Origin of the sequence: Vibrio sp. 1874 (genome assembly GCF_033344395.1) — a bacterium.
Lineage (GTDB): Bacteria > Pseudomonadota > Gammaproteobacteria > Enterobacterales > Vibrionaceae > Vibrio > Vibrio alginolyticus.
The window spans coordinates 1-53,525 of sequence record NZ_JAWPOR010000013.1 but is presented as its reverse complement, the minus strand read 5'-3'; the positions used below and the strand labels follow the sequence as shown (position 1 = coordinate 53,525).

Sequence of the window (53,525 nt, the reverse complement as noted above, 5' to 3'; positions counted from 1 at the left end):
GTTTTCTCTTTTTATTATCAAGTTATAAGCGAGCAAATTTGAGTGTTCTGTATCCACCAATCAAGTTGCGGGCTTTGTAACCATTGTTGACCAGCTGACGGTATGCTACGTTACCGCGTAACCCAACTTGACAGTAAATCACGATCTCTTTGTCTTTAGGAAGTTCGTGCATGCGACGACGTAGTTGATCGACAGGAATATTAATTGCACCTTCAAGATAACCAACGGACTCCAATTCACCAGGATTACGAACATCAAGTAACAGTTGGTCTTCTGTCAGTGAATCCATTTCATCATAATGAATCGCGGTCGCATCGCCTTTGATGATGTTATTTGCCACAAACGCCGCTTGGTTAATTACATCTTTAGCAGAGCCATAAGGTGGCGCGTAAGTTAGCTCGAGGTGTTGCAGTTGCTCTACCGTCATACCAGCACGCTGAGCAACTGCCATTACGTCGATACGTTTATCAACACCGTCTTTACCTACTGCTTGCGCACCTAGTATTTTACCTGTTACTGGATCAAACAACATTTTGAACGACACAGTTTCTGCACCTGGGTAGTAACTCGCGTGACTTGCTGTATGCACATACACTTTTTCATAAGCGATGTTTTCACGTTTCAGCTGTTTCTCGTTTTTACCAGTAGAAGCGACGGCTAAATCAAAGATCTTACAGATCGCCGTGCCTTGCGTACCTTGGTAAGTTTCTTGGCGGCCAAGCATGTTGTCTGCTGCCATTCGGCCTTGACGGTTTGCCGGGCCCGCAAGTGGCACTAGAGTTTGCTCGCCAGTCACGAAGTCTTTCTCTTCTACCGCGTCGCCGACAGCGTAGATCGAAGGATCGCTGGTTTGCATGTATTCATTGGTATAAATACCACCAAGAGCGCCGATTTCTAAGCCAGCTTCTTTTGCTAATTTGGTCTCGGGGCGAACACCAATTGCCATAATCAGAATATCGGTGGTGAGTCTTTCACCATTGTTTAGTGTTAATTCCAATTCACCTTCTAGATGTTGGTGTTTTTCGCTTTCACCAGAGTCGAAACTTGCCACGTGCTCGTTAGGTACGAATTTCACCGACTCAAGTGCGACGCCAAGTTTAAGGTCGATGCCTTTCTCACGAATTTCAGCATGTGCGAAGCCAGCCATTTCACGGTCAACGGGCGTCATCACTTGATCCGCCATTTCAACTAATGTGGTTTTTATGCCTAGCTGGTGGAAGGCTTCCATCATTTCCAAACCGATAAAACCACCACCAACGACCGTAGCGTGTTCAACTTTGTTGGTTTCGATCGTTTTAATGATGCGATCCATATCTGGAATATTGCGCAGCGAGTGTGTTAACGGGTTATCAATACCCGGAATAGGCGGCACAACTGGACCTGCGCCAGGGCTAAGTAGAAGAAAGTCGTAGCTCTCTTGGTATTCCGAGCCATCAAGCAAATTGTTAACCGTAACCGTTTTGTCTTGACGGTTAATAGAAACCACTTCGTTCATCACACGGACATCAACATTGAAACGCGCTAGAAAGCTCTCAGGCGTTTGAAGAAGCAGTTTGCTGCGCTCTTGGATATCGCCACCAATGTGATAGGGTAAGCCACAGTTTGCAAATGACACAAATGGACCGCGTTCAAACATAATGATTTCTGCGTCTTCACTAAGACGACGAGCGCGAGCTGCTGCAGATGCACCGCCAGCAACCCCACCAATAATCACGATTTTGCTCATGGATTTCTCCTGCTGAATGATCGAAAACGCCTACACCTTACTTAAATAAATTAGCTAAGTCTAATGTTATTTAATCTACATTAGCATTGACTTAATAATATTAATTAGTAATATCTAATAAAATGTAATGTAGTAATGTAGTAATGAAGAGGCATAAGAATGGGCGACAGTATGCTACAAAGTGCGACCGAAGCGAGTGAGCTGCTTAAAATTATGGCTCATCCAGAGCGCCTAATCGTGATGTGTAAGCTGATTGAAGGCGAGAAAGGGGTCGGTGAACTGTTTGAAGGTTCATCATTAAGCCAATCTGCTTTTTCACAACATCTCACCGTATTGAGAAAGCACGACATTATTAAAGCTAGAAAAGTTTCTCAGCAGGTATTTTATTCAATTTCTGATGAAAGAGTTGGTCCGCTGGTTGAGGCCTTTAAGCAAGTTTTCTGTAAGTAATTAGTTTGGCGGTTGCTATGTTTGAAGTTCCTTGGATGTCGCTGTTGGGCGGCATAATAGTTGGCGTATCAGCGATAACACTGATGCTATTTACTGGCAAGACTGCTGGGATCAGTGGGATCTTAAACGGTGCCGTTGAGAACGCAGATCGCGTTTGGCGCATTGTTTTTTTAATTGCGATGGTATTAGGTGGCGTGTTTGCTGTTTATGTTCTTGGCGGGCATGTACCAGAACAGTACAGCGGTTCTGTTGTTTTAGTTATCGTTGCTGGCTTGTTAGTCGGTGTCGGTACGCGTATCGGCAATGGTTGTACTAGTGGTCATGGCATTTGTGGGATAGGGCGTTTCTCAATCCGTTCTGTGGTCGCGACGTGTACTTTTATGGCCACAGCCATGTTAACCGTCTTGCTAGTATCGTGAGGAATAGTGCCGTTATGAAAACTCATGTAATGAAAAGTATTAAGCAAATGTCCGTTGTTGCATTTTCTGGTGTGCTCTTTGGTATTGGTATGGTGGTCTCTGGTATGGCTGAACCGGCAAAAGTGATTGGCTTTCTCGATATTACTGGAGCATGGGATCCAAGCTTAGCCTTTGTAATGGGCGGAGCACTTGCGGTGTTCGTCCCAGCTTATCTTTTATTAATAAAGCCAAGAAGCGAATCTGTGTTTGGTGATGAGATTGTATGCCCAACTTCTAAAGCGATAGACAAAAAGTTAGTCGGTGGTGCTGTACTGTTTGGTATTGGTTGGGGGTTACTGGGTGTGTGTCCTGGTCCTGCGGTTGCCAGCCTTTTCACTGGCAACACACAAGTTCTGCTCTTTATAGTGGCAATGGCGGCTGGGTCATTCACCGCTAAAAGAGTGGTTCGTCAATAAAGAAAGTACTTCAACGTTAAAAATAGTACTTAAACGCTAAAAAGTGAGTGTCGTAGAAACCGGGCAATGGTCACTCAGTTTATAGTCGAGTACATCTTGTGTTTTGAAAACGGTTTGAACACCAGACGACGCCTTTAAATCACCACTCGCAATGATGTGGTCTATCACCGAGCGGAATTGGTGGGTTTTATTCGGATTACGATTAGAGCGCACTTTACATTCCGCTTTAGTGTCTTTAGTCACTAGCTTTGCACTAGTATTGTCCGATATCACGTCCCACAACCAATCTCCTTGATAACCCAAGTTGTGGTTAAAGTCGCCAAGCACGACATAATGTTGTTTGTTGTCCTCGCGCGCCTTTATCCACTTAGCTAGTGCCTGTCCTTGTTGTTTCACTATCTTACAATCGCGGTTATTACGATACGCGCCACTGCAACCCGCTTTCAGATGTACAGAGAGTAAGTGAGTCTCGTTTTCTTGGTTTGGATTTAAAACAAGGTAGCTCGCGAAGCGCAGCTTGCTGTTGCCTCGTGTGATAGAGAAGTCTGGCTTGTCTAATACGCTTACGCCATTGCGCACGGCAAAGCCTGTGTATTGGTTGGTGTCGTTAAACTGAAGGTGTCGGTTGGAGGCGTTTGAACGATCGGAAAGATAAATAGTGAAGTCATTGCCAACGGCTTTTTGGATGGCAGCAGCACTTTCGACTTCTTGAAAAGCAAGAATGTCGGCTTGTGTTTTATCCACATAGTGGGTCAGTTTTTCAAAATCTTGTGGTGTTCTCGACACTTTTCCACCATCTATAGATAACCATTCTATGTTCCAACTGGTTAGATTGATGGAGTTTTGAGCAAATGAAAGAGAACTAAAAAGTAATATTAACGTAACAAAAAGTGATCGCATTTTGGCCTGTTGCACTCCTATCTTTTAGCGTATTCCTTTCCATCCTTTATCCTACAAGACCTCCAAAAATAGCAAGTAGATTTAGTACCAATTTTGCAATTTTCATGGTTTTCTTCGCAACTGAGATCAACGCCAATAAGATCGATTTCTTCTTGTTCGCTAGCCAATCTTTATTGATCAAAATCAATGTTTTCGAGTGGTGCTTTTCGTTAAATACGCCACAATATATTGTGTTGCTAGAATAAAAAATAACCCCATATAGTGTATTTGTGGATAACTCTGTGAGTATGCTCGGGTAAGGAGAACAAGGTGAAACCAATCGTAATCAAACGCGACGGATCAAGAGCTCCGTTCAACAGGGATCGTATCCAAGCAGCAGTTGAAGCAGCAGCGGAAAACAAAGATAAAGATGTCGCTATTTATGCTCTTAATGTGGCTCTTGCTGTCGAGTTACAGTTAAGAGAACACGATGAAGTTCACATCCATGAGATTCAAGACTTAGTCGAAAATGAACTCATGCAAGGTCCTTACAAAGCCCTAGCGCGTTCTTACATTGAATATCGCCACGATCGCGACATCGCTCGTGAGAAGCAAAGTGCACTAACTCGCGAAATCGAAGGTTTGATTGAAGAAAGTAATCTGGATCTAATCAACGAGAACGCGAACAAAGACGGCAAAGTAATTCCGACTCAACGTGACTTGTTGGCTGGTATCGTAGCGAAACACTACGCGAAGACGCACATTCTTCCTCGCGATGTGGTTCAAGCGCACGAAGTGGGTGACATTCACTACCACGATTTAGACTACGCACCGTTCTTCCCAATGTTTAACTGTATGCTTATCGATCTTAAAGGTATGCTGACGCATGGTTTTAAAATGGGTAACGCTGAGATTGATACGCCAAAATCAATTTCGACTGCAACAGCGGTAACAGCGCAAATCATTGCTCAAGTCGCGAGCCACATTTACGGTGGTACAACCATCAACCGTATTGATGAGGTTCTAGAACCGTACGTAATCACAAGCTACGAGAAACACCGAGAGATCGCAAAAGAGTGGAACATTGCTGAGCCAGAAGAGTTCGCAAAAGCGCGCACTGAGAAAGAGTGTTACGACGCATTCCAATCTCTAGAATACGAAGTAAACACGCTGCATACAGCGAACGGTCAAACCCCATTCGTTACGTTCGGTTTTGGTCTTGGTACAAGCTGGGCATCACGCCTGATCCAGAAATCGATTCTGAAGAATCGTATTGCAGGTCTAGGCAAGAACCGTAAAACAGCGGTATTCCCTAAACTTGTATTCGGCATCAAAGATGGTTTGAACCACAAATCAGAAGATCCAAACTACGACATCAAGCAACTTGCGCTTGAGTGTGCGTCTAAGCGTATGTACCCAGACATTCTTAACTACGACAAAGTAGTGGAAGTAACCGGTTCATTCAAAACGCCAATGGGTTGCCGTAGCTTCCTTGGTACTTACGAAGAAAACGGTGAGCTGATTCACGAAGGTCGTAACAACCTTGGCGTCGTGAGCTTGAACCTTCCTCGTATCGCTATCCGTGCAAACGGAAGCGAAGATAAATTCTACGAGCTTCTAAATGACCGCCTACGTCTTGCTCGTAAAGCACTAGAGACACGTATCTCTCGCCTTGAAAACGTGAAAGCACGTGTGGCCCCAATCCTATACATGGAAGGCGCATGTGGTGTTCGCTTGAAAGCAGACGACTCAATCGCAGATATCTTCAAGAACGGTCGTGCGTCTATTTCTCTTGGTTACATCGGTGTACACGAGACAATTAACGCGCTATTCGGTACAGAAGCGCACGTTTATGATGACGCTGTTTTGCGTGAAAAAGCGGTCGCGATCATCAAGCATCTAAAAGATGCTGTGAATCAATGGGCTGACGAAACAGGTTATGGCTTCAGCTTATATGCAACGCCAAGTGAAAACCTATGTAGCCGTTTCTGCCGAATCGATGCGAAAGAGTTCGGTGTAATTGAAGGCGTAACAGACAAAGGTTACTACACCAACAGCTTCCACCTAGATGTTGAGAAGAAGGTGAACCCGTACGACAAGATCGACTTTGAGATGCCTTACCCAGAAATCTCAAGTGGCGGCTTTATCTGTTACGGCGAGTTCCCGAACATGCAACGCAACGTTGAAGCACTAGAAAACGTATGGGACTACAGTTACACCCGAGTGCCTTACTACGGTACAAACACGCCAATTGATGAGTGCTACGAGTGTGGCTACAACGGCGAGTTTGACTGTACAAGTAAAGGCTTCACTTGCCCAAGCTGTGGTAACCATGACTCAACTAAAGTATCAGTAACACGTCGAGTTTGTGGCTACCTAGGCAGCCCAGATGCACGCCCGTTTAACTTCGGTAAGCAAGAAGAAGTGAAGCGCCGAGTTAAACACCTGTAAGGTTTACTACCACTCGTTTTAACACTTTGAAAATCAACTTTAAACAGGTTGATTTTCTCTTTCGCGATAACGCAGAGACGCATTATGAATTACCACCAATACTATCCAATTGACGTTGTTAACGGACCGGGTACGCGCTGCACGCTGTTTGTGTCGGGTTGTGTGCATCAGTGCCGTGGGTGTTATAACCAGTCGACGCAACGTTTGGATTCTGGTGTACTTTTCACGCAAGAAGCGGAAGACAAAATCATCGCTGACTTAAACGACACGCGTATCAAACGCCGTGGCTTGTCGTTGTCGGGTGGAGATCCGCTTCACCCTGCTAATGTGCCTCATATTTTGAAGATAGTGAAAAGGGTGAGAGAGGAGTGCCCAGGTAAAGACATTTGGGTTTGGACTGGCTACACGCTGACGGAACTGAATAACGCGCAAAGGGAAGTGGTGCAATACATCGATGTTTTGATTGATGGTAAGTTTGAACAAGACAAGAAAGACCTCAATCTCGAATGGCGTGGCAGTTCAAACCAAATCATTCATCGCTTTACGGACATCTAATCAAGCATTCTCCGCACATAAAAAGGGCTCTCGCGTGCATAACGGGTGAGCCCTTTTGGTGTGAGTTCGTTAATGTCTTTTTGGTTACGCTGTCACCGATTGATCATCTTCAACCATATTATTTATCCAACGTTTAGATTGAATACGGTAAGTCGTCAGTACGCCTTTCACTAACTCTTCCGCGAGCAGAGACATCAAGACAAAATGCAAAGGCAGCCCTAACACCATGCCTGTGTAATAAGTAAGGGGGATGCCAATAGCCCACTGACCGAACGTGTCGATGAAAATGCTATAGCGAATATCAGCGCCACTATTTAGTACGCCGCCAATCCCAACCATGTTAAACACCCTCAAAATCATACCTAGCGCCATGACTAAACATACGTTAAGTGCCATGTCTGCATCGGTTAACGGGCTCAGTACCAATAGGTGATGAATCATGGGCGAGCTCAACCACACTAGGAAAAACAGCAAGGTGGCTAAGATTGCGCTGGTTAACACATACCACCACGCCGTTTTCTCGACTCGGTCATAATGTTTTGCACCAATATCATTCCCAAGAAGAACGGATGCAGCGACCGCAAATCCCATAAAGGTTGAAATCAGTACCCCTTCAATCGGTGATAAGAATGAGATGATCGCCAGTTCTGAAACGCCCAATTGACCATAGATGATGCTGTAAACGATCAATCCACCAGTCCAAAGCGCATCGTGGACCAACATGGGTAAAGAAACCTTAAAGTACTTTTTTCGATACTGTTTTAAGCGGCCTTGTACCCAATCGAACTTAGTCGGAATTAGGTAAGCATATCGTTTGTAGAAAAAATAAATCAAGACGGCGGTTTGGAAAAATCGAGAAACAAAACTACCTACGGCTGCACCAAATACGCCCCATTGAGGGAAACCAAATAAACCAAAAATCAAAACATAATTAAGCGCGACGTTAACGACAATGGCGGAGATACTAACGTTGGTTGCCAGTTTGGTTTGGCCCACGGAGCGCAATACCGCTTCAATCGGTACTACTATCGCCGTAGCAATGAGGCTAAAGCCCGTAACCACAAGATAATCACGTGCATAAGTGACGTATTCAGGATCGTCTGACATAAAAGAGACGATCTCTTCATCAAAAATCGCATAAAGAACGATAAACGGCAGCGTCACCAAAATGGAAATAAACCAAGATTGCGCCAACGTTCTGCGAATTCCGGCTAGGTTTCCTGAGCCGTAGTATTGAGAAGCAAGTACGGTAACTGCACCGCACAGGCCAAAGACAACCGCTAGGTTGAAGAAAAAGATACGATTTCCAACTCCAACTGCTGCCGTTGCAGATTCTCCGAGTAGGCTTACCATGAAAATATCCACGACGCCGAGCAAAGCAAAAAGCATGGACTGAAGTGAAACAGGTAGGCCAATCGTAATCAGCTTTTGCCAAAATGCTTTATCGATGTATTCGCGTGTTAAGAGCATCGCATTTCTCCTTAAAGATTAATGCGAGTAGTTTATCCTCATGATTTGGCGGTGTATTTTTCAAAGGAATCCAAAACCTTTGTAAAACTCTCTACTAACGCACATGTGAGCCAATAAATCATGGAAGATAAACAAGAACGCTACGCGATTTCAGAAAAAACTTATCAAGAGTTTATTGATCACAGTCGAGTATTAGCACTTGAGGAGAGAGGCATTGTGCAGTGCGGCATTGCCACTTGTCGTGACTTCTTCTCTGTTTATCGTAAAAACCAAAAGAAACACATGCTGCTCTATACGGTGCGTGGTAAAGGGTGGCTAGAGAGTGGGACTTATCGATACGATTTGGAACCGGGCTCGTTGATTACAGTACCCGCAGGTGTTGAAAACGGTTTTGGTATAGAAGAAGAACCTTGGCAGATCGCGTGGCTTTTTCTTGCTCCTGATAGAGAGTGGCCGATATTAGAATGCGATGTTCGCTACCAGCTTTCATCTACACCTGAAGTGATGTATGCATGTATCCAAACGTTACTACGCAGCATTAACCTTCCAATCGATTATGGTGGTGCGGTAGGTGAGCATAGTGTGGCTCAGTTAGAGCTGATGTTAAACATGCCGCCCTCAGAGTCGATATCACGCAGCCAATTGAGGCTTCGGCGTGTATTTGACCTTGTCCAACGTCAGCTCCATAAGGATTGGAGCGTTGAGCAGGTGGCGGCTCTATATCCATGTTCGGAGCCTCATTTGCATCGACTGACTCAAAAGCAGTTTGGTCGAAGCCCAATGGCACATTTAACGCGTATGCGCATGGAATATGCTGCTAGGTTACTTCGTTCAACAGAATGGCCAATTCAGCATATTGGAGAAATAGTCGGATATCCGACCAGCGCTAACTTTAGTACACGTTTTAAAGCGTGGTCGACCATGACACCAAGAGAGTTTAGAAAAAACGGTAGAGTGGATTGGTACAACGAGGAGTGAATCGTTCTTTTTCTGAACGATAGAGCGCACAAAACTCACCGCAATCCAGAATTTTGTTCTCTAATTGATGAAATAAGTGAAAAATCATTTCGTCATTTTTTGCGATGGTGTTAACGTGAGGTTCGGTACTTGAATTTCAAAGGGTTATGACTTTCATGTTTTCTAATCTCCCAACTCCCGTATTAGATCCTATTTTATCTCTATCCGTTGCATACCGTAACGATGAACGTCCAAACAAGGTTGACCTTGGCATTGGCGTATACAAAAACAGCGCAGGCGAAACGCCGATTATGAAAGCCATTCAAATGGCGCAGGATGTCGTTGTTGAAACTCAAAAAACCAAGTCTTATGTTGGTCTTGCAGGTTGCGAAGAATTTAATAAAAGCATGATCAATTTGCTACTGACGGGAACGTCTGCAATGGATCGTGTTGCAGCTATTCAAACGCCAGGTGCAAGTGGTGCGCTGCGTATGCTCGGTGATCTAATGAAGATCGCACAGCCAGATACGACGGTTTGGATTTCCAACCCAAGCTACGTAAACCACAAGCCAGTGATGGAAGCAGCAGGCCTTAAAGTTAAGTTCTACCACTATTTCTCTTCGGAAACGAAACAAGTAGACACCGAAAAAATGATGGATGATCTTGCGAAAGCTGGGCCTTCAGATGTGGTACTTCTTCATGGTTGTTGCCACAACCCAACTGGTGCGGATATTGACTTCTCTGCTTGGCAAGCCATTACAGAATTGTCGCAGAAGAACGGTTTCATCCCATTTGTGGACATTGCTTACCAAGGCTTCGGTGATGGCCTAGAAGAAGACGCAAAAGGCCTTCGTTTTATGGCAGATAACGTTGAAGAGATGTTGATTACTACTTCATGTTCGAAGAACTTTGGTCTGTACCGTGAACGAACTGGTGCAGCGATTGTGGTTGGTAAGAACATGCATGATGTAACCAATGCAAAAGGTAAACTCCTCACTCTAGCTCGCTCGACTTACACGATGCCACCCGACCATGGTGCAGCTTTAGTTAAGACCATTCTGCAAGATGACAATCTCACTTCCGTTTGGAAGCAAGAATTGAGTGAAATGCAACATCGTTTGGTTAGCCTTCGTCAAAGTTTGTGTAACGAGTTGAGAAACAACCATAATACAGATCAATTTGATTTCATTGAGGGTCACAAAGGCATGTTTACTGTGCTAGGCTTTAGTGGAAACCAAATGGCGCAACTGCGTGAAGATTATGGCATTTATGGTGTTGGCGATGGTCGAATTAACATTGCCGGACTTACCGAAACTCATATTCCATACGTAGCGGACGCAATTAAGAAAGTATCTCAAGCTTAATTGGAGTGTGGATGAAAAACTGGAAACTGATTCTGCCGCTTATGATGAGCGGCAGTTTAATTGCTTGTACGTCAACTCAAACGACGCAGGAACCTGTTGAGCCAGAGTCGCCAAAGGTCGAAGAGCCCGTTAAAGTCGAGCCAGAAGTGAAACCTGATGTAGATCCAAAGCCAGAGGTGGAGCCCAAACCAGAAGCGAAACCTGAGAAAAAGCCGGAACCAAAGCCTAAGAAGCCAGTCAAGGTCACAAAAACACCCGATGGCATGTTAATTCTTGGTTCTGAAGAATGGGTTTATGTTCCTGAAATTGACCAGACTTTCAAGGCTAGAGTCGATACAGGTGCGACAACATCATCAATTAGTGCGACTGACATTGTTCCGTTTGAGCGTGATGGTAAAGACTGGGTTAAATTTAAGATAGATTTAGGTGACAAAGACACCAAAGAATTTAAAGTACCCGTTGAGCGCTGGGCTAAAGTTAAGCAGTCTTCGTCAGAAGAGGTGGATAAACGAGCGGTGGTAAAAGCCTACATTACCGTTGGGGATCACAAAGAAAAGACAGAGTTTACGTTAGCGGATCGCGGACATATGACGTTTCCAATTTTGCTTGGTCGAAGCTTTTTTAGAGATATCGCCGTTGTAGATGTATCGAAAAAATATGTGCAAGATAAACCTAAAAAAACCGCTAAAAACTGATGTATTACAGCTAGTTTCTGCTACAAGCTAATGATTCGTGATTAACAAAAAATGGCCTCCAAAATTGGAGGCCATTTTTATTGAATCATATGCTTGCTTGTGATGCCCTGGTAGTCATAGTCATGTCCACTAAAATGCAAAACGAGCAGACATTACAATTTGCTGGCCATAGACACCATTATTTTTGAAATCTGCACCAAGCGATAGTTGCTGAGTTGAGTGGAATCGTGCGCCCAGATTGTAAATGGTGTTCGAATCGTCATTATCTATGATTTGGCCGATACGGCCATGTAGCTCAACATTTTGCATAAACCAAATACGAGTGCCAATATTCACTTCCGTGCGCCACTCGTCGCCCACTTTATCACTGCCGTTCTCTTTAATGTTGTGTACCAACATTTGGCCATAAATATCTGCAAATTGGCCTGCTGGCCCATTAAAGCCTATACCACCAGCAATGTCCCAGTCTCCGCTGAATTCACTGTCTGCGCGAGCAATGAAATGGGTATTCTCTGTAAAGTAGGTATTGAACTCGCCACCAAATGTACCAGGGCTAGTGCCCATGCGAAATTCCATCGTGTTGTAGTTGAAATTATTTGCGTGTGCGGAAAGTGGCAAAATAGCACACAAACCAAAGGCTGCAACCTTTAGAGCTTTACCTAGCATGGTGTCTCCGGGCAAGATGATTAAAATGAACAAAAAAATGGTCTGCAAAAAGCAGACCAAGATTGATAAAGCTATCATTTTAAGTGCTTGCCGTCACTATTTAGCTGTAATCGTCACTACATCATGTTGATATGCACAGCAATCGGGGTTTGTTTTACATGACCACGAGTTGTTCGACTTCAATCTCTGGTTTGTTCCCGCCTTCAAATTCGCCAAACAGACGGACTTTAGTCGTGTGATCAATCGGAGTATTTAGCTGAATATCGTCATCGAGTTCGACCATCACTTCACCGGAACCATCGCTAAAGACAAACTTATCCGCGCGAACTTGACGCAATAAGTTACCTTCAACGACCACATCTTTTTCAGTAAACATATTGGAGTCGTTTAGCAAGGCATCCAATTTTTCCACAGTGACAGGACCGTTAAACTGCAAGTTTGATTGGTTTTGAGCGTTATCTTTCGCGAACGCGATAGAAGGAGCAATAGCTAAGGCGGCGATTGTTGCGATAATTGTATTCTTTTTCATGTTACATCCTCATCGGTTTGTTTTGATGGGGTCATTAAAGCAGGGCTTGTTTGAACCAATGATGATTTCAACATTCATATTCTATTCATTTGCTTGAGTAAGTGGGGACGATGACGTTATGATTGTTCATCTTCCTCTATTCCTTACAAATGTTCATGAAATCAGCGATCCCATCTTTAATGGTTCAAGGCACCACTTCGGATGCCGGAAAAAGTGTCCTTGTGGCAGGTTTATGCCGTGTATTAGCACGAAAAGGGATAAATGTTGCCCCATTTAAGCCACAAAACATGGCACTAAATAGTGCGGTAACCAAAGATGGCGGTGAAATAGGTCGAGCACAGGCCGTTCAGGCACAGGCGTGTAATATTGAGCCAACCGTACATATGAATCCGGTTTTAATTAAACCTAACAGTGATACAGGTGCTCAGATCATTTTGCAGGGTAAGGTGATTTCCAATATGGATGCGGCTGGCTTTCATGATTACAAGAAAGTGGCGATGGACACGGTGTTAGATTCCTTCTCTCGTCTGACTCAAGAATTTGATTCGATCATTATCGAGGGCGCGGGGAGTCCTGCTGAAATCAATTTACGAGAAGGCGATATTGCAAACATGGGTTTTGCTGAGGCCGCTGATGTACCAGTGATCATTGTTGCTGATATTGATCGTGGTGGAGTGTTTGCACATTTGTACGGAACACTTGCGCTACTTTCTGAATCTGAACAAGCGCGAGTAAAAGGATTTGTTATCAACCGTTTTCGAGGTGATATTCGTTTATTGCAATCGGGCCTCGATTGGCTAGAAGAAAAAACAGGTAAACCTGTACTTGGTGTACTTCCTTTTCTCCATGGTTTGAATTTAGAAGCAGAAGACGCGATCACTGCGCAGCAAGAGTTGCACTCTGAGGTAAAACTGAATGTTGTTGTGCCTGTTTTAACCCGGATTAGTAATCATACTGATTTTGATGTGCTGCGATTGAATCCAGACATCAATCTACGTTATGTAGGTAAAGGCGAAAAAATAGATAAAGCCGACCTGGTTATTTTGCCTGGGACCAAATCAGTGAGAGACGATCTGGAGTATCTAAGAAGCCAAGGGTGGGATAACGATATCTTGCGTCATATTCGTCTTGGTGGAAAAGTGATTGGTATCTGTGGCGGCTACCAGATGCTTGGAAACTTGATTGATGATCCAAACGGCGTCGAAGGCCAACCAGGTCAAAGCGAAGGACTTGGGTTGCTTGATATCACTACGACGCTAACTAACAGCAAACAGCTTACAAACACACAAGCACAGCTTTCTCTTAACGGCAAAACAGCCAATGTAAAGGGTTATGAAATCCACGTAGGGCGAAGTGAAGTACGGGGCCTGCAACCTCTTACATTCAGTTCCGGTGAAGCGGAGGGGGCGATCAGCGAGTGTGGCCAAATCATGGGAACCTACCTTCACGGGTTCTTTGACGAGGCAGATGTCTTAAGCCTGGTATCAGAATGGGTAAACGGCACCCAAATCAAACAACAAGACTTTGAAGAGTTAAAGGAGCAAGGCATTAATCGCATCGCAGATGCGATAGAACAACATATGCGCCTTGATTTTTTGTTTAAATAGCACATTAACTGATTGAACTTTATATTCAAATAACCTGTTCTTTCGCTTGCCTTGTATTGGAGTATCTCTATGAAAGCATGGAAACAGCATGCTTGCCTTGCGGCAGTATTAAGCATTTCATTTTCAGCAAACGCAGCAACGAACCTAAAAGTGTATGCAGCCTCTTCTATGACGAATGCGATTAACGAGATCGCGCAAAACTTTGAAGAAAAGTATGACGTTTCTATCACTCCCGTTTATGGTGGTTCTTCTTCTATCGCTCGACAAATTATCAATGGCGCACCAGCGGATGTATTCATTTCTGCGAACACGAAATGGATGGATTATTTGGTCGATAAAGACGTCATTTTTCGTGACAATGTCACAAATCTAGTGCGCAATAGCTTAGTGTTGATTGCTCCCCAGTCTTCAGAATTAACCTCATTTAACTTTTCTGATGCAAAGGCATGGGAGAAGGCATTGCATGGAAATCGTCTTGCTTTAGGCAATCCGACGTCAGTACCTGCTGGTATGTACGCGAAAGAGTCATTGACTACACTGGGTGTATGGAAAGCGGTTCAAACTCACGTCGCACCAGCAAAGAATGTGCGCTTAGCTTTGGCGTTGGTTGAACGTGGAGAAGCGCCTTTAGGTGTGGTCTACAAAACCGATGCTCAGTTAACTGATAAAGTCAAAATTGTCGGCGAATTTGCGACTGATACGCATGCGGCTATTGTGTACCCGGCTGCAATTGTGAATGATTCTACTGAGTCGGAGCAGTTCTTCCAATACCTAAAATCGGACGAAGCCGCACGCGTTTTTGCTCAATATGGCTTTCAGCAATAAACCGGCCTTCAATTATAGGAACGAAGCGTGACAGAACTGGAATACCAAGCCTTAATGTTAAGCCTCAAAGTAGGCGCGTACGCAGTACTTTGGCTGATTCCTCTCGGCGTTTTTCTTGCTTGGCTACTTTCTCGAAAAACGTTCTTTGGTAAATCGATTCTCGATAGCTTAATTCATTTACCACTGGTATTGCCGCCAGTGGTAATCGGCTATTTATTGTTGATTTCTTTAGGACGACAAGGGGTCCTTGGAAAGTGGCTCTATGAAAACTTAGGGGTAGTATTTAGCTTTAATTGGAAAGGGGCAGTAGTCGCTTGTATTGTCGTGGCTTTGCCTTTGATGGTTCGTTCAGTACGCTTAAGCTTAGATAGCGTCGACCCTAAATTGGAGCACGCAGCCTCTACGTTAGGCGCTTCTCCTTTAAAAGTGTTTCTCACCATCACGTTACCACTGACCATTCCCGGAATTATTACGGGCACGATGCTGTCATTTGCTCGTAGTCTTGGCGAATTCGGGGCGACGATCAGTTTCGTCTCTAACATTCCGGGTGAGACCCAAACGATTCCGCTGGCAATGTACAACTTTATTGAAACGCCAGGTGCAGAAATGCAGGCGGCTCGTCTGTGTATCATTTCTATCGCGTTAGCCTTGTCTACATTAATGATCTCTGAATGGCTAAATCGTAAAGCGGCAAGCAGATTGGGTGCGAAGCAATGACGATTAAAGTCCAATTTAAACAAATGCTTGGTGAGACTGACTTCGACATCAAACTTAAGTTACCCTGTAATGGAATTAGTGCCTTGTTTGGACGATCTGGTGCAGGTAAAACGACGTTGATTAACATCATCAGCGGATTGGTCACTCCAAGGCAAGGGTATGTTGCGGTTGGTGAGCATGTTTTGTTTGACAGTGAACAGGGAATAAACCTACCAACGCACAAGCGTGGCATTGGTTATGTGTTTCAGGATTCACGTTTGTTTCCTCACTATTCGGTTCAAGGCAATTTGTTGTATGGCGTTAAAGAAAAAGATGACGAGTATTTTGATGCAGTCACCGAACTCTTGTCTATCAAACCGTTACTAAAGCGCTTTCCGGTATCACTTTCTGGTGGTGAAAAGCAACGTGTTGCGATTGCGCGCGCATTGCTATCTAAGCCCAATTTGCTTTTGATGGATGAGCCACTTGCCTCACTCGATATGCCAAGAAAGCGTGAGGTAATGCCTTTTCTCGAGGAGTTGTCGGAGAAGGTAAATATCCCTATTATCTATGTCACACACAGTCTCCAGGAAATTTTAAGGCTTGCTCAGCACCTTGCAATTATTGACCAAGGTAAAATTTCGAGTTCAGGTAAGCTTGAGGAAGTGTGGGCTTCTCATGCTATGCGTCCATGGCAATCTTTCTCAGACCAAAGCAGCTTATTTGAAGGCCGGATTGCTGAACATCATGAACGTTATGCACTGACTTGTATCAACCTTGCACCTAATGTATTCCTGTGGGTGCAAAAGATTGACGGAACACCAGACACGCCAATACGCTTGCAAGTGCGTGCCAATGACGTTTCTATCACGCTCGAGCAGCCCAAGGCGACGTCGATTCGAAATATTCTGCCTGCTATTGTCGATTCCATCGAAGTGTTTAACGCAGCCGATGACAAACAGAGTATTAATGTATCACTCAAGCTAGACGAGAAATGTTATTTGTGGGCAACGATCACACCGTGGGCCCTTGACGATCTCAACCTAAAAGTTGGTAGCCGTGTTTTTGCACAAATTAAAGGTGTCAGTGTGACACAAAAAGATATGGCACTAGCGCCTCATTAACCGTTTAGACTGATTTACGCTTCATGATCAAAAAAGGCCGCAAAGTGCGGCCTTTTTTACTAGAAGAATGCCGGAATTACTTCGCGAATACTTCTTTGAATTCACGCTTAAGAAGTGGGTCACGACGTGCTTTCTTCAGTTGCTTAACCATGTCTTTCACGCAGTTGTGAAGCACATTATCAAGTAGTTGAGCACGGTATTCTTCTTTATCTTCATCTGTCATGTTTTCTGGCAGATTAAGAGTAGGGAACTCTTCCATCACATTAATACCAGCGAATGCTTGGCCTACAGAAACTAGAGCATGAAACTGTTCAAAGTTGTCTAGAATGTTCTGTGCACTTGCTGGCATTTCGTCCCATGATTCACGTACCGCTTCTTCAGACACTTCATGGATAGAGGTAACCATTTCGAACATTTGCTCTGGAACTTCGTCAAATTCGATAACTTTACGTAGCTCTGGAGAAATGCTGGCTAGATCGATTTTTTTGCTTTCGCTGTTAGTTGCTTCTGACATGGTGTGTCTCTCATTACAAAAAGGCGGGAATATTAATACCAAATGCATCAAATAGCTATACCCATTAGTCCGCAAGATGACCAAAGTGAATGAGTTTGTTGAGCTTCTGCTCACAGGCCATGATTAGATAGGGTAACGTTCAGTCTAACTGCTTTATGCAATGGATTCCGTGATATTCAAACAAAAATATAGCACTTAATTATGAGTCAAATGCAACAACTCTATGAGTATGGTATATGTTTAATAAAGACATAATTAAAAATGGAACGCGTTATGCAACCGACAGGGACATCGATGCGAATCCTTCTGGTTGACGATGTTCAGCTAGACAGGATGCAGTTGGCTATTCGTCTAAAGCAACTTGGACATATTGTAAAAGCCGTAGGTAGTGGACTAGAGGCGTTAAATACCTACGAGAGTTTTGATCCGGAGCTGGTGTTACTCGATATATCAATGCCAGATATGAACGGTTTTGAAGTCTCTCTTCATATAAGAGAAACGTTTCCGGATTGGATCCCAATTATTTTCTTGAGTAGTCACGAAGAGCCAGAAATGATTGCTAAAGCCATAGATGCGGGCGGTGATGACTATTTAATTAAGCCGGTAGATAAACTGGTACTGAACTCTAAACTTATCGCAATGCAGCGTATTGCTCATATGAGACGAGAGCTTAAGCAAGCGACAGCTCAATTGGAGCAGGTTAATCAACTTTTGACTCAGCAAGCGAATGAAGATGGCCTAACCAAACTCTATAACCGCCGTTATATCGACCATAAGTTGGAATCGATGGTTGCATGGCATGGTCGTCACAATATGCCAATGGCTTTGATTCTATTGGACGTCGATTTTTTTAAACCGTTTAATGATAATTACGGTCATATTGAAGGCGATCGTTGCTTGCAAGCGATTGCGAATCAACTCAAGGCTACTTTTTGTCGCTCTGGGGAATATGTAGGTCGATATGGTGGAGAAGAGTTTGTCGTGTTGCTAGGGTGTACCGACACTCAAACAGCAGAAAGAGAAGCCGAGCGTATACAAGAGGCTATGTATTTTCTCGATTACCCACATGAGTATTCTAGTGTGTCAAATAGAGTGACAGTGTCACAGGGTGTTTTTGTTTTTCAACCGACAGGGAAAGAAGTGCAATCAGACTTGTATGCAACCGTTGATAAAGCGCTATATACCTCGAAGTCTTTGGGAAGAAACACACATACTTTAGTTAATTCTCTTTAAAAACAAAATTTTATGAATGTCACAATCGGGCGTATACCTTATACCTTTGATTAGATAGATAACATCGGGATAGTGGCAACGATCAGTGCAGTTATTATGCTGATGGGGAAGTTCGGTTTTGTTTTAAACCCAGACAAGCTTGTTAACTTTCACGATTGGTGAGGGTCTAACGAAGCTTTATGCAGTTACGTCCGGCCTTTTTCGCTTTGTAAAGTGCTTCGTCCGCTGATTTAATAACGTCCAGAGGAGCTTGCCCATTCCGGCTATCAGCAACTCCGAAACTTGCGGTAACAAAAACCGACTTTCTTTTCGAACTGTTGCTACCACGACGTTTTTGTCCTTGTTTATGGTTCTCAGGGCGAGATTCTTCATCGCGTAATATCATCTCGTATTCTGCAATCGATTTGCGAGCTTCTTCCAAAAAGTTCTTACATTCGTCAGCGTATTTGCCTTTAAAAACGATGGTAAATTCTTCTCCGCCAAATCGATAAACTTTTGCGCCGCCTGGGGTTTTAGTGAGGCGCGAAGCGACCATTTTTAGAACGTCATCACCAGTATCGTGACCGTAGGTGTCGTTAAACTTTTTAAAATGGTCAACATCAAGCATTGCAATCGTGAACTTCTTACCCATGTGTTTTAGATCGAGATCAAGTGCACGTCTGCTTGGAATCAGCGTTAGGCTATCGGTGAAAGCCAGTTGATGGCTAGCGGAAGCGGCATAAATAATGATAAGCAGCCCTGTTAGCGTAAACATGGTGCTTGATATGTACTGCACATCAAAGAAAATGAACGTCGCAGACGCCAATACCATGGCAGAGTAGGTCATCGCATGGATAATTTCATTCTTCTTTAAAACAAGGATTCCAAGAAAACAGACAATACCCACGCAATATAAAACAAGAATTAAAGGCAGTTTAGAGACGGTCGGTACAATAAATAAAATACCGCTTGTCCATTGTTCAAACCCTCCTTCAACGTAATATGCTAGCGTTAGATAAGACCAAAGAACGAACATTGCTAACATCAAGACATAAGTCAACATGGCTCTGGAGTCAAAACCTTCTTTACTAAACAAAAATACCGTAAGAAACGAGACAGGAAGTAACGTGGCTAAAATGGTTAGCTCAAGTAAAGCGGTACCACTTTGAAGCGGGACTTGTAGGCGGTGCTGTATCACGAAATAGGCTAGCAACATTGCCAAGCACACCATGGACTCTCTGCCTTGCTTAAATGAATAACAAAGGAGTAGCGCACAACCTAATAGTATGTACGGCAAGTTTGCGGCAATGCCCCAGTTTGCCTGAGTCATCTGAATAATGCTGTCCATGCCCGAACTCACTATGCCCAGTAGCAAAAAAGGGAATGAGAATCTGAAGCCTGATGAAGTCATTGACGATGAGGACATCTATTACAAACTGCCTGAAAATAGTTGACTATATAATTGGTTAGGTAAATCGTTTTATCAATATGGATATTTATCCGTTATTGAATTTCGAACTTTGAGAACTAGCAAGAATACGTCTATTTGTTCCTTTTCCCAAGTATTTTGGAAGACATTACGGCAAAAAGAGAGAGATTGATTAAATTAAGAGCAATCAATAAGTTGTTATAAACAAGTCGTTGCTATACTCATTTCATAGGAAAAAGGAGATTTACAGATGCAGATAAGCTCAGATGTGCACAACTACATGGAAACATTAGTAGGCCAGGTTCTCAGTTTGCCCGAATTTTTAGAACAGTATGACAACGAACAGTTAGCCGATATTGCTTGCCTTGCGCTTATCCAGCTCAAGCCTGTCTATATCCGTCATGATATTGATTTTTTGTCTTCACTTCCTGAACAAAAATTAAGCCAGTTTAAGCAAAGCGCGGATATAGCGGTGAAAAACGCTGCAGAAATGGTGAAAGAAGACAGGCGTAAGAACCGAGAGTATGATGTGCCTGTAATTTTTTCCCATACTAGTTATGATGATGACAAAGAGTTGGATTGGTATGAAAAACCGATCCTTAACGTTAATATTAAGTAAGAGTCGCTCAGTTGACTAGTGAGCTGACCCAAGGAGGAATCGTGGGATTTTTTTCGCGTTTGTTTGGTGGTAGTGAGAAAACGGTTGAAGCCAAAAATATCGAACCAGTTGAATATAAAGGTTTCCTTATTTACCCAGAGAGCCTTTCAGAGGGCGGACAATATCGCATCGCTGGTCGAATAGAAAAGCATGACGATGATGAAGTGAAAACACATCGGTTTATTCGTTCCGATTTGCTTGGCTCAGAGCAAGATGCCAATGACCTTATGTTGAAGAAATCTCAAATGTTTATTGATCAAATGGGCGATAAAATCTTCGACTAGCAATTTGATTCCAGTCATCTTAAAAAGAGCCATTAGTGTATATGCTAGTGGCTCTTTCTTTTTAACGCTTAAATCTCTGTTAAGTCAGTATTTAATCGTTACCTGGTTAGACCTCAGTCTAGTACGGTGTTGCGTTGTTATTTTTCGTGCACAGAGCGACAATCATTCATTACTTAGCGTTATATGTAATGAAATTTAGTATTTAAATTACAAAACACTTGAAGTAATGAGACGCGTTCGATACAAACAGAATAATAACAGGGCTGTTAGTCAAGGTGTTATTGTGCAAATGGGTGTCCCCAAACATCATCTTTCGTTTGCAATTGTCTTGCGTGGTAAACAGATAGAAATAAAAAAGAATTAGAGTAGAGCAACGCTCTGTTTTGGGACTAATTTATTGATATGTATACAAGGAGTATGCGTTTTGCAAATCGGTGTACCTAAAGAGATACTCGCGGGTGAATCGCGAGTGGCTGCATCGCCGAAGTCGGTTGAGCAGTTAATAAAATTGGGATTCGATGTCGCGATCGAATCCCAAGCGGGGGTGCTAGCGAGTTTCGATGATGCCGCTTATGAAGCAGCTAGTGCGAAAATCGTTTCTAGTGAAGAAGTTTGGGCATCTGGCCTTATTTTAAAAGTTAATGCGCCAATTGTGGATGATGAGCAAGGCATTGACGAAATTGCGTTACTGCAAGATGGAGCAACACTGGTTAGCTTTATTTGGCCGGCTCAAAATGCTGAGTTGATGGAACAACTTTCAAGTAAGAACATTAACGTTCTTGCCATGGATTCCGTTCCTCGTATCTCACGTGCACAAGCCTTAGACGCGCTATCTTCGATGGCTAATATCGCTGGTTATCGTGCAGTGGTTGAGGCAGCTCATGAGTTTGGTCGTTTCTTTACAGGTCAAATTACGGCTGCCGGTAAAGTACCTCCAGCGAAAGTATTGGTTGCAGGTGCTGGCGTCGCTGGCTTGGCGGCTATCGGTGCTGCAGGTAGCTTAGGTGCTATTGTCCGTGCGTTTGACGTTCGCCCAGAAGTAAAAGAGCAAGTTGAATCGATGGGCGCTGAGTTCCTGACCGTTGACTTTCAAGAAGAGTCAGGCTCTGGGGATGGCTACGCAAAAGAAATGTCTGATGACTTCAACAAAAAAGCGGCAGAGTTATACGCAGAGCAAGCTAAAGATGTTGATATCATTATTACGACCGCGCTCATCCCTGGTAAACCTGCGCCGAAGTTGATCACCAAAGAAATGGTCGACAGCATGAAAGCGGGCAGTGTAATTGTCGACTTGGCAGCTGCTAATGGCGGTAACTGTGAATATACAGTGAAAGACCAAGTTATCATGACGGATAACGGCGTAAAAATTGTTGGTTACACTGACATGGTTGGTCGTTTGCCAACACAATCTTCTCAGCTTTACGCGACAAACCTTGTTAACCTTCTAAAACTGCTGTGTAAAGAGAAAGATGGCAACATCAATATTGATTTTGAAGATGTTGTTATCCGTGGCGTTACCGTGGTGAAAGAAGGTGAAGTTACTTGGCCAGCGCCACCAATTCAGGTTTCAGCTCAGCCGCAAGTGAAACAAGAACAGCCTGTGAAGCCAGAGCCTAAAGTAGAAGAACCTACGTCTCCAACGAAGAAAATTATTGGTGTGGCAGCGGCTGTTGGAGCCTTTGCATGGGTAGCATCGGTTGCTCCGGCAGCGTTTCTTTCTCACTTTACTGTATTTGTTCTAGCGTGTGTTGTCGGATACTACGTAGTATGGAATGTTACCCATGCACTTCATACTCCACTAATGTCAGTAACGAATGCTATCTCTGGCATTATTGTCGTTGGTGCATTACTGCAAATTGGACAAGGTAATGGCGTCGTTTCATTCCTATCTTTTATTGCCGTATTGATCGCGAGTATCAATATCTTCGGTGGTTTCACCGTCACCAAGCGTATGCTTGAAATGTTCCGCAAAGATAAATAGGAGTCACAATGTCTGCAGGATTAGTACAAGCAGCTTACATTGTTGCTGCATTATTTTTCATCATGAGTTTGGCGGGGCTTTCAAAGCAAGAGTCTGCTCGTAATGGTAACTACTACGGTATCGCTGGTATGACGATCGCGCTGATAGCGACGATCTTTAGCCCAGATGCGCAAGGTTTTGGTTGGATCATTATCGCGATGGCGATAGGTGGTGCGATCGGTATTTTCTATGCGAAGAAAGTAGAAATGACCGAGATGCCAGAACTGGTTGCGATTCTACACAGCTTTGTAGGTTTAGCTGCGGTTTTAGTTGGCTACAACAGCTACCTAGATGCGCCAGAAGCAGCAACACATGCTGAGCATGTTATCCACCTTGTAGAAGTATTCTTGGGTGTGTTCATCGGTGCCGTAACTTTCACCGGTTCAATTGTCGCATTTGGTAAGCTGCGTGGTGTGATTTCTTCGTCGCCACTTAACCTGCCTCATAAGCACAAAATGAACCTCGCAGCGGTTGTTATTTCTACGCTTCTTATGATCTACTTCGTAAAAGCAGATGGCAGCATGTTCGCTCTTATTGTGATGACTTTGATCGCGTTCGCATTCGGCTACCATTTAGTCGCTTCAATCGGTGGTGCTGATATGCCAGTTGTTGTCTCTATGTTGAACTCATACTCAGGTTGGGCAGCAGCGGCAGCAGGTTTCATGCTAGCAAATGATCTATTGATTGTAACAGGTGCTTTGGTAGGTTCATCAGGTGCGATTCTTTCTTACATCATGTGTAAAGCAATGAACCGTTCGTTTATCAGTGTTATTGCCGGTGGTTTTGGTCAAGAGATAGTGATTTCAGGTGACGAAGAGCAGGGCGAATATCGTGAAACAACGGCTGAAGAAGTTGCAGAGATGTTGAAGAACTCAAAATCAGTAATCATCACTCCAGGATATGGCATGGCAGTAGCTCAGGCACAATACCCTGTTCATGAAATTACTGATGTACTTCGTTCACAAGGTATTGAAGTTCGCTTTGGGATTCACCCAGTAGCGGGTCGTCTACCGGGGCATATGAATGTGTTACTCGCTGAAGCAAAAGTACCGTATGATATCGTTCTTGAAATGGATGAAATCAATGATGACTTTGCAGAAACCGATACCGTATTGGTTATCGGTGCTAACGATACGGTCAACCCAGCCGCACTGGAAGATCCGAACAGCCCAATCGCTGGTATGCCCGTATTGGAGGTATGGAACGCGAAAAACGTAGTGGTATTCAAGCGCTCAATGAATACTGGTTACGCAGGAGTACAGAACCCACTGTTCTTCAAAGAAAATACATCAATGCTATTTGGTGATGCGAAAGAAAGTGTTGAGTCTATTTTTAAAGCACTTTAACCATTCTTGATTTAAAACTATACAGGGTCAGCAATCGCTGGCCCTTTTTTGTTCCGTTTCAATGTTATAGTAATGCAAATCCTTCTGTTAGCAGATGTCAATTGCTTGTAGATTGATGTATAGTTTTGGCTAATGTAACAAGTGACGGTAACAGTTTGATTAAAAAGTTTTTGCTCGGTTTTGCAACTGTATTGCCGCTTTTTTCGGCACCTGCATTTTCCGATTCACTACCAGAAAGAATAGATACGTTTACAGAGCTATTTAACTATGAAGTAGCTCTTAAGTCGTACGATATTCGTATTCTGCAATCAAATTATCCTACCAAGTTACTTGCGCCAGATTCGCTTCTGCCGCAAACGTCTGACTATCCGTTAAAAGATATCCAACAGCTTTACAGCTTGGCGAATACTTGTCGTGGCAAATTACCATTAAGTCCTTTAATTACTGAGCCTTTAGTATTTACAAGGGCGATTTGTAAAGGGACGCAGCTGACACCTCGTTGGTTCTCGCGTAGTGGTCTCATTCACCCTGGTGGTGGGACGTATGCGGCACGTTATGTGGATAAGTATCCAGAACTCAAACCCAAACTATCTCAGTACATGCATATAAAAGAGCGTGATAACGAGGAAGGGGATGAGTTGCTAGAAAGCTTGAAAAACATGGATGACGACGCCATTAATGCTTTGATTGCGGGCGCGAGCATGTTTATTGAAGGTAACGAACTTTGGTTAAGACGTGGTGACCGTTACTTTGTTTTCGAGAAAGATATCTGGCAAGAGAACGTAGCGAATGCGGGTCTGTCATACGCTCTAGCGTCTCAAAGCAAAAGTTGCTTTGTTAAACGAGGTAATATTTGTTGGGATGTAGAAGATCACTCGCAAGTTTTGCGGATCAGTATGATCATACTGGTAATCGCCAATATTCTTTTGGTGATTGGTTGGGCGGTGTACCGTTGGAATAGCAAGCGAGAAGAACTACGTAGTAGAATGCTCGTGTTGCAAATTTTAACGCATGAGCTCAGAACACCGATTGCATCTCTGTCACTAACGGTTGAGGGCTTTCGTCGAGAGTTCGAGCATTTGCCTGAAAGTGTGTATGACGAATTCCGCAGATTGTGTGAAGATACGCGCCGCCTGCGTCAATTGGCAGAAGCGAGTAAAGATTATTTGCAATCTGATAACCAAATGCTTGCAACAGACTGGGTACCATCCGTTGCAGATTGGTTAGAATTTAAGATCGAAGAAGAATTTGATAGTGCCGTGCTTTTTAACATCAATGAAGATGTGGCTGCTAAAGTTAATGTGTACTGGTTAGGAACTTGTATCGATAACTTGCTTCGTAATGCGCTTAAGTACGGTGTCGCACCGGTTGAATTGGATGTCTCAACTAGTGAAGAAAAAATAGTATTCCAAGTCCGAGATGCAGGAGGCCTAACGGCTAAAGATTGGGCAAATTTGAAGAAACCGTTCGTAAGTAAGAGCGGGTTAGGACTTGGATTAACAATCGTTGAATCTATGGTAGGCCGCATGGGCGGAAAAATGTCCTTAATGGGACCACCTACAACTTTTATATTGGAGATACCTTGTGAAACAGACACTGCTTCTCGTTGAGGACGATAAAAACTTGGCTGACGGCCTGTTAGTAAGCCTGGAACAAGCAGGATATGAGTGTTTACATGTGGAGCGTATTGCAGACGTAGAGCCACAATGGAAAAAAGCTGACTTGGTAATTCTCGATCGCCAACTCCCAGATGGTGACTCTGTACAATGTCTCCCAGAATGGAAACAGATTAAAGACGTACCAGTTATCTTGTTAACGGCACTTGTTACCGTAAAAGATAAAGTTGCAGGCCTTGATTCCGGCGCGAACGACTACTTAACAAAGCCTTTTGCTGAGGCGGAGCTTTTTGCGAGAATCCGTGCACAGCTACGAGCACCGGATTCAGCAGAACAAAGCAACGCTGATAAAGTGATTACAAAAGACTTAGAGATTGACCGCTCGACTCGTGAAGTGACTTATAAAGACGAGCTAATTACGCTTACTCGAACAGAGTTTGATTTGCTGCTATTTTTGGCGTCAAACTTAGGTCGCGTGTTTACTCGTGATGAGCTACTTGACCACGTTTGGGGTTACAATCACTTCCCGACAACACGTACGGTTGATACACATGTACTACAGCTTCGTCAAAAACTGCCAGGACTGGAAATTGAAACACTTCGTGGTGTTGGCTACAAGATGAAAGCATAAGTCGTAATGAAAATACTACTCCCTGTAGTTCTCTCATTAGCGTTAGTGAAACCAGTCCATGCGATGGACTGGTTTCAAACTAACACGCCTTTAACACAGGCACATCAACACTTACTTGAAGATGATCTTGCGGGTATGTTCAACTCTCTTGTTGAACTCTGGCAAACGGAACCAAGTAAAGATTTGACTCCTCACCTTAATGATCTTCTTGGTCAGTCACTATCTAAAAACTGTGGCAAGGCTCTCACTGGTGTAACGCTGCCTGATTGGATAAGTGGTGTGAACGTTATTCGTCAGACTATTCAAAGCCCTGGGCGAGATACATTTAGATTGGTAATCAAGCTAAGAGCTACAACTGACATCGAAAATATTTCATTTAATCGATGGGTGGATGATTCTATATCCGCGGACAGTTCATTCAGCTATGAACAACAGCCGAACGGGACAGAACTTGCCAACGAGCGTAGTTACTCGAAACGCTATAACTTAACAGGTAAACTTGAAGCTGGTTTATATCACTTAACCGTTGTTTCTACTGATAAACAAGAGTATCGAACTTGGGTAATACTCGGAGATTCAAACTCTTCTCAATATGTTCGTTGGACATCTAAAGAGAATTGGAAAGTAGAAAAGAGCGCACTTCGTAATCCCCATTGTCCATTACCGCAACTTGAAGTCGGTTTGTATGACTACATTGATGGCCAGTACGAGCAAATGTGGAAAAAGACTTACGAGTCTAACTATCCAAATTCATTGGAGCTAGCGGGTGTCCCAAACGATAGATACGTATTGGCGGTAAGTATCAATAGTCGCCGTTGGCAGGGCGATATAATTGTTGAGCAGGCTCAAACTATTAGCCGAACCTATGATCTTTCCCAGGAAGAATAGTTAAAGAAATACTACTTGTGCCGATAAAGGTTCAGGACGAACTAAAATCACAAGTGTAGTATGAAAAACAAATATAAAATTCTTGCCACTTCTGTTGCTACTATTCTTTTCGCTAATGCTGCCTCTGCTGCTACTTATGCGATAGAGGCTCGTAGTGATGCAATGGGTGGCGTTGGTACCGTATCAGCAACTTATCTAACTGCGCCTTTTTTCAACCCCGCTCTTACTGCGATTTATCGCCGAAATGACGATGCAGGCATGATCGTGCCAAGTTTTGGTGGCAGCTACGATGATCAATATGATCTAGTTGATGAGATCGAACGCATCAGCAAATTGGCAGACGTCGATGAAATCAAAAAATCGATGGATGCTATCGATGGGAAAAAGACAGACTTTGATCTTGGTGGTGTCGTTGCCATTGGTATTCCCAACAAATTCTTATCTGCAACTGCATACGGTAAGTTATACACTGAATCATTCGTACAACCAAATGTTGATACCTCAGGTACTAATCCATTAGATGATAGCTATGTACAAGGTGTTTCTATTGGCGTGGCTGAAGCTGGTATTTCACTTGCTAAATACACTAATTTCATGAACCAACACCTTTCTTTTGGTGTTACTCCTAAACTTCAGCGTATATACACGTACTCATACGCCACGAGTTTTCAGAATTTTGATACTAAAGACTTACGTGAAAATGAGACCGCGGAAACGATGTTTAACTTAGACGCAGGCGCACTTTGGTTCTTTGGCCCATATCGTCTCGGTATTTCAGCGAAAAATTTGATCGGAAGAGACGTTAAAACAAAATCATTCCAATATGGCAGCGATACGATAAAATCATACGAATATAGCATGCGTCCTGTATACACCGTTGGGGCAGGGATTGTTGCCGATTACTTTACGATGAGTGTTGACTACGATCTTAACGAAGAAAAACGTTTTTCATCCTTTGATGATAATACGCAAATGATTCGAGCTGGTATTGAGTTTGATATTTTGCGTCAAATGGCATTACGAGCAGGGTATATGAAGAACTTAGCTCGAAGTAATGACGAAGGAACCATTACTGCTGGCATCGGGTTGTCCCCACTTAAGTTGTTCGAATTGGATATCGCAGCTCAGTACACAAACGAGAACGCTATGGGTGCATCCATTAATTTCCTTGCTACCTATTAATTGAATCGTTATAGTCAGCTCCTCAAAATGAGGAGCTTTTTATGTTTGACGATTTACCCCCTCTATCTCACCAAGAGCAACAACAAGCTGTAGAGAGAATTCAAGAATTGATGGCGAAGGGCACAAGCACTGCAGAAGCTATCAAAATTGTTGCCGAACGGATTCGTTCTGAGTACGCAGAAAAACAACAGCAACAAAACTAATCAATTCATGGACAGGGCATACGCCCTGTTTTTTTGCCTTTCTATTTTCTATTCCTTTACACTCCCAAACACCACCCTGGTTACGCTGTAACTAAAATTTATTATACCTATATGATTTTAATCTTGTTCAATTGCCTTTAAGACTAAATAGCGAGTTAGTAAAATTTTACCTAATCGTGTTAACCTTAGTTTTCGTAGCACAGGTAATTAGGCATTTTTAAAGAACTAACAAATTAAACTCAATAATATCAATTGTTTACCTCGGTCTTTTAATCTGCCAACCATATTGGTCGCGATTGATCTTGTAATTTAATTACAAAGCCCAAGAGAGCTTCGCTCTCAGACAGAAGATTATGCTAAAAAAAGAAAAAAGAGACACCGTAACTTATAACGATAATTAAACTAGAGTTATTAAATAAGCGATATAAGAACAGTAAGCACTCGCAGACATATGTAATAGATGAATCGAAATTCATCTTATTGAGCTGCTTTTTTAGCCGAAATACGTCTCCTGGATTTGAGCGGAGCGTTACATATTGAACACGCTTAACCTAAAGTAGTTTTACTAAACTAGGCGACGTTGAAGTGGGTAATATGAAACCTCAAGAGTAGTAGAAATCAAGAGCAGTAACGCCTATTACAACGTAACGTTTCCTGACGTCCTTCCTGTTAAATAGTCCGATAATTAGAGAAGAAATTGGAAAAACATCGTTGATCTTTGGATGAGAGGAAGCAACAAGGTTGTAATGAAAACTATTTGCCTGTTTTACACTAAACTCCTTTAACTATCATGTAGCAGTAGTTTTGATGTTGTGTTCGCTCTATGTGGACTAGACTTAATATGAGAACAAAAACTAACCAAGGGAGGAATGATGGGTTACAAGCACGTTTTGGTTGCTGTCGACTTATCTAAATCTAGCCAAGCCGTTATCGAAAAAGCAATAATGCAAGCGGATAACTCAAGCAGCAAACTCTCATTTGTTTACGTAGATGTTGATCGTATAGTCATGGAAGCGAAGGAAGAGCAAGAATTGGAAAGAAGGCTGCAAGAGCTCGCTGATAAATGCTTATGCCCAGTAAACGAGACCATGGTAGTAATCGGCGATCTTCATATAAAACTATCGGGAATCGTCAAAAAAGAGGGGATAGATTTAGTTGTCTGTGGTCATCATCACAACTTATTGAGTCGCTTTTTTTCATCGATACCAAAGGTTGTGAACGAAGTTGAAGCTGATTTATTAATCGTCTATTTAGACGAGTGATCGACAACTCTTGTTCGCACTCATCATTTTTTGTCACTAAAAAGCCGAACTTTTATGTTCGGCTTGGTGTATCGGTGATAATAAAAGTTTTTAGCCAGGAATGATTGATGCCTCATGAGATAAAACAGATGCAGACTCCGCGTTTGACTGCAGATCAAAATGTACGTTAACTTGCACGCCTTCTCGCTCAAAAGTGACATCATCAAAATCGGTCATAGCGATTTTGAATCCATTTCTAGCAAAAAAGCCAGTCACCATAGTTCGCTGCTTAATTTCTAATGCAGACGCGAGTAGCTTATCCATGGCATTCTCCTTGGTTATTGTGGGGATATGGGTAGAAGATACACACAGATTGTTATGAAATCAATTTTATATAAAGTTACTTTTGATGAAAATTTTAATGTAAGTCAATCTATCGTTTACCCCACGTGATTTATTCCACGCAAAACCTTGATAACAAGACGGCAGAGCATCTCACATTGTGATAGCAAGCATAAAGATGGGGGTGTTAATAAATACCGCTGAAACAATATGTTACAAAGATTAGCGTTAGGCCTAGTTGAGTAGACAACGCAAAATTCTAAATCTGAACAACCGCCCTAAAATGACTCACTCTTCAATACTTGTGATAACTCAGACCTAATAAAAGTAGATATCTCGGCTAGCTTTCTTGGCAAAGGGTTTTGATAAGGGTAGGCCATATACATGGAACGTTCTATATCAAAAGTTTGCGATATTCGGATGTTTTTGTCTATATAGTTACTTTTAACAAGATAGTTTGGAATGACACCAACCCCAACTCCCTCAGAAACAAAGTTTATTAAAATAGAGGTGTTATCAACTTCGATAACATCAGTATATTGACTTTTAATTGATTCCTTATTCGAATGATGTTTGTAGATTAATAGTGTTTTGTGGTTGGCATTACTTACCCTAGATATCAAAACATCACTATAATCACCAAGTTTATGTGCAATAAGAGTGTCATCAATAACATTATTAAGCCTAATCGCTAAATCTACATTGCTTTCTAATAAATTTTCTACATTGTTACTTGACGATATTTCAAAATCAACTTTTGGATATCGTTCTTTTAAGTCTTTAAGAACAGAACCAAAAATAGAAGAGGCTATAGAGTTGGGCATTGTGATTTTAAACTTTCCATCAATGCATTCACTCAACGAGCTAGCTCTGTAATTTAACTCGTGCAAACTCTCTAACGTCTTGATAGCAAGCTCTCTAATGCTTTCGCCATGATCAGTTAAAACGAGTTTCCTTGTTGTTCTGTGGACGAGTGTTACGCCAAGTTGTTTTTCTAATGCTGCTAGCTGCCTGCTGACTTGAGCTTTAGACTTTCCAAGTTCTTTTGATGCATCTGTAAGAGAGAGGCGTTTACAAATGGCTGCAAAGCAGATCAGCTCATTGTTCATCAATTCCATGATTGTTACCTTTTTGCAACTCTGAGTCACGTTGTCTTTTAACTGGTGGGAAAGTATAACTTGCATCATCGGAGGGGGACAATGATATTTAAAAGCCGTCATGAAATAATGGCAGACTACTATCTTAATAAAACCATATTGGATATTAAGTTAAACCGATATCCTGAAGGAATTAACTCAACCGGATTAAATATAGAAAATAAAGATTTAAAAATAAAAAATTTGTCTCGTGAACTTACTAAGTTGGATTCGGGTGATTTAATGTTGATTGTGCATCATTGATAATGACTCATTCCATATCGGAAAAAGTAATAATAAAAGTTGAAATTGATTCTTTAAATTATAAAGTTAAAAGTGTGAGGATATTTAAATATGAAGACTGCAATACAAAATTCGAAAAGATCTGTTTATCAGAAAGATACATTGTATAGAATAATAAATAATATTAGTACTTTGTATACCAAATCACTAGTAAAATTATTTGGTGAAGAGTTGAGAATCCATCATTGCAAACATAAGATTAATGTAAGAACCACTAACGAGTTGAGTGAACATATGAAGAAAGATCTAGGTATAGATTGAAAAGTAGCGAGTTTACACTTGTTAGATTCCTTGTTCCTATAAAGATAATCTAGTACTTACACTTTTGGGTTAAGCAAATGCGTGTCCATGTTGACTCATATTGAACGAGCAAGATGCAAAACCAACGTGCATGGTGTCGGATGTAACCAAAGATACAGTTCAAGTGGTCGCTGTGGTGGAATCGAAGTTCATGGCCCATACAAGACAGCTGATGAAGCTTGCAAAGCAGCAACAGCCAAATACGGTGTAACTAAACTGACTTCACCAATGCTAATCTTCTAACCCTTAAGTTCGTATTATATCTGCTTATGTTGAATGCGATTGCATATGCCAGTCCTATAAAATGTCTCTCTTTTGAGGGACTATTCAATGAAGTATCACGAAATGACTAAAAACTATATTTTTCGTGAATTTGAATGTGGTTTATCCGTCGAACAAGCTGCTGAACTTTGTTTGAAAACTGTGAGAACGGTCAAAGAATGGGATAAGGGGAAAACCATTCCACCGGAGTGTAAGCGGCTGATGAGAATGACAAAGGGAAGGGAACTGAGCCCATCTGACCAATGGGAACACTTTAAAATGCACTATGACAGATTGGAACTTCCGACAGGACAATTAGTTACGGCTCAACAAGTTTTGACTGGAATTGCGTTGTTAGAGATTGGAGCGTTGACTGATTTAGAAGCCGCAGGAAGAGTATTAAAGTATGCGAGGGCTCTAAAGAAGATTATGTGAAAAAGGCTCCGTGAGGAGCCTTTGTTTAAGGTTTATCAGTTAGATCGGTTATTTTTTGCGCAAACCTTACAATGATATTGAATGTATGTGGGTCTGCGACTATCTCTGCTAACGTATTAGCAACCGATTCTTGATCATAGCATGACCATGAATTATCTCTTGATTTAATCATTATCGGGTAGACATTATCTGATTTTTTATATAGAAAAAGCGGCTTGCTAGTTTCGTTTTTTGAACCGTCACGACCATCAGATAACGAACATTCATACCAACCAGTATGCTTTCTAACGTGTCTACCCATGTTTGCTGCCAATGATGAAACTAACTGATAAGGGTCTTTACTCTGTTCTTCTAGTTGTGGTGACCTAATCAATTTTATGCCTTCTATACCAACATATTCAGATATTGAGCTATTTAACTCGTCTAGGGTACATGAAAACTCGCGATTGGCAATTTTGTTGGCTTCGGACTGCCTTTTCGCCTCAGCTAGCGATTGTAGAAAAAGTTCTTTCATTCTAAACCCCTTAAGGATGAACTATATGAAGTGTAACAGGTAAATGGTCTACATATGAGGATGAATTGTTAAATAAGGTAAGTATTCGTCTTTCATCTATGATTTTTGTTGACGGTTCATCTAAATGCCATTGTGAAAACCCTAAGAAGCTTCCTGACACTAGTATTTGATCAAATGAATACCAATTTAAATGATCCACGCTATTGCCTTTAAAACGATAAGTTCCTACAGACTTACAAGATTTTATGTCTTTGTAGTAAGTGTACTGATCTTGCGAAACAGATAACTTCCAAAAAGGGTTGTATAGCGTATGTTCTGGTCGACTGTTGATGGCGTCATAACACTTGCTTGAATGCAAGTTGATATTTATGGATTTACTAAACGGGGAGTCATTGTAATCACCCATACAAATCACATTTTTTTTAGAAGGTAAGTTGTCAATATATTGCTTCAAACTATTAGCTGCAAACTCTCTCTCATCTTTTTTTCCTTGGAGGCGACTTGGCCAATGACTTATAAATAAATCGAATGTCGTTGGGCTATGGGTCTTAGTCGATATTGCGGTATGAATAGCTGCTTTTATGTTTGAGGTTCCGACACTCGCTATAATTGTGTCAACAAATCTTGCATCCACTTTTGAAGGGTTGTATAGCAGCATATGGTCAAAGTACGAGCCACCATTATCCGTTTTCTTAAGCAGGCTAAGTGTCTCCCAACCCTTAGTTTCAGCATACAACTCTATATTTTCTAGATTGTCGCTACCTACTTCAGCTAGGCCAATAACATCACTACAAGCTATAAGATAATCACAGACTATTTGGAAATCCACATATCCGCTACCTAAAGCTTTATTCCTGCCTTTTGGAGGAGTTAATCCACAGTTCCAAAATGTGAATCTAAGGTTTTCTAACTGGAAAAGCATCATGAGAACGGTATTTTCAAATCGCAAAAAGGATTATTTACAATAAGTTAAAGACATATGCAACATATGTTTTTTAATATAGACTCAAACATCTTCTCGTATACGGTAGAAAAATTATACACATTCATTACAGAATGTTTTATATCGTGATCTTATTGAGTTTCAGTGGAATTTACCCCCGTAATACAGATTCGGGGGTTTGCTCCGCTTTTAGGTCCCTCCCGCAAAGCGGGCCCCTCCCAAAATGCTCGCAATACCGCGCACATAATAAAAAAGGGCTCGTATAGAGCCCCATGATTAAGTTCGGTGTGGAAGTGCCAAGGTTTGGTGTCCTACATGTTCCGCTTCCTCGGTCTACGCAGACTGCGCTAGCTTCGACGCTGTGGCGAGCGGTCTCTAGATATGGACAGGCATGTTTTGCTGCAATATGTCTGATGGCTTTTCTCTTTGGCCGCACGTGAAAATCCTCTCTGTTTCTTCCCAAGTCACTCGATACACGCAATCGCTCAACACTTCGAACTGATACCCAATCTTTACCAAGTCCAGATGATCGAAACTGAATAGCTTGTCGCGGCCATCGTACACATCGATGTATATCTTGTAGAACGTCAGGTCACGGTCGAGTTCGGCAGCATACTTCAGCCGTTTGGCGTAGGCGATTTGCTTTGCGTATCCGGTGATGTAGAAGTCGTAATCCTCCAAAGGCCCGAATCCTGATGCTTTCTTTTTCTTCTTCGCTTTGGTTTCTGCCGTATCTACCGTTGGCGTTCCGTCAGGCAGCTGCGCTTGTACTGGGTGTGGTGGTTTAACGGGGTCGGGCGGTTGCTCTGGCTCCGGCCACCAAGCCCAGATATTGAAAACCAACCCAAGCGATAACAGCACCACCGTTCCGACGACAGGCCAACGCTTCCAGAACGGGCGAATGTCTTTTGCTTCGGCTTCCTGCACTTGCTTGTTGGATTGCGAATGACTCTTATAGAACGGGAAGTACTCTGACTTATAAAATCGGGTAGAGGTGTTCACCACTTCACCGGCACAACCATCTTGCACTTTCTTGGTGTAAGAACTGGTTGAACCCATGGCCGTGTTCTTTGTGCATCGGTAGGTCACTTCAATCATGTCCTTAATGTCTCGATGCACTTTGCGGATGTTCTGTGTAAGCAAGATGATATCGACACCGTAGTGACGGTGTATTGAGTACCATTCTAGAATCGGCGCGGCCAAGCCTCGACTTGGCAAGCTCATGTGCGCCTCATCGACCACATAAAGTGGCCCTTGTCCTTTTTCATTGCGCCATTCGTCCGAGTAGTCTTCAATCTGACTGAACGGACGCGAGGTTGAACCAAAATCCGTTAAACGGCCATCCACGATTTTGATGAGTTCTCGAACGTCTTCACCAAACACCTTAACGAACCAATCAATGTTTAAGGTGATATTGGTAATGACTTTGCGGCCATCCTTAATGGCCGGAATAATGTGATAGGCAACAGCCTCATACGTTTTACCGCCACCTGGTCTTCCTGCTATGGCGTATATCATGAGCCTAACCTCGTAAACGGAATCAATTGCAGCATCAAACGCACCGTAATAGCGGCCAGAATGATGGACAGACATTGAGGCACACCGACCGCCGCCATGACCCAAGCCACCGTAGGCGGAATGCTGGTCATGTACTGGCTCATATCGACCGGAGCGAATAGGGAGAACACACCAGAGAGCAACAGATTCACCATTGCCATGATTTGCTCAACCGCCCAAAAGAACAGGTCTTTGAGCATGTTGACCAGCGAGATTAAAAGCTGATAAAGGAACACCAACAGCTTGTTAAATAAATCGACTAACCAATCCATATTAACCTCCAAAAATAATACGACGCGCCGCAAACACTGACGTCATGATGAGCACCGCACGAATAAAACCGAACACCCAATCAAAGCTGATTTGCTCCTCAAAGCTGAAGTCACCGAAGAACGGCACAGGGAGCACGAAAGAAGGGCGCTTGGCACTGGATAAGTCGAGGTCACCAAACGAGTTTACAAAGTTGTCGATGGTGTTGTGTTTAAGATCATCTAACTGACCGGACACCAAACCACCTAAACCATCGGGATAGCCCGACTCATAAAAGCCAGTACAACTTTGGGACTCGATACACGTACCACCCGTACCTGCACCAGACGTATCTGTGTTTGCGATACCGTCTAAGGTGTCAGAAATACCGGAAACTTCATCCGCGATACCATCCATTGCCCCTGCAATTTTCTCTACATCGTCACCCACACCATTAACGGCATTGGTGTTCTTGTTCATGGCCGTGGTGATGTCAGCATTCGCTTGTTGGATAAGGGCCTTAGTGTTTTCGTAAATCTTGTTGTCGTTGATTTGCTGCTTTTGAATGGCTTGCGTATTGGTGACCATCGACGCATTCAGCGCAATGATTTGGTTTTGAACGTCAGCACTGGCTTGATTGATGTCGATGTTCATGTCATTCAGGGCTTTGTTGACGTCCTTATTCATCCCAGTAATGGCTTTCAGAACTGCCGTGTCTGTCGATTCATCGGTGTCAGGCTCTTCCACGTCTGGCTCACTGTCGGTATCCGGTGGATTTACCGTATTGGTTGAGTCGTCAGGTAATACGCTAGGGTCTTCGATGTCACCTGTCGGGTCGTCAGGTTCATGAATGGGGTCATCAGGAATAATAGGGGTGTCAGGGCCATCTTTACCCCAGAAGAGTGTGCCACCTTCACACTGATTGCCTTTGAACTGGAACGTTCCATGACAGATTGTGTTTTGTGTCCATTCGCCAGAATCAACGCCCGTACACAGCGTGGTATCACTAGGAATGCGTTCTAGTTCGCAACGGGTTGCGCCAAAATCGCCATAGCATGCCCCAGTAACTTGTTCACCGTAGACGTACGCCAGCCATTGAAGCAGCTTGGTTTCATCAATGGACTTTTTAAACTGGCAAGCGTCCATACAGGTGCCGTCAGGGTTTTCACCATACTCACAGGCAGGAACGATAGGTTCGCAGGTGACACTGTCACCATCCTCTATCATTTCATAGTCAGCTGGACACTTAGCCGTATCATGACGGAACCATACAGTTTGAATTTTCGGGAAAGAAGAGCTGTCGGTATTACACATTATACGTAAGCCGAACTCATCGCTATCCATGTAACATGACTTAGTGGAGAAGTCTTTGTATCGAACAAACTTATTTTCATAACAAGAGACATAAGAATAAGGATTAACTCTCATCCCCCTAGACAGCTTACAGTCGGGATAAGCGATAACATCTCTCACGGCGTAAGTAGGTTGAGCTGCGCTTGCATGCCATGACAGGAACAAGCACGAAAACAGAAGTAAAAAGAGTGATTTATTCACGTTTTCACCATTAAAAAAGGGGACCGAAGCCCCCTTATCCTCTAAAGTTTTGGCTGGCCACGTATCCGGCAATGCCACCCAAAAGCACAAAGACGATGAGTTGGACATCGTGGAGAACGGCCAACATAAACTTAAGCCTTGTTCACAGCACGCTTAGCAAGAGTGATGGATTTGTAAGCCATAGTAATGCCGACAATCACCAGACCTGCCGCGCCGATTTTGGTTGCCACACCTGATAAGTCGATAGCGGAGAACGGGTCAGCAGCACCACCTTCCGCCGCCATAGCAGGGACAGAAAGCACCGCAACAGTGACGGTTGCCACTGCTTGTTTACCGAACTTTTTAAGCGCGTTTAGACGTTTCATAACAGATTCCTCAAAGTAGTTTTATTAAACGTATTGCCATTTTGATGGCGTAAGTTGAGAGATATCCGCCAACGAACACCAAGGTGAAACCCAAGCCGAACGCTTGAGATATCTCTCCTGGAGTCAGCTGTGTGTAGCTCATTAACGTGTTATATTCTTGAGCCGTGACCATGACATAACCGCTGCATGAAGCCGCTTCAATGTCAGGAACGACAGCGAGAAAACCGTCCGCGTTAGGTAAAGCACACACAGGCATAACGAAATTCCTTATTTAGCCTTTAACGAGGCTTCAAAATGTTTCTTGATGTCGTCATCCACAGGGATGAGTTCTGTCACAATGGCACCTGCCAATGGATCGTCTGGGTTAATCTCCAAACGCAATTGGTATTCACGGCGAGGAACGAGAGCACCTGTGCGCTCAAGTAATAGGGCGTATTGATGATCAATCATCAACGGTTGATCCCACTGTGGGTTCACATCACCGGATTCACCGATAGTGCGGCGTTTGAATTTCTCTGAGTTGATTTCACGTAGAGGACGCGACACGTTCAGTTGAGCACTGTCACCACGTGCAGAGTTCCAAGTGATATCCATGCCAAGTACAAAAACGGATTTAGCCATTTGTTAAGTCTCCAATATGTGAGTCACCAACTTGCCGTAGGTATCGGGGAAGGTGAATTTCGTTCCATCACGGACAAGGGAACCGACCACGGTTTCAATGTCGCCCTCATGGAACTCGATAAGTGAATTAAGGATTTTCCCGTACTGGCGACGCATCCAATGCGCAGAGGCCAACAGGTCTAACGCCGCGCGTTTAGTCGGGACAGGTTTGGTATTGAATTTCTTAGCGGTAGAAATAGACGCAGCGAAATCATTGAGCGCGGCATACGCGCCAGCCGGATTCAGCAACACATCAACATTCCATTTTTTAAGCTCAACTTCAGAGCGATACCAGACAAGACCCGTGTTCGCGAGTTTCTGCTCAAGCGCCTTGTTGTAGATACGCCAGTAAATGCGCGAGGTACGCGAACCAATCGAGTATTGCTCTTTGGTGTAAATCGGTTTGCCATCTTTGCCGATGCTGGCAATGGTCATATCTTCATGAAGCACAGGGCCACGACCACGTTCTGCGGTGCGGAAACAGTCGTCACGCCACGCCTTGTAAGCGTATTCGCAATCAAAAATGCCGTCGTAATCGTCATAGGCCAAGTCAACACGCGCCAGAGTTTGCACACCAAGGACATTAGTCAGCCAGTCATGCAGCGACCACGTAGGACGACGGGCAAATACATGCTTGCATCCCGTTCCGTTGATTTGGAAATGCACCGTGTCATTGTTACCGCCGATACCAACGAAGCCGCAGAAGTCCTCACCATCTGGCGAAGTCAGTTTCATGGATTCGGTGTAGAACTGGAAACCCAAACCGCGAGGTGCAGACAGCGACAGACCAAGCACTTGATTGGTGAAGATGCGCAAGCAATCTTCCAAGTAGTTGCGATAGCAGATATCAAAGGCTTTGTTGTACGCTTCAATTTCTTCAGACGTCTTAGCGACCGTCGGATTAAACACAGGTGGAGCAGGGAACTTAGGCGCTCGACAGTGACGCTGTAACAGTCCTGATTTGGCAAAGCCTTTGTATTCTTCATGCTTGTGCAATCGACGAACGGCGTCATGACAATGACGTAAGTCTTTCACAGCAAACGTAAAACACAGGTAATCAATATGAACGCTTTGCTCATCGAACTTCTTGAGGATGTTAGTTGCGGTAGTCATCAAACACCCCCAAATTGATGCGTTGTTCAACGGTCGTGTTGGTGATGGACACCAACTCATAAGAAGCGAACTGAGACGAAGCCCAAGACTCAAGATGAGACATGGATTTAAGCAAATCCCATTCGTCGCAACCTTTGACCAACACAGAAACCGTGTAGTCAGGCAGCAAGTCGTAATAGATGATTTGAGCTTCGTTCATGATTACTGAGCCTCAGCGATTTTTGAAAGAAGAGTGCGCTTTGGTGCGTTTTTGATGTAAACGCGAAGATCATCAAATTCGTTTTGTGTCAGCTTGCCGTCGCTCATGAACTCGTTAAGCATTGGAGTAGCGGATGGATTTTCTTCAATCCAACGTTGAACTTGAGCGTAAGAGCTCGCAGGAACGTCAAAATTCGCTCGGCCATAGAAGATAAACGCAATAGCTATGAGCCCAGCTAACATACATAAAAGCTCAAGTGGTTTATTACGTTCCATGAGTGCAGCTCCAAGGTGGTGATTAGTTGCGATTTATGGCAATCCTAGTTGCGAGAAATGGCAACTGCAAGATGCGATTTATGGCAACTTTGTAGCTACAATGAGAAGAAATGGAGGTTCTTATGTACACAGCAGAATTAATTAACGCCTACAAAAAGGCGAAAAACTACGTACAAGATAAGCAGGTTGCGCACGATTTGAATCTAGACCCGCCGAAGATTAGTAAAATCCGTAAAGGTGTTAGGCAACTTACTGATGAAGAAGCAGTTTTTCTTGCGCATGGCGCAGGTATAGACCCTGAGATTGCGTTACTAGGATGTCACGCTGATCGCAATGAAAACCCAACTATAAAAAGTATGTGGGAAAGCATTGCAAAAAAGTATAACGGACTTGGATTATCAAGCATTTCAATGGTTTGTGCCGGATTGGCTTTAGTGATTGCAAGTCCACAGGAACCACTATTACAGTGCGCATTATATGTGATGTGGTAAAACCGCCAGTTAAAAAAACTAAGCGGCGGAGATTTGATGTAAGGCGTTGATTAGGCGGGGGTTTTTGTACTTGTCGTCAATGAGTCCACTGACGACACATTGATCCTCTAAATTTAACATATCAGCGATTTTGAACGCGACTTCCCAATCCATTGAGTTTTGTTCTTTCCGCCAACGATACAAACGACTGTGGTTAACGTCTAGTTTTTGCGCCAATTGGTACTCTGACGTCAGTTTGTACTTGGTTTTAACCGCATCCAACAGTTCATTTGTGTAGTTCATTTTCTTCGCTCTCCCATGCTCTCAAACACCATAATAGAGGATCATATTGTCGTTTTCACCATGCACGCAGGGTGTGCATACACGGTCATGTTGTGTATCGTTTGAATCAGTTCATAAATGATACAAGCTTGCGGAGGCTACAACATGGAACGTATCGTTACCGACCCAATTCATTTACCTTGCCCAGATATGGCAGGGTGCATCAATCTAGACCCAGCCAAGACGGCAAACTCTCTCAATAAGATAGCTCAACTGCGCGAGAAGTTCGCTGAGCAATTCCCTAAGAAGAAACAAACCTACATTCCTACACGTTTTCGTCAGGGGGTTGTAGCATGAATTTGAGTATCTGGAAAACGCGCCGCAATCAGCGCCAACTTGTTGCATCACAATGCAATGGAACTCATATTTACTTCGACAGTTTTGAACTTGAAACCTCTGAAGCCTCACTTTGGCTTTTCCAAGGCATGACGCTTGTTGCTTGCATCAAAGCACAAAACAACTCCTTAACCGACATTACCAACACGGCTCAACGTATGGCGACGCTTGGCGCGCAAAACAACGGTGAGTCATTGGTTCAAGTTGAGAGGGCGTAATCATGAAGATTTCAAGTAACCGAGATTTTAGAGACGCCATGCTTTATGTGGAAAATCTGATGAAGCAAGGCAGCTATGTTGGGTTGGTCAATTTTGCAATGAGATTGGCAAGTGATAATCGTGAGCGTGAGGATGCGGTAGATATATTGATTGGGCGTTGGATTCATCACAGAAGTGGGCTTCTGACGTTTGATGAAAAATCCATGATGGCATTGCGCTCGGAAAAACTGGCTAGCAAATTAATCGAATTTAAGCATAAATTAAAAATCCGCAAGCAAGATGAAGCGCCCCAAGTGGGCGCGGATTCTTCCACCGAGCTTTGTGACGGTTGTAAAAACACGTTCAAACAAGACCACGTTATTTGCCCTGATTGCTCTCAGTTGGCTGAGGGGATTTAATCGTGAATCTGCATGTACTTGGTGTGTTTATTGTTGGTTTGCTGTGTTTCTGCATGGGTAAAGACCATTCCGGAAAGGCGTTCAACTGGTCAGATTTAAGCGACGGTGAAATTATCATTTTAGTTTGGGCGGTTGTGGGCTGCGTGTTTTACCTACTTGATTACTCGCAAGTAATAAGAGAGGTGTTATGAAGCACCTATACCAACCGCAACCAGAGCGAAAAATCACCAATTTACTTAGCCCGCACGATGTGGGCTTTATTACGGCGTTAGCGCAAGATGTTACCGTTACCGAGAAAAATATCGCCGCTATCGAAAGCGGTTTTTTTAGTGCTCCAAACCGTGATTGGATGGAAAGTGAACTGCAAAAGTTCAATTCATTGGATCAAATCCACCATTTACGCACCTTAAAAAGTGCCGAACTTGGGCGCGAAGCGCTGGACGAAGTCCAGAAAAGACTAGGCTCGTCAAAGGGCGCAAAAGTCGGACACGGAAAACGTAAGCAGATAGACCGCTTGATGACCCGTTCTCGACGTCTGCCGCCGCGCCATAAAACGAAATCGTTTTGTGGCGACAACGTGACCGATGAATATCGGGCACGCTCACAAGCGCAAACAGGTTGGATTCGTAACGAAAACAACCGTCTTGAATGGCAACCGATTGGCACTAGCCGAGCGTATTTGATGTCCCGTGGTTGGGCGCAACAGATGAAAATGCAGGTGAAATACCACCCAAGCCCGTCCGAAGCACCCGCGCCGCAAAGTGGTGAGCGTTTCACTGACAAGCTAAACCCACGCGCTGTAAAGAAAATCTTTGAATCGGGCGCTTATGTCGCCGCGTGTCACGGTGGATTCAGCACGTTTCTCACCCTGACGTTTACTCAAAAGCAACGCGACCGCATTTTTGGTGGCGAAGCGGTCACGGATGAGGGGCTGCCATATTGCCCAATCCAAACCACGATTGGTGCCGAGGTATCCCGTTTTCTAAATGGCCTCAAGAAAATGTACCAACGCGGGTTTGAATATTCCGCAAGCGAGGCGGGGTCACTTGGGTTAGACGGTGACAAAGTCAAAGTGAATGGTCGAATTGGCCGCCCGCTTAAAGCCGCTTGGAAAGATGACGACGGTATCAAGCACGTTAAAGAAATTCATGGACCAACCGCCAACCCGTTTGATTTTCATTACATTTGGGTCGCGGAATCTCCGGCGAATGAAGATGGTGAACCTAATCCCCATGTGCATGTGCTGCTGAATTGGCGAGTGGAACAGCACCACTTTGCAGGATGGGCGAACCGCATCGAGCAGCTTTGGGGCAATGGCATGGCACATCTGGAGAAAATCAAATTCAGCGAAGCGGCGGCGGGGTACCTCATCAAAGCCGTAGGTTACGCGGCCAAGGGCGATAACGCCGACCAAGGACTGATAAAAGGCAATCGCTACAACATCGCACGCTGTAGCCGTGCCCCTGATTGGGATGTATTGGCATCGTTCGAAGTGGACAACATGACGGGCATCATCAAAGAGTGCGGTTACATGTTGGAGCAATGGCGCAAGCCGATGCAGCGAGAAATCCGACGCAAAGAAACCAAAAAGCAAGATGCGATTCGCGCTATCGACATCAACCGCAAACAAGGCAATCACGATGCCGTTCAAAAGCTTAACCATTTGATTAAGAAGCTAGACCACGAAGCACGCCAGATTCGCAACCAAATCAAGAGTCGCGGCACGTTCGCCAGTAGCTTGAACCAATTTTCTATCGTGTTTGAGGGCGAAAAATCCAAACACAAGGCGGGGGCGTTTTTGTATTGGGCACGCGGTGCGCGTGGTTGGTCGATGAAGTGTACCGCCGAGCGTGATGGTAATGATTTGACGTTAACTCGTGACGACGCCACCGACCTTTACAAAGAACAGTTTGAACGATTTCAACTACGACAAGCCGACTGGAAAAATCAGTTAGCACAAGAGCGGCCGCCAGAGCCGGACATTAACATAATCAAGAGCAATGACATGGCGATTTACCATGATTATTGCCACTACGTTCATTAGCCCGTTTGGGCATTGCTTGCGACAACGATTTTCAGCAACTAGGTAAGGACAACCCAATGAGCAACATCGACAAAATCACCCAAGAAATGGAAGCCGAAGTGAAGCGCAGCAAAGGCGGCGTGTTTTGGCGTCTCATGTTGGTCTGGATGAAGGAAGTCAACAAACAGATTCAGAACAAACCAAACACCGATGAAGAACTAGCCGAGGCTTAAACAATGGAAATGCTATCTCTTAAAGAATGTCAGCAAGCAATGGCCGCGCTCGATGCGGCCGACAAACTCAACGCCAGTGTCGAAAAGGAGTTGAGCCAGTTTAAAAACATGGACACCAACGCGATTATCAAGCGCGCAAGCAAGATGCTCATGACGGGTAACTTGTCGCTTGAAGCGTTTGGTTTAAATCCGACGCTGTTCGACCAAATCGAGCAGCTTACCAAGCTCAACAACAAAGTGCGTGAAAAGTATCGTGGTTGTGTCAAAGGCAACATGCAGCAATTGGAAACAGTCGAGGCGGCCGCCGATGAGTAAACACCCAAACCCAATTCGCGGGCACGTATCGTGCCCCGTTTGCCAAAGTCCCTCAACCGTGCATCGTGTCGGTGAGGGCAAGCTGATTGCTGAGGGCGAGCCAACCAAAAACGGGCGCAACTTAGGACTGCTGTATTACAAGTGTCCGAGCTGTGGCAACAGCCCAATGAGCAAGAGCATTAACGCTTTTGTAGAAACCAACATGGTTGACTCGGTTGAACAGTTAGAGGTGAGTGACACTGTCACAATTGAGGCTGAATCGCCAACGGTTGAACCAGTGCCCGACATCGTTGCAAGCACTGATATGCCTAGCATTGCGGCTGATGAACCAGTGGAAGCGCCAAGCGTTGAAGCCGAGCAAGTAACCGAACCGGAACCCGCTCCAACGCCCGTTAAAAATCCGCCGTTTCCAGTTAAAAAAGTCTTAGCGGGGATAGCCTTTGTCGCTTTGCTGATTTGGGCGATTCGTCAACTGATGCCAACCAAGAAACCAACCGAACCAGATACCGAACAAGGGGAGCCAATCAATGCAGGATGAAATGGAAAACCAACCAGAGTTAGATGATTGGGGCGACTTTTCCGCGGTTATCAGTGGACTGGAGCAAACCGAAGTCAGCGAGTTAACCGACTTACCAACCGAAGCGGCCAACGATGACAACCACCAACCCGCGGGTGAAATGTTTGAGAGCGCATTGTCGGTGCTGTTCACCATTGCCGAGCAAGCGACGTCGATTATATCCGGTGTGGATTTTGAGTTTGACGAAAAAGGCAAAGCGGCGGTGATTGATGCGGCGTTGCCTGTGTTGGAAAAACACAGTGACAGCGTGTCGTCGCTGTTTGGTGATTACATGCAAGAGGCCGTTCTCGGCTTGGCGGTGTTGTCGCTGGTCTACAGTGCCAAGAAAACCATGGCATACCAAAAAGAGCTGTTAGCGATAGAGGAGGAAAAACAGCGTGAGCAAAAAGAAAAAGACGCCGCTTAAATTCCCCAATCCGGTCAACTCCAACCCGTCACACGATGCCGAGCATGTCATCTATGTGGCGGGCACGGGCGGGGGTAAAACCTCCGCCGTTAAGCACTTAGGTTTAGTGCCAAAAGCCGCGCAAGCGGTTTTTTTTGACCCTTACCGCAACTATGCGGGGGCGAAATTCCGCGGCCAACAATGCCTTGAAACCAGTTCTCGCGTGGCGTTCGTCAAGGCTTTGGTGATGGCACGTAAACGCGGCAAGTCGTTCAAGTTGGCGTACATTCCCAAAGATGGGGCTTGCTCGGAAGAATTGGAGTTCTTCAGTGCCGCGGTATGGGCGGTGGGTAATGGCGACGCTAAACAACTGCATGTGATCATCGAAGAGCTAGCAAGCTGCGTGGAAACGTCCGGTAAACTCAAAGGCAAAGCGGGCGAATTGTGGCGCGGTGGGCGTCAATATGGGCTTGTACTGCATTCGATTTTCCAACGCGGGCAGGAAGTACCCAAGACCGTGACCGAGCAATCACCTGTATGGTGGATTGGTGCGGTCAACTCGATGGCGGATGCTCGATGGCTCGCCGATAAAAAAGGCTTGTGCGTCGATACCTTGGCGGGGTTGAAATCAGCCAAGAACAACAAAGCCGCAATTGGCAAGCCGATTGCCGAATATATGCTCGTTCGTGACGGTATTGGCAACGTGGAAAAGTCCTCATTTAACTGCCTGACGGGCACCATTCACCGTTAATTTCAACGCTCATTCAACCTATAGGTTAACCACTTAACCTATAGGTTGCTCTCACTTCCAAGCCTGTCCGTTTCCCTGTTTCATGAAATCACTTTTTAACCGTGTACAACCGAAAGGGACAACATGAAACAGCAACACAAAAACCTACTGATGGCACTGATTATCACGTTAATCGTGATTGCCGCTATCAACAACATCAGCGTGCTAAATCCAGTGCGTGAAACTCTTAACGGCGAAAATGGGTGGTTCTAATGGAAGCACTAAAACAACCTTTTAACCCGCGTCCACGTGAGCTTGACCCTGTTGAGGGTGTGAACTGGGGCAACCAAGCCACCTTGCGCTTGGTATCGGGTCCAACCTACCAAAACATTGAACTGGTGACGGACATTCTCGACGCGGCAGACATCGAGCGCATCACGGTAAAAGTGAACGGCCGTGAAATCGTCAACGTCACGGGTCAAGACCTTATCGACTTGCAAGAGCACAAGAAAGAATACGTGCAAGCGGGTCGCTACGTGCTGAACTTCTCGGATTTGTCGATGCGTACCAAACTGGGTATCCGTACAGGTGAGCTTGTGACGCTGCAAGGCGAAATCTGGTTTATGTACATCCAGCTAAAAGCCAAAACGGGTGCCGCGGCACCAATGATTCGCGCTCGTGCTCATACCACGGCGGCGCAAAGCCAACGCATTTACATGCCGCGCATCTATTCCCAAACGTGGTACGCCGCATCGAGTGGTCGCACACCGTTTGACTTTGCCGAGCGTAGCGCGGCGCTGTCTATCAAGCGTTTGCACCTCAAAGACAACACCATTGAACGCGTTCGCGTCCTGCGTGATGAACGTGAAGAGCTCAACGTCAACAAGGCCGATAACGCCTACGACTTAGCCGCGGCGGGTCGTGAGCAGAATGCGGGCTTCTTCTCGATGGACTTCACGCGTTGCGGTTTTGGTAGCGAAGCACGTTTACCAACGGCGGCCATGAAACAACTGGCGTTTGAAGTGGAAAAAACGGCGGCGGGTAGTATTCCGGTGCTGATTGAAGCCATCGAACAAGTGGCGGTGCCTACCGCGCAGTAAGGGGGCGTTATGGCGCAAGAGCAAAGCATGTGGGGGTCCATTTGGGACGGCGTCCTAGAAACGGGCGGCGAACTGATGACCGACGTTACCGACTTGGGCAAGGACTGGCTTGGCGTGAAGATTGAAAACGAAGCCGACCGCGTCCAGTCGAGTAACCCAGATGAACAGCGAAAGCACAATAACGACTACCAACAACCCACGGGTGAGCCTGTGTACACCTCCGCATTTGCGGGGGTGACCACCACGCACCTGATGATGGGGATGCTGTTCGTATTGTTGTTATTGGCGATGTTCTACGTCGCTAAGGGGAAGAAGTAATGCCGTTTATTCCATACCTGATTGCAGGTGCGGTGGGCGTATGGGCGGGCATCAAAGTCTCGGGCGGGTTTGACCGCATCGGATGGGTGCTTGGTCTGCTTCTGGTGTGTTATGTCCTGTACAAGAAAGGATTCAAATTATGATTGGTGGGCTTTTAGGGAATTCCGGCTCGATGCCAATTAGCGCCAACGGTGGTCCCGCGGTCAGCGGTGCCGATGGCGAATCAAGTGGCAGCCTATCGGTAGGCAATATCAACATGGGCGGGGGCAATTCCACCACGTTGATGATTCTTGTAGTGATTGTGATTGCGGCGGTGTTGCTATGGAAAAAGAAGTAATTGAAGTCGTGACGCAATCGAAACGTGCGCTTGGGGAGCTCAAGCCCGCGTTTCGCGCTTGCCCTGATGCGTATGTCGAACTGTGCAAAGCGGTCAAGGATGGCCGCGTGAGTCTGTATCGCCTTATCAGCAATGAAAATGATCTCATCATTGCGGGTGAGCGAGACGGGGAAAACTACTTTTTGTGGGGCGTTGCGGGTCGTGGTCTGCGTTCGGGGATTATCCAGTTATGCAAAGTGGTGAAAGCGGCGGGCATGTCATCCATGACCGCCGATACCGCCTTTGATGGCGTTGCCCGTTTGGTGCGCTCAATTGGCGTCACCGCCAAGCAAGACGGTGACTTTATTCGTTTGGATTTGGGAGTGCAGTAGATGGGTAGTTCTAAATCAAAATCGAGTAATACCAGTAACACCACTAACGTCAGCGGTCAGAATGCCATTAGTGGCGATAACCTCGGTGTGGCGATTTCGGGCGTGAATAACTCGACCATCAACACCACCATGACCGACCACGGCGCAGTGAATGCCGCCATGGAACTTGGCGAACAGGCCTTTGAGTTTGGCGGCGAGATGCTCAACAGCAATGAGCGCATTTCGCTTGAAGCGATGGACACCACGCACGACATTGCCGAAACCGCCATTGATGAAGTGGCCGACTTTGCGGGCGATTCCTTGGCGACCTACGCCTCAACCAACAGCGAAAACCTCGATATGTTGGCAGGACTGGCGGGCAACCAAGCGGCGCAGAACTCGAAGAATCTACAAGCCATGATGGACTTGGCGAAATTCAAACAAGACGGCGGGCAAGTCGAAACAAGCAAGATGATGGTGGTATTAGCAATCGTGCTTGTGTTGGTGCTTGGCTACGTAATGGTGAAGAAACGATGAACACGCAACTATTAGCGGGTCACGCCATCCCGCTGACGCCAGATGGTAATTGGCTGTATCTGAAAGCGGCGCAAGCTGAGATTGAAATCTATCGTGAATCGTCCGGTGAGCGCGTCACGCTTGGTAAGTCGTCAGTGTTTAACGTGGGCGAGGGTAAACACCTTGGGCGTTTGCTTATCTCAAGCCGCACCGATAACCAGATTGAAATTCAATTTGGCTTTGGGATGTTCACGCCGCCCGTTGAGGGTCAAAGCGTCGTGGTTCAAGCACTGCCAAATGTGGTGATTGAACAAATGCCAAGCGTGACGGTTGAACACTTACCCGCGGTAGAAATCGCGCCCAATCAACAACTGGCAGTGAATCAGCTTCCCGCGGTTGAATTGGCCGCGAATCAACAGCTCGGCGTCACGACGTTGCCGCCTGTTGAGTTCAAAGCGCCGCAACCCGTGAATGTTCAATCGTTGCCATCGGTGGAAGTGTCCGCGTTGCCCGCGGTCACGCTCGAAGCAACGCAAGTGGTGAAAGTGGATAAGCAAGTCAGTGGAAACCTCATCACCGAAGCGGTGAGCGTGTTCCCGCACAGCATTGCGCAAAACGCCACACGCAAAGCCATCACAATTAAGGCGGCAAAAGCTAATAGCGCCTCGGTGTTTATTGATGCGTTTGAACTGGAAGCGGGCGAGCGCATCACCATTGAAAGCACGGCCGCAATGACACTAACGGGCACGGCGGGTGACGCCGTCACATTTATGGAGATTTAACGCATGGGACAAGTACGAGAGAACCTACCCAACGGCGACCCACGCAACAAAATTGAATATCTTGCAGACATGCTAGATAGACTAGAAAAACAACTACCAAGCGAGCCAATCGAACCAGTTAAAGCCATCTTTCTGGATGCTAAAACGATAGATTTATCGAGAATGCCTATCTTGAACGTCACACCAGACCCAAAGGTTTTCGTTAAAAAGCTGACTTTCGACTTTTACTCAGAAGAAAGGTTTTTACCGCACAATTATATTGTGCCGCCAACGAGTAACTTTCCTTCAGAAAGGCGCATGTACTGCGCGGGCTACGGTCTTAGCTTTTTTAACCGACATCATGTCGATGATACCAGTCCGTTAAAGACCTCCGAATACGTCAACGACATGACCAAATCAGTCGGGGTTATGAGTGTTGACGGTAACTCGGTCAATTCTTTGAATACAGCGGGTTGGCTATTTGATGGCAACAAACACCATATCGAAGTGGTTTATACCCCAGGTGAGTTGGTTTCGAATATCGGCGGTTTAGCGTTTACTGGTTGCGTCTGGAACCTAAAAGGCTACGACGCCGACGATAACTTGATTTTCCATTTGCCATTAACAGGTGGTGAAGGCGAAATCGCGCAAGGGACAAGCTTTTACGATTTGATTCGCGGTGAGCATTTTGAAACCCAAGTGCCATTAAAGTGGGTAGAGCTGCCGTCACACGTAAAGGCATAGCATGCATTTTTTACTTTTAAGCATTGTCATTCTAGGGATGGGAGCTTTTACTATGACAACCTCAACCACATCAAGCGTTCGCGGAATTCGCATCCATAACCCGCTTAACATTCGCATTGCCTCTAATGCGTGGAAAGGCAAGGTGACGCCGTCACGCGATAAAGCCTTTGAAACCTTTAAAGCGCCCGAATGGGGCTTTCGTGCGGGAGCGATTTTGCTGCGTAACTACCAACTACGCCACGAACTGCACACACTAACCGAAATCATTCACCGCTTTGCGCCACCAAACGAAAACCACACAGCCAACTATGCACGCTTTGTCGCGGGTCGCGTTGGCGTCGGTATGGATGAGCGCATTGATTTGGTGAACAACAAGCCGTTGCTGGTCGAAGTGCTTCACGCCATGAGCATCATGGAAGTGGGTCGCCATTACAGCAAGCACACGGTACTGAAAGGTGTCGAGTTAGCTTAAAACGTCGTTGAAAACGTCATTGATAGCGTCATATGACGTTTGATTATATTAAGGAAAAAGTATGTTTGAACGTTCAACATTAAAAGGCTTTGCGTTATTGGGTTCGGTCATTGCTGCGGCGACGGGCTACGGCCATTTATTCAGCGTGGAATTGACCGATACGGGCGTCAATTTTGGTGGTGCGGTTGGCTTGGCAATTCCTGCCGTGATTGGTGCGTATGAAGCGTTACCGGACAAGTGGAAACCAAGCAAAAAAGTAGGGGGCTTGGATGGAGAGCGCCCTAGTTAACGCCTTATCTGGTCTGGGTTTTTCGTCTGAATCGCTTGTGCTGTTTGCTTTGATGGGTATGAACTTGAAATACCAGATTGCTATCAATAAGCAGTTAACCCAAGGGCTGCAAGAGGTACGAGAAAGTGTTTTGGTTCTAACGGCCACGCGCAACAATGAAAGCTAAGGCTTAAACCTTGCGAACTGGTTCGAAACGTTACTAATGACGATTTACACAGCGAGTAGGGAGCCGATACTTTTGGCGGGTCGATTGACCTCGATAGGCTTCAAATGACGCCACCAAAGCAGAAGCCTGAAAAGCCGAACCCTTAGCGATGGGGTTCGGCTTTTTTTGTTTGTTGCATATGCATCATTTTCATTAGCTCGGTGTTGCTCATAAGTATGGCTGCGAGCAGAATTATACCGATACATTTGGCATTCAAAGGTTACTTATGAGTAAAGAAAATCCATGGGAAAAAGTAAAAATCACGAACAAAAATAAATCACTTTATGGGGCTATCGCTTTTATTTTTGCTTTGTTAGTCGTTGCAAGTGCGTCGAATAATAATGGGCATCAAGCCAATTCAGAATCGAACCATACAGAGTCGAACTATTCAGAACCATCAGAAAGCAGCGTTTCAGCCTGCAAGTCACTGATTAGTAGAAAGACATCTTACAAGATTGATAGGCTCAGCCACATTGGTAGTAACAAAGGCAATCCGGTTATTACGTACTATGTTGACCCAGATTTAACTCATAAATTTCAATGCATAAATGGTGGAGTTCAGTTATGGGCAAAAGGAGCAGGGGTATGGATGTCAATGTAAAGGAAGATAGCATGCGGAAATACTATAAATTTGGGTTAGGAGCGATACTGATAACTGCGTTCGTATACTTTCTATTTTTTGGTGTAATAGAAAGACACCCTCTTTCAAATGACACGTCGGCTTGGGGAACGTTTGGCTCTTACTTTGGAGGAGTTCTTGGGCCAGTCTTGTCATTTTTGGCGTTTGTCATTTTGGTTAAGACACTTGAATCTCAGCAAAAAGAAGCGGAGAGACAAAGGAAATTTTCTGAAATAGAGTTAAAAAGTTCAGCTCTAGAAAACGCCGCGAACGAGTTTGAATCTTTATTAAATAAACCAAAGAACTCAAATGGTCAAACTATCTATGATTCTGTTGTAAATAAACGTACGGGCTCTGTTGAAGATGCTAAAACGGCACTAATACCGCTCGTTTTTATCGCTTATTACATCAAGGATATTAAAGATTCTCTAGCGGATTATTACGGTGACGACACTGGTATTCAAACGTTGAGCTTTCAGCACCGCTGGACATTTAAATACTCAAAGTTAGCTCTATCGGCCAAAGAGTTGGTCGGGGATGATTACTTACCATCCGATAAGTGGCAGATTCTACGTGATGGTGGTCTATTGATATAAGGTGGTAAATCACCACCTTATTTTACTTATTGCCCCTAAATTTAGTTGGTATCCATGGAGCTGCATTTCTACGACCACCTCGAAACGGGTGCGGTGTAGATTGCAGCTCTGTGATCTTAGGCGCTTCGATGTGACCATATCTAGCGACCAATTCCTTGTATTCATCACGCCAAAGGGCCTGTTCCTTTAACTCTGTCGGACTGAGTTGACGACCGTCAGGACAAATCAACACAGCGCGTTTCTCATCAATCCGAAATCCAGACCAACGATTGTCATTTGGCAGGAAACCGAGGCTTTTAATCAAAAGCAGCTTTTCAGCCATTGGATTTATCAAAATGCGGCCATCTAACCAACGACGAACGGTGACAGGTTTTACGTGAAAAAACTCAGCGCCGTGCTTAATACTCGTGAAGTTTTGCCAAAACAACGTAGTGAAAGATTCTTTTGTCATGTGATGTGCCTCGAAATTCTTTATATTCTTAAAATTTTTTTTCGTGTGGCAAAGCCGAAAAATTTAACAAATCACGACTTAGGCCAAAACGCGTGGGTGGCGATGTTAATGAGGCATTAGAGAGAGAAAAAACAAACTTAAGTAAAATGCGACTGACAAAACAAGGACTTATATTTTGTTGAGTCGAAATTAAATCAGGAAGTATCAGAGCGTAAATCGGTGTAACTAAAACTAAAGTCAGTGCGTATTATATGTGTTATGTTAAATTAAATATTGCTGTACGCTAAATGCTGTCTGAGTATGCTCCTATTCCCCTGCAGATTTTAAATTTAAGGGCCTTACTGTAAGTATTAAACATAATGGTTATTTACCATAAAATACTTAATATAGATCTTAATAATCTATCGATTGTTAAGATCTATATTAACGCCTTTTTGCTTAT

Annotated in this window: 73 protein-coding genes; 51 read left to right on the top strand and 22 right to left on the bottom strand. The window is 44.4% G+C overall.

Annotation, left to right across the window (positions count from 1 at the left end; genetic code table 11):
- Nucleotides 1-22 precede the first annotated feature (22 nt).
- A complete protein-coding gene (locus R8N46_RS19265; RefSeq protein WP_017820173.1) occupies nucleotides 23-1,726 on the bottom strand; it encodes an FAD-dependent oxidoreductase in 1,704 nt (567 codons plus the stop codon).
- 159 nt (nucleotides 1,727-1,885) lie between these two features.
- Here R8N46_RS19265 and R8N46_RS19260 point away from each other — a divergent pair, with 159 nt between their 5' ends.
- The 3 genes from R8N46_RS19260 to R8N46_RS19250 are packed head-to-tail and all read left to right on the top strand — an operon-like array spanning nucleotide 1,886 to nucleotide 3,050.
- Entirely contained in the window at nucleotides 1,886-2,176 is a 291-nt protein-coding gene (locus R8N46_RS19260) for an ArsR/SmtB family transcription factor (protein WP_005376206.1), read from the top strand.
- Between the two features lie 5 nt (nucleotides 2,177-2,181).
- A complete protein-coding gene (locus R8N46_RS19255) occupies nucleotides 2,182-2,595 on the top strand; it encodes a YeeE/YedE family protein (RefSeq protein WP_372058356.1) in 414 nt (137 codons plus the stop codon).
- A gap of 14 nt (nucleotides 2,596-2,609) precedes the next feature.
- Entirely contained in the window at nucleotides 2,610-3,050 is a 441-nt protein-coding gene (locus tag R8N46_RS19250; RefSeq protein ID WP_053307706.1) for a YeeE/YedE family protein, read from the top strand.
- Nucleotides 3,051-3,086: 36 nt separating this feature from the next.
- Here the strand turns inward: R8N46_RS19250 and R8N46_RS19245 are convergent, their stop codons facing one another.
- Nucleotides 3,087-3,950 (bottom strand): endonuclease/exonuclease/phosphatase family protein, encoded by an 864-nt coding sequence (locus tag R8N46_RS19245; RefSeq protein WP_213972173.1) that lies wholly within the window; start codon nucleotides 3,948-3,950, stop codon nucleotides 3,087-3,089.
- A gap of 309 nt (nucleotides 3,951-4,259) precedes the next feature.
- Here R8N46_RS19245 and nrdD point away from each other — a divergent pair, with 309 nt between their 5' ends.
- Both nrdD and nrdG read left to right on the top strand, forming a co-directional pair.
- The gene (gene nrdD / locus R8N46_RS19240; RefSeq protein ID WP_213972174.1) at nucleotides 4,260-6,380 is read left to right on the top strand and encodes an anaerobic ribonucleoside-triphosphate reductase; all 2,121 of its coding nucleotides are present in this window, start codon (nucleotides 4,260-4,262) and stop codon (nucleotides 6,378-6,380) included.
- Nucleotides 6,381-6,464: 84 nt separating this feature from the next.
- On the top strand, nucleotides 6,465-6,935 hold the full coding sequence (gene nrdG, locus R8N46_RS19235; RefSeq protein WP_017634628.1) for an anaerobic ribonucleoside-triphosphate reductase-activating protein: 471 nt from the start codon (nucleotides 6,465-6,467) through the stop codon (nucleotides 6,933-6,935).
- Nucleotides 6,936-7,019: 84 nt separating this feature from the next.
- On the opposite strand, the gene R8N46_RS19230 is transcribed toward nrdG, so the two are convergent.
- The gene (locus R8N46_RS19230) at nucleotides 7,020-8,405 is read right to left on the bottom strand and encodes an MATE family efflux transporter (protein ID WP_213972175.1); all 1,386 of its coding nucleotides are present in this window, start codon (nucleotides 8,403-8,405) and stop codon (nucleotides 7,020-7,022) included.
- Nucleotides 8,406-8,525: 120 nt separating this feature from the next.
- On the opposite strand from R8N46_RS19230, the gene R8N46_RS19225 reads away from it, so the two are divergent.
- From R8N46_RS19225 to R8N46_RS19215, 3 genes are all read left to right on the top strand, one after another.
- Nucleotides 8,526-9,383, top strand: a complete 858-nt coding sequence (locus tag R8N46_RS19225) for an AraC family transcriptional regulator (RefSeq protein WP_025767758.1) — start codon at nucleotides 8,526-8,528, stop codon at nucleotides 9,381-9,383.
- 155 nt (nucleotides 9,384-9,538) lie between these two features.
- Nucleotides 9,539-10,726, top strand: a complete 1,188-nt coding sequence (locus R8N46_RS19220) for an aromatic amino acid transaminase (protein WP_025767759.1) — start codon at nucleotides 9,539-9,541, stop codon at nucleotides 10,724-10,726.
- An 11-nt stretch (nucleotides 10,727-10,737) separates the two neighbouring features.
- On the top strand, nucleotides 10,738-11,421 hold the full coding sequence (locus R8N46_RS19215; RefSeq protein WP_005388032.1) for an ATP-dependent zinc protease: 684 nt from the start codon (nucleotides 10,738-10,740) through the stop codon (nucleotides 11,419-11,421).
- A gap of 129 nt (nucleotides 11,422-11,550) precedes the next feature.
- On the opposite strand, the gene R8N46_RS19210 is transcribed toward R8N46_RS19215, so the two are convergent.
- Together R8N46_RS19210 and R8N46_RS19205 are read right to left on the bottom strand one after the other, a co-directional pair.
- Nucleotides 11,551-12,087 carry a hypothetical protein gene (locus R8N46_RS19210; RefSeq protein WP_017634623.1) on the bottom strand — a complete coding sequence of 179 codons (537 nt, stop codon included), beginning with the start codon at nucleotides 12,085-12,087 and terminating at the stop codon, nucleotides 11,551-11,553.
- Between the two features lie 154 nt (nucleotides 12,088-12,241).
- Nucleotides 12,242-12,616 carry a YgiW/YdeI family stress tolerance OB fold protein gene (locus tag R8N46_RS19205; protein WP_005376220.1) on the bottom strand — a complete coding sequence of 125 codons (375 nt, stop codon included), beginning with the start codon at nucleotides 12,614-12,616 and terminating at the stop codon, nucleotides 12,242-12,244.
- A gap of 155 nt (nucleotides 12,617-12,771) precedes the next feature.
- On the opposite strand from R8N46_RS19205, the gene R8N46_RS19200 reads away from it, so the two are divergent.
- The 4 genes from R8N46_RS19200 to modC all read left to right on the top strand — a co-directional run bounded on the left by R8N46_RS19200 (nucleotide 12,772) and on the right by modC (nucleotide 16,868).
- Nucleotides 12,772-14,223 carry a cobyric acid synthase gene (locus R8N46_RS19200; RefSeq protein WP_170896982.1) on the top strand — a complete coding sequence of 484 codons (1,452 nt, stop codon included), beginning with the start codon at nucleotides 12,772-12,774 and terminating at the stop codon, nucleotides 14,221-14,223.
- Nucleotides 14,224-14,292: 69 nt separating this feature from the next.
- Complete coding sequence (modA, locus tag R8N46_RS19195) at nucleotides 14,293-15,048, top strand: molybdate ABC transporter substrate-binding protein (RefSeq protein ID WP_054700905.1); 756 nt, start codon at nucleotides 14,293-14,295, stop codon at nucleotides 15,046-15,048.
- A 27-nt stretch (nucleotides 15,049-15,075) separates the two neighbouring features.
- A complete protein-coding gene (gene modB / locus R8N46_RS19190; RefSeq protein WP_054575444.1) occupies nucleotides 15,076-15,765 on the top strand; it encodes a molybdate ABC transporter permease subunit in 690 nt (229 codons plus the stop codon).
- Nucleotides 15,762-16,868 carry a molybdenum ABC transporter ATP-binding protein ModC gene (gene modC, locus R8N46_RS19185; RefSeq protein WP_054575980.1) on the top strand — a complete coding sequence of 369 codons (1,107 nt, stop codon included), beginning with the start codon at nucleotides 15,762-15,764 and terminating at the stop codon, nucleotides 16,866-16,868. Before modB ends, modC begins: the two co-directional genes overlap by 4 nt.
- A 76-nt stretch (nucleotides 16,869-16,944) precedes the next feature.
- On the opposite strand, the gene R8N46_RS19180 is transcribed toward modC, so the two are convergent.
- A complete protein-coding gene (locus tag R8N46_RS19180; protein ID WP_005376232.1) occupies nucleotides 16,945-17,382 on the bottom strand; it encodes a DUF3069 domain-containing protein in 438 nt (145 codons plus the stop codon).
- 273 nt (nucleotides 17,383-17,655) lie between these two features.
- On the opposite strand from R8N46_RS19180, the gene R8N46_RS19175 reads away from it, so the two are divergent.
- A complete protein-coding gene (locus tag R8N46_RS19175; RefSeq protein ID WP_005376234.1) occupies nucleotides 17,656-18,615 on the top strand; it encodes a diguanylate cyclase in 960 nt (319 codons plus the stop codon).
- Between the two features lie 166 nt (nucleotides 18,616-18,781).
- On the opposite strand, the gene R8N46_RS19170 is transcribed toward R8N46_RS19175, so the two are convergent.
- Nucleotides 18,782-20,020, bottom strand: coding sequence for a sensor domain-containing diguanylate cyclase (locus R8N46_RS19170; protein ID WP_115386647.1), 1,239 nt, complete (start codon nucleotides 20,018-20,020; stop codon nucleotides 18,782-18,784).
- A 253-nt stretch (nucleotides 20,021-20,273) separates the two neighbouring features.
- Between R8N46_RS19170 and R8N46_RS19165 the strand changes: the two genes are divergently transcribed.
- The 10 genes from R8N46_RS19165 (at nucleotide 20,274) to R8N46_RS19120 (ending at nucleotide 30,113) form a co-directional block, all read left to right on the top strand.
- Nucleotides 20,274-20,642: a late competence development ComFB family protein gene (locus R8N46_RS19165; protein WP_005376241.1), complete on the top strand. Its 369-nt coding sequence runs from the start codon at nucleotides 20,274-20,276 to the stop codon at nucleotides 20,640-20,642.
- Nucleotides 20,643-20,683: 41 nt separating this feature from the next.
- Complete coding sequence (locus R8N46_RS19160; protein ID WP_115386646.1) at nucleotides 20,684-20,965, top strand: HlyU family transcriptional regulator; 282 nt, start codon at nucleotides 20,684-20,686, stop codon at nucleotides 20,963-20,965.
- A gap of 424 nt (nucleotides 20,966-21,389) precedes the next feature.
- Entirely contained in the window at nucleotides 21,390-22,946 is a 1,557-nt protein-coding gene (locus R8N46_RS19155) for a Re/Si-specific NAD(P)(+) transhydrogenase subunit alpha (protein WP_005376246.1), read from the top strand.
- An 8-nt stretch (nucleotides 22,947-22,954) separates the two neighbouring features.
- Nucleotides 22,955-24,331, top strand: coding sequence for a Re/Si-specific NAD(P)(+) transhydrogenase subunit beta (gene pntB / locus R8N46_RS19150; RefSeq protein WP_005376248.1), 1,377 nt, complete (start codon nucleotides 22,955-22,957; stop codon nucleotides 24,329-24,331).
- 155 nt (nucleotides 24,332-24,486) lie between these two features.
- On the top strand, nucleotides 24,487-25,941 hold the full coding sequence (gene vxrA, locus R8N46_RS19145; RefSeq protein WP_025767766.1) for a sensor histidine kinase VxrA: 1,455 nt from the start codon (nucleotides 24,487-24,489) through the stop codon (nucleotides 25,939-25,941).
- Nucleotides 25,916-26,578 carry a response regulator transcription factor VxrB gene (vxrB, locus tag R8N46_RS19140; RefSeq protein ID WP_005376251.1) on the top strand — a complete coding sequence of 221 codons (663 nt, stop codon included), beginning with the start codon at nucleotides 25,916-25,918 and terminating at the stop codon, nucleotides 26,576-26,578. Before vxrA ends, vxrB begins: the two co-directional genes overlap by 26 nt.
- 6 nt (nucleotides 26,579-26,584) lie before the next feature.
- Complete coding sequence (locus R8N46_RS19135; RefSeq protein ID WP_053303637.1) at nucleotides 26,585-27,466, top strand: DUF2861 family protein; 882 nt, start codon at nucleotides 26,585-26,587, stop codon at nucleotides 27,464-27,466.
- 60 nt (nucleotides 27,467-27,526) lie between these two features.
- The gene (locus R8N46_RS19130) at nucleotides 27,527-28,648 is read left to right on the top strand and encodes a conjugal transfer protein TraF (RefSeq protein ID WP_005376255.1); all 1,122 of its coding nucleotides are present in this window, start codon (nucleotides 27,527-27,529) and stop codon (nucleotides 28,646-28,648) included.
- A 41-nt stretch (nucleotides 28,649-28,689) separates the two neighbouring features.
- Nucleotides 28,690-28,851 carry a YoaH family protein gene (locus tag R8N46_RS19125; protein ID WP_005376257.1) on the top strand — a complete coding sequence of 54 codons (162 nt, stop codon included), beginning with the start codon at nucleotides 28,690-28,692 and terminating at the stop codon, nucleotides 28,849-28,851.
- 872 nt (nucleotides 28,852-29,723) lie between these two features.
- Entirely contained in the window at nucleotides 29,724-30,113 is a 390-nt protein-coding gene (locus tag R8N46_RS19120) for a universal stress protein (protein WP_005376258.1), read from the top strand.
- 90 nt (nucleotides 30,114-30,203) lie between these two features.
- Here the strand turns inward: R8N46_RS19120 and R8N46_RS19115 are convergent, their stop codons facing one another.
- Nucleotides 30,204-30,416, bottom strand: a complete 213-nt coding sequence (locus R8N46_RS19115) for a hypothetical protein (RefSeq protein ID WP_005376260.1) — start codon at nucleotides 30,414-30,416, stop codon at nucleotides 30,204-30,206.
- A gap of 296 nt (nucleotides 30,417-30,712) precedes the next feature.
- Nucleotides 30,713-31,552 carry a LysR family transcriptional regulator gene (locus R8N46_RS19110; protein WP_005376262.1) on the bottom strand — a complete coding sequence of 280 codons (840 nt, stop codon included), beginning with the start codon at nucleotides 31,550-31,552 and terminating at the stop codon, nucleotides 30,713-30,715.
- Between the two features lie 81 nt (nucleotides 31,553-31,633).
- On the opposite strand from R8N46_RS19110, the gene R8N46_RS19105 reads away from it, so the two are divergent.
- The 3 genes from R8N46_RS19105 to R8N46_RS19095 all read left to right on the top strand — a co-directional run bounded on the left by R8N46_RS19105 (nucleotide 31,634) and on the right by R8N46_RS19095 (nucleotide 32,869).
- A complete protein-coding gene (locus tag R8N46_RS19105; protein ID WP_250654639.1) occupies nucleotides 31,634-31,834 on the top strand; it encodes a hypothetical protein in 201 nt (66 codons plus the stop codon).
- 387 nt (nucleotides 31,835-32,221) lie between these two features.
- On the top strand, nucleotides 32,222-32,416 hold the full coding sequence (locus R8N46_RS19100) for a hypothetical protein (RefSeq protein ID WP_216613588.1): 195 nt from the start codon (nucleotides 32,222-32,224) through the stop codon (nucleotides 32,414-32,416).
- Nucleotides 32,417-32,503: 87 nt separating this feature from the next.
- Nucleotides 32,504-32,869 carry a phage protein gene (locus R8N46_RS19095; protein WP_140359991.1) on the top strand — a complete coding sequence of 122 codons (366 nt, stop codon included), beginning with the start codon at nucleotides 32,504-32,506 and terminating at the stop codon, nucleotides 32,867-32,869.
- Nucleotides 32,870-32,894: 25 nt separating this feature from the next.
- On the opposite strand, the gene R8N46_RS19090 is transcribed toward R8N46_RS19095, so the two are convergent.
- From R8N46_RS19090 to R8N46_RS19040, 11 genes are all read right to left on the bottom strand, one after another.
- Nucleotides 32,895-33,383: a hypothetical protein gene (locus tag R8N46_RS19090; protein ID WP_318098499.1), complete on the bottom strand. Its 489-nt coding sequence runs from the start codon at nucleotides 33,381-33,383 to the stop codon at nucleotides 32,895-32,897.
- Between the two features lie 10 nt (nucleotides 33,384-33,393).
- Complete coding sequence (locus R8N46_RS19085; RefSeq protein WP_276415164.1) at nucleotides 33,394-34,308, bottom strand: endonuclease/exonuclease/phosphatase family protein; 915 nt, start codon at nucleotides 34,306-34,308, stop codon at nucleotides 33,394-33,396.
- A 393-nt stretch (nucleotides 34,309-34,701) separates the two neighbouring features.
- The gene (locus R8N46_RS19080) at nucleotides 34,702-35,844 is read right to left on the bottom strand and encodes a zonular occludens toxin domain-containing protein (protein ID WP_262637727.1); all 1,143 of its coding nucleotides are present in this window, start codon (nucleotides 35,842-35,844) and stop codon (nucleotides 34,702-34,704) included.
- Nucleotides 35,841-36,155, bottom strand: coding sequence for a DUF2523 family protein (locus R8N46_RS19075; protein ID WP_017822026.1), 315 nt, complete (start codon nucleotides 36,153-36,155; stop codon nucleotides 35,841-35,843). The genes R8N46_RS19080 and R8N46_RS19075 overlap by 4 nt, the downstream gene beginning before the upstream one ends.
- Before the next feature lies 1 nt (nucleotide 36,156).
- Nucleotides 36,157-37,686, bottom strand: coding sequence for a methyl-accepting chemotaxis protein (locus R8N46_RS19070; protein WP_225466480.1), 1,530 nt, complete (start codon nucleotides 37,684-37,686; stop codon nucleotides 36,157-36,159).
- Between the two features lie 131 nt (nucleotides 37,687-37,817).
- Nucleotides 37,818-38,051: a membrane protein gene (locus R8N46_RS19065; protein WP_017447548.1), complete on the bottom strand. Its 234-nt coding sequence runs from the start codon at nucleotides 38,049-38,051 to the stop codon at nucleotides 37,818-37,820.
- A gap of 10 nt (nucleotides 38,052-38,061) precedes the next feature.
- A complete protein-coding gene (locus tag R8N46_RS19060; RefSeq protein WP_318098498.1) occupies nucleotides 38,062-38,307 on the bottom strand; it encodes a single-stranded DNA-binding protein in 246 nt (81 codons plus the stop codon).
- Nucleotides 38,308-38,318: 11 nt separating this feature from the next.
- Nucleotides 38,319-38,672, bottom strand: coding sequence for a DUF1293 family protein (locus R8N46_RS19055; protein ID WP_017822035.1), 354 nt, complete (start codon nucleotides 38,670-38,672; stop codon nucleotides 38,319-38,321).
- Nucleotides 38,673-38,675: 3 nt separating this feature from the next.
- Nucleotides 38,676-39,824, bottom strand: coding sequence for a replication initiation factor domain-containing protein (locus R8N46_RS19050; RefSeq protein WP_041170645.1), 1,149 nt, complete (start codon nucleotides 39,822-39,824; stop codon nucleotides 38,676-38,678).
- Nucleotides 39,808-40,023, bottom strand: coding sequence for a hypothetical protein (locus R8N46_RS19045; protein WP_012842282.1), 216 nt, complete (start codon nucleotides 40,021-40,023; stop codon nucleotides 39,808-39,810). The genes R8N46_RS19050 and R8N46_RS19045 overlap by 17 nt, the downstream gene beginning before the upstream one ends.
- A 2-nt stretch (nucleotides 40,024-40,025) precedes the next feature.
- Nucleotides 40,026-40,298, bottom strand: coding sequence for a hypothetical protein (locus R8N46_RS19040; protein WP_318098497.1), 273 nt, complete (start codon nucleotides 40,296-40,298; stop codon nucleotides 40,026-40,028).
- Between the two features lie 122 nt (nucleotides 40,299-40,420).
- On the opposite strand from R8N46_RS19040, the gene R8N46_RS19035 reads away from it, so the two are divergent.
- A complete protein-coding gene (locus R8N46_RS19035; protein WP_140211076.1) occupies nucleotides 40,421-40,789 on the top strand; it encodes a DUF3693 domain-containing protein in 369 nt (122 codons plus the stop codon).
- 18 nt (nucleotides 40,790-40,807) lie between these two features.
- Here the strand turns inward: R8N46_RS19035 and R8N46_RS19030 are convergent, their stop codons facing one another.
- Nucleotides 40,808-41,071 (bottom strand): helix-turn-helix domain-containing protein, encoded by a 264-nt coding sequence (locus tag R8N46_RS19030; protein WP_021450889.1) that lies wholly within the window; start codon nucleotides 41,069-41,071, stop codon nucleotides 40,808-40,810.
- A gap of 144 nt (nucleotides 41,072-41,215) precedes the next feature.
- On the opposite strand from R8N46_RS19030, the gene R8N46_RS19025 reads away from it, so the two are divergent.
- The 24 genes from R8N46_RS19025 (at nucleotide 41,216) to R8N46_RS18910 (ending at nucleotide 52,632) form a co-directional block, all read left to right on the top strand.
- Complete coding sequence (locus R8N46_RS19025) at nucleotides 41,216-41,407, top strand: hypothetical protein (protein WP_021450890.1); 192 nt, start codon at nucleotides 41,216-41,218, stop codon at nucleotides 41,405-41,407.
- Entirely contained in the window at nucleotides 41,404-41,664 is a 261-nt protein-coding gene (locus R8N46_RS19020; RefSeq protein ID WP_021450891.1) for a hypothetical protein, read from the top strand. Before R8N46_RS19025 ends, R8N46_RS19020 begins: the two co-directional genes overlap by 4 nt.
- A 59-nt stretch (nucleotides 41,665-41,723) precedes the next feature.
- Nucleotides 41,724-42,062: a hypothetical protein gene (locus R8N46_RS19015; protein ID WP_229613101.1), complete on the top strand. Its 339-nt coding sequence runs from the start codon at nucleotides 41,724-41,726 to the stop codon at nucleotides 42,060-42,062.
- 2 nt (nucleotides 42,063-42,064) lie between these two features.
- On the top strand, nucleotides 42,065-42,253 hold the full coding sequence (locus R8N46_RS19010; RefSeq protein WP_029796755.1) for a hypothetical protein: 189 nt from the start codon (nucleotides 42,065-42,067) through the stop codon (nucleotides 42,251-42,253).
- Nucleotides 42,250-44,106 carry a hypothetical protein gene (locus R8N46_RS19005; RefSeq protein WP_318098496.1) on the top strand — a complete coding sequence of 619 codons (1,857 nt, stop codon included), beginning with the start codon at nucleotides 42,250-42,252 and terminating at the stop codon, nucleotides 44,104-44,106. Before R8N46_RS19010 ends, R8N46_RS19005 begins: the two co-directional genes overlap by 4 nt.
- A 56-nt stretch (nucleotides 44,107-44,162) precedes the next feature.
- A complete protein-coding gene (locus tag R8N46_RS19000) occupies nucleotides 44,163-44,318 on the top strand; it encodes a hypothetical protein (RefSeq protein ID WP_170827827.1) in 156 nt (51 codons plus the stop codon).
- A gap of 3 nt (nucleotides 44,319-44,321) precedes the next feature.
- The gene (locus R8N46_RS18995; protein WP_029845315.1) at nucleotides 44,322-44,633 is read left to right on the top strand and encodes a hypothetical protein; all 312 of its coding nucleotides are present in this window, start codon (nucleotides 44,322-44,324) and stop codon (nucleotides 44,631-44,633) included.
- Complete coding sequence (locus R8N46_RS18990; protein WP_318098495.1) at nucleotides 44,626-45,171, top strand: hypothetical protein; 546 nt, start codon at nucleotides 44,626-44,628, stop codon at nucleotides 45,169-45,171. Before R8N46_RS18995 ends, R8N46_RS18990 begins: the two co-directional genes overlap by 8 nt.
- A complete protein-coding gene (locus tag R8N46_RS18985) occupies nucleotides 45,161-45,616 on the top strand; it encodes a hypothetical protein (protein ID WP_318098494.1) in 456 nt (151 codons plus the stop codon). Before R8N46_RS18990 ends, R8N46_RS18985 begins: the two co-directional genes overlap by 11 nt.
- A complete protein-coding gene (locus R8N46_RS18980; protein WP_104980680.1) occupies nucleotides 45,588-46,346 on the top strand; it encodes a hypothetical protein in 759 nt (252 codons plus the stop codon). The genes R8N46_RS18985 and R8N46_RS18980 overlap by 29 nt, the downstream gene beginning before the upstream one ends.
- 123 nt (nucleotides 46,347-46,469) lie before the next feature.
- Nucleotides 46,470-46,598, top strand: coding sequence for a hypothetical protein (locus R8N46_RS18975; protein WP_005457441.1), 129 nt, complete (start codon nucleotides 46,470-46,472; stop codon nucleotides 46,596-46,598).
- Nucleotides 46,598-47,425 carry a major capsid protein P2 gene (locus R8N46_RS18970; protein ID WP_025627792.1) on the top strand — a complete coding sequence of 276 codons (828 nt, stop codon included), beginning with the start codon at nucleotides 46,598-46,600 and terminating at the stop codon, nucleotides 47,423-47,425. Before R8N46_RS18975 ends, R8N46_RS18970 begins: the two co-directional genes overlap by 1 nt.
- Nucleotides 47,426-47,434: 9 nt before the next feature.
- Nucleotides 47,435-47,743 (top strand): hypothetical protein, encoded by a 309-nt coding sequence (locus R8N46_RS18965; protein WP_005457431.1) that lies wholly within the window; start codon nucleotides 47,435-47,437, stop codon nucleotides 47,741-47,743.
- Nucleotides 47,743-47,886 carry a hypothetical protein gene (locus R8N46_RS18960; RefSeq protein WP_017636141.1) on the top strand — a complete coding sequence of 48 codons (144 nt, stop codon included), beginning with the start codon at nucleotides 47,743-47,745 and terminating at the stop codon, nucleotides 47,884-47,886. The genes R8N46_RS18965 and R8N46_RS18960 overlap by 1 nt, the downstream gene beginning before the upstream one ends.
- A complete protein-coding gene (locus R8N46_RS18955) occupies nucleotides 47,883-48,080 on the top strand; it encodes a hypothetical protein (protein ID WP_005457419.1) in 198 nt (65 codons plus the stop codon). Before R8N46_RS18960 ends, R8N46_RS18955 begins: the two co-directional genes overlap by 4 nt.
- Entirely contained in the window at nucleotides 48,065-48,451 is a 387-nt protein-coding gene (locus R8N46_RS18950; protein WP_213972560.1) for a DNAase, read from the top strand. The genes R8N46_RS18955 and R8N46_RS18950 overlap by 16 nt, the downstream gene beginning before the upstream one ends.
- A complete protein-coding gene (locus R8N46_RS18945) occupies nucleotides 48,452-48,967 on the top strand; it encodes a hypothetical protein (protein ID WP_029826361.1) in 516 nt (171 codons plus the stop codon).
- On the top strand, nucleotides 48,964-49,728 hold the full coding sequence (locus R8N46_RS18940) for a hypothetical protein (protein WP_318098493.1): 765 nt from the start codon (nucleotides 48,964-48,966) through the stop codon (nucleotides 49,726-49,728). The genes R8N46_RS18945 and R8N46_RS18940 overlap by 4 nt, the downstream gene beginning before the upstream one ends.
- Nucleotides 49,729-49,731: 3 nt before the next feature.
- A complete protein-coding gene (locus tag R8N46_RS18935; protein WP_262594190.1) occupies nucleotides 49,732-50,451 on the top strand; it encodes a hypothetical protein in 720 nt (239 codons plus the stop codon).
- A gap of 52 nt (nucleotides 50,452-50,503) precedes the next feature.
- Nucleotides 50,504-50,923: a structural protein gene (locus R8N46_RS18930; protein ID WP_192947981.1), complete on the top strand. Its 420-nt coding sequence runs from the start codon at nucleotides 50,504-50,506 to the stop codon at nucleotides 50,921-50,923.
- A 61-nt stretch (nucleotides 50,924-50,984) separates the two neighbouring features.
- Nucleotides 50,985-51,212 carry a hypothetical protein gene (locus R8N46_RS18925; RefSeq protein ID WP_025625168.1) on the top strand — a complete coding sequence of 76 codons (228 nt, stop codon included), beginning with the start codon at nucleotides 50,985-50,987 and terminating at the stop codon, nucleotides 51,210-51,212.
- Nucleotides 51,193-51,378: a hypothetical protein gene (locus R8N46_RS18920; protein WP_025543506.1), complete on the top strand. Its 186-nt coding sequence runs from the start codon at nucleotides 51,193-51,195 to the stop codon at nucleotides 51,376-51,378. The genes R8N46_RS18925 and R8N46_RS18920 overlap by 20 nt, the downstream gene beginning before the upstream one ends.
- A 265-nt stretch (nucleotides 51,379-51,643) precedes the next feature.
- Nucleotides 51,644-52,018 (top strand): hypothetical protein, encoded by a 375-nt coding sequence (locus R8N46_RS18915; RefSeq protein WP_213986788.1) that lies wholly within the window; start codon nucleotides 51,644-51,646, stop codon nucleotides 52,016-52,018.
- Nucleotides 52,003-52,632, top strand: a complete 630-nt coding sequence (locus R8N46_RS18910; protein ID WP_318098492.1) for a hypothetical protein — start codon at nucleotides 52,003-52,005, stop codon at nucleotides 52,630-52,632. The genes R8N46_RS18915 and R8N46_RS18910 overlap by 16 nt, the downstream gene beginning before the upstream one ends.
- A 22-nt stretch (nucleotides 52,633-52,654) precedes the next feature.
- Here the strand turns inward: R8N46_RS18910 and R8N46_RS18905 are convergent, their stop codons facing one another.
- Nucleotides 52,655-53,083, bottom strand: a complete 429-nt coding sequence (locus tag R8N46_RS18905; RefSeq protein ID WP_318098491.1) for a phage protein — start codon at nucleotides 53,081-53,083, stop codon at nucleotides 52,655-52,657.
- Between the last annotated feature and the right edge of the window lie 442 nt (nucleotides 53,084-53,525).

Bases quoted from the DNA above. Each gene is read 5' to 3' on its own strand.
- R8N46_RS18945 (WP_029826361.1), top strand. From the start codon at position 48,452: ATGGGTAGTTCTAAATCAAAATCGAGTAATACCAGTAACACCACTAAC.
- R8N46_RS19020 (WP_021450891.1), top strand. From the start codon at position 41,404: ATGAATTTGAGTATCTGGAAAACGCGCCGCAATCAGCGCCAACTTGTT.
- R8N46_RS18970 (WP_025627792.1), top strand. From the start codon at position 46,598: ATGGAAGCACTAAAACAACCTTTTAACCCGCGTCCACGTGAGCTTGAC.
- R8N46_RS19000 (WP_170827827.1), top strand. From the start codon at position 44,163: ATGAGCAACATCGACAAAATCACCCAAGAAATGGAAGCCGAAGTGAAG.
- R8N46_RS18975 (WP_005457441.1), top strand. From the start codon at position 46,470: ATGAAACAGCAACACAAAAACCTACTGATGGCACTGATTATCACGTTA.
- R8N46_RS19125 (WP_005376257.1), top strand. From the start codon at position 28,690: ATGTTTGACGATTTACCCCCTCTATCTCACCAAGAGCAACAACAAGCT.
- R8N46_RS19200 (WP_170896982.1), top strand. From the start codon at position 12,772: ATGAAATCAGCGATCCCATCTTTAATGGTTCAAGGCACCACTTCGGAT.
- R8N46_RS19180 (WP_005376232.1), bottom strand. From the start codon at position 17,382: ATGTCAGAAGCAACTAACAGCGAAAGCAAAAAAATCGATCTAGCCAGC.
- R8N46_RS19260 (WP_005376206.1), top strand. From the start codon at position 1,886: ATGGGCGACAGTATGCTACAAAGTGCGACCGAAGCGAGTGAGCTGCTT.
- R8N46_RS19050 (WP_041170645.1), bottom strand. From the start codon at position 39,824: ATGACTACCGCAACTAACATCCTCAAGAAGTTCGATGAGCAAAGCGTT.
- R8N46_RS19210 (WP_017634623.1), bottom strand. From the start codon at position 12,087: ATGCTAGGTAAAGCTCTAAAGGTTGCAGCCTTTGGTTTGTGTGCTATT.
- R8N46_RS19170 (WP_115386647.1), bottom strand. From the start codon at position 20,020: ATGTCCTCATCGTCAATGACTTCATCAGGCTTCAGATTCTCATTCCCT.
- R8N46_RS19110 (WP_005376262.1), bottom strand. From the start codon at position 31,552: ATGGAATTGATGAACAATGAGCTGATCTGCTTTGCAGCCATTTGTAAA.
- R8N46_RS19075 (WP_017822026.1), bottom strand. From the start codon at position 36,155: ATGGATTGGTTAGTCGATTTATTTAACAAGCTGTTGGTGTTCCTTTAT.
- modA (WP_054700905.1), top strand. From the start codon at position 14,293: ATGAAAGCATGGAAACAGCATGCTTGCCTTGCGGCAGTATTAAGCATT.
- R8N46_RS19080 (WP_262637727.1), bottom strand. From the start codon at position 35,844: ATGATATACGCCATAGCAGGAAGACCAGGTGGCGGTAAAACGTATGAG.
- R8N46_RS18910 (WP_318098492.1), top strand. From the start codon at position 52,003: ATGGATGTCAATGTAAAGGAAGATAGCATGCGGAAATACTATAAATTT.
- R8N46_RS18950 (WP_213972560.1), top strand. From the start codon at position 48,065: ATGGAAAAAGAAGTAATTGAAGTCGTGACGCAATCGAAACGTGCGCTT.
- R8N46_RS19040 (WP_318098497.1), bottom strand. From the start codon at position 40,298: ATGGAACGTAATAAACCACTTGAGCTTTTATGTATGTTAGCTGGGCTC.
- R8N46_RS19100 (WP_216613588.1), top strand. From the start codon at position 32,222: ATGTTGACTCATATTGAACGAGCAAGATGCAAAACCAACGTGCATGGT.
- R8N46_RS18940 (WP_318098493.1), top strand. From the start codon at position 48,964: ATGAACACGCAACTATTAGCGGGTCACGCCATCCCGCTGACGCCAGAT.
- R8N46_RS19105 (WP_250654639.1), top strand. From the start codon at position 31,634: ATGATATTTAAAAGCCGTCATGAAATAATGGCAGACTACTATCTTAAT.
- R8N46_RS19215 (WP_005388032.1), top strand. From the start codon at position 10,738: ATGAAAAACTGGAAACTGATTCTGCCGCTTATGATGAGCGGCAGTTTA.
- R8N46_RS19220 (WP_025767759.1), top strand. From the start codon at position 9,539: ATGTTTTCTAATCTCCCAACTCCCGTATTAGATCCTATTTTATCTCTA.
- R8N46_RS19130 (WP_005376255.1), top strand. From the start codon at position 27,527: ATGAAAAACAAATATAAAATTCTTGCCACTTCTGTTGCTACTATTCTT.
- R8N46_RS19095 (WP_140359991.1), top strand. From the start codon at position 32,504: ATGAAGTATCACGAAATGACTAAAAACTATATTTTTCGTGAATTTGAA.
- R8N46_RS19085 (WP_276415164.1), bottom strand. From the start codon at position 34,308: ATGATGCTTTTCCAGTTAGAAAACCTTAGATTCACATTTTGGAACTGT.
- R8N46_RS18965 (WP_005457431.1), top strand. From the start codon at position 47,435: ATGGCGCAAGAGCAAAGCATGTGGGGGTCCATTTGGGACGGCGTCCTA.
- R8N46_RS19165 (WP_005376241.1), top strand. From the start codon at position 20,274: ATGCAGATAAGCTCAGATGTGCACAACTACATGGAAACATTAGTAGGC.
- modC (WP_054575980.1), top strand. From the start codon at position 15,762: ATGACGATTAAAGTCCAATTTAAACAAATGCTTGGTGAGACTGACTTC.
- R8N46_RS19205 (WP_005376220.1), bottom strand. From the start codon at position 12,616: ATGAAAAAGAATACAATTATCGCAACAATCGCCGCCTTAGCTATTGCT.
- nrdG (WP_017634628.1), top strand. From the start codon at position 6,465: ATGAATTACCACCAATACTATCCAATTGACGTTGTTAACGGACCGGGT.
- R8N46_RS19250 (WP_053307706.1), top strand. From the start codon at position 2,610: ATGAAAACTCATGTAATGAAAAGTATTAAGCAAATGTCCGTTGTTGCA.
- R8N46_RS18930 (WP_192947981.1), top strand. From the start codon at position 50,504: ATGACAACCTCAACCACATCAAGCGTTCGCGGAATTCGCATCCATAAC.
- R8N46_RS19115 (WP_005376260.1), bottom strand. From the start codon at position 30,416: ATGGATAAGCTACTCGCGTCTGCATTAGAAATTAAGCAGCGAACTATG.
- R8N46_RS18920 (WP_025543506.1), top strand. From the start codon at position 51,193: ATGGAGAGCGCCCTAGTTAACGCCTTATCTGGTCTGGGTTTTTCGTCT.
- R8N46_RS19055 (WP_017822035.1), bottom strand. From the start codon at position 38,672: ATGGCTAAATCCGTTTTTGTACTTGGCATGGATATCACTTGGAACTCT.
- R8N46_RS18985 (WP_318098494.1), top strand. From the start codon at position 45,161: ATGCAGGATGAAATGGAAAACCAACCAGAGTTAGATGATTGGGGCGAC.
- R8N46_RS19120 (WP_005376258.1), top strand. From the start codon at position 29,724: ATGGGTTACAAGCACGTTTTGGTTGCTGTCGACTTATCTAAATCTAGC.
- R8N46_RS19005 (WP_318098496.1), top strand. From the start codon at position 42,250: ATGAAGCACCTATACCAACCGCAACCAGAGCGAAAAATCACCAATTTA.
- R8N46_RS19035 (WP_140211076.1), top strand. From the start codon at position 40,421: ATGTACACAGCAGAATTAATTAACGCCTACAAAAAGGCGAAAAACTAC.
- R8N46_RS18935 (WP_262594190.1), top strand. From the start codon at position 49,732: ATGGGACAAGTACGAGAGAACCTACCCAACGGCGACCCACGCAACAAA.
- R8N46_RS19090 (WP_318098499.1), bottom strand. From the start codon at position 33,383: ATGAAAGAACTTTTTCTACAATCGCTAGCTGAGGCGAAAAGGCAGTCC.
- R8N46_RS19025 (WP_021450890.1), top strand. From the start codon at position 41,216: ATGGAACGTATCGTTACCGACCCAATTCATTTACCTTGCCCAGATATG.
- R8N46_RS18995 (WP_029845315.1), top strand. From the start codon at position 44,322: ATGGAAATGCTATCTCTTAAAGAATGTCAGCAAGCAATGGCCGCGCTC.
- R8N46_RS19135 (WP_053303637.1), top strand. From the start codon at position 26,585: ATGAAAATACTACTCCCTGTAGTTCTCTCATTAGCGTTAGTGAAACCA.
- R8N46_RS19175 (WP_005376234.1), top strand. From the start codon at position 17,656: ATGCAACCGACAGGGACATCGATGCGAATCCTTCTGGTTGACGATGTT.
- R8N46_RS19265 (WP_017820173.1), bottom strand. From the start codon at position 1,726: ATGAGCAAAATCGTGATTATTGGTGGGGTTGCTGGCGGTGCATCTGCA.
- R8N46_RS18955 (WP_005457419.1), top strand. From the start codon at position 47,883: ATGATTGGTGGGCTTTTAGGGAATTCCGGCTCGATGCCAATTAGCGCC.
- R8N46_RS19065 (WP_017447548.1), bottom strand. From the start codon at position 38,051: ATGAAACGTCTAAACGCGCTTAAAAAGTTCGGTAAACAAGCAGTGGCA.
- R8N46_RS18990 (WP_318098495.1), top strand. From the start codon at position 44,626: ATGAGTAAACACCCAAACCCAATTCGCGGGCACGTATCGTGCCCCGTT.
- R8N46_RS18905 (WP_318098491.1), bottom strand. From the start codon at position 53,083: ATGACAAAAGAATCTTTCACTACGTTGTTTTGGCAAAACTTCACGAGT.
- R8N46_RS19230 (WP_213972175.1), bottom strand. From the start codon at position 8,405: ATGCTCTTAACACGCGAATACATCGATAAAGCATTTTGGCAAAAGCTG.
- R8N46_RS19030 (WP_021450889.1), bottom strand. From the start codon at position 41,071: ATGAACTACACAAATGAACTGTTGGATGCGGTTAAAACCAAGTACAAA.
- R8N46_RS19060 (WP_318098498.1), bottom strand. From the start codon at position 38,307: ATGCCTGTGTGTGCTTTACCTAACGCGGACGGTTTTCTCGCTGTCGTT.
- R8N46_RS19015 (WP_229613101.1), top strand. From the start codon at position 41,724: ATGAAGCAAGGCAGCTATGTTGGGTTGGTCAATTTTGCAATGAGATTG.
- R8N46_RS19045 (WP_012842282.1), bottom strand. From the start codon at position 40,023: ATGAACGAAGCTCAAATCATCTATTACGACTTGCTGCCTGACTACACG.
- R8N46_RS18925 (WP_025625168.1), top strand. From the start codon at position 50,985: ATGTTTGAACGTTCAACATTAAAAGGCTTTGCGTTATTGGGTTCGGTC.
- R8N46_RS19245 (WP_213972173.1), bottom strand. From the start codon at position 3,950: ATGCGATCACTTTTTGTTACGTTAATATTACTTTTTAGTTCTCTTTCA.
- pntB (WP_005376248.1), top strand. From the start codon at position 22,955: ATGTCTGCAGGATTAGTACAAGCAGCTTACATTGTTGCTGCATTATTT.
- R8N46_RS18915 (WP_213986788.1), top strand. From the start codon at position 51,644: ATGAGTAAAGAAAATCCATGGGAAAAAGTAAAAATCACGAACAAAAAT.
- R8N46_RS18960 (WP_017636141.1), top strand. From the start codon at position 47,743: ATGCCGTTTATTCCATACCTGATTGCAGGTGCGGTGGGCGTATGGGCG.
- R8N46_RS19225 (WP_025767758.1), top strand. From the start codon at position 8,526: ATGGAAGATAAACAAGAACGCTACGCGATTTCAGAAAAAACTTATCAA.